The following is a 57,671-nucleotide window of genomic DNA, read 5'->3' as shown; positions in this document are numbered from 1 at the left end:
TTTCACATCGGCTCTCAAAACAGAATCCTGGTTTCGGATTGTATTCATGATTAACTTCACTAAGACGAGAACAAGCAGTATTGAAATAATAAATTGGATTGTCAGCATAATTTGGACCCTTCTTTCCGGATTGTTTTTTACTACATTACCAGAATATCAGGTGATTATGTAGCTCATATGAAGACGCCCAATCTCCATCCAATCTACACATTCGTTCAGTATATTAAGACTATCAATTTTTAGTTATTTTAATTTGAGGAGGAAACAAAAATGAGCATGACTCATTATATGTCTTTGTTAGCTGCAAACCAGCCTTGGAATCTGATCATCTTTATGGCCATCCCAGTGATCTGCGCAGAGACGCTCACGATTTCGGAATTTTTCATTATTTTTGACAGGGCAAAATCAGGTGGACTGAGGACTCTGAACAAAATCGTCGGAATCTTTGCCGGCTTCTATTTTACGGGTATTTTCTTCTACCTATTGTTTAACGCAGTGATTCCATTGACCACCACAAATGGTTGGCATACATGGGTAGACGTTGTGGCAGTGGGTTTCTACTTGAGCGGCGTACTGTTCCTTTTGCCGATCGCATTAATGGAACTGGGTGTAATTTTCAAGAATAAAACTGATGAAGAGAAAATGAAAATCCACTTCATGCTGGTCGGCGGCTTCCTTGTCGTTGCGCATATTGCCATGATTTTCGGGATGGTGAATCCTGAAATCATCGACAGCATGGCCGTAATGCCGGGTATGACAAATTAGCCATAAATATATATATAAAGCATCCTCTGGTACGTTAAACGTATCAGGAGGTGCTTTTTCATCGTGACCATAAAAATCATCCTGCCACCAACTCAGTATCACTTCGTTGTTATTCCGCGAAAGTCCCGACAATCGGGAGCCCATCCAAAACGGAGGTACCATGCGGGGAATGGCTGATGGCCGTGGTGCAGTCGGTGCCCGCTTGTACCCCATAATGGCTCCCATTCTGCCATTTAGCTGCATGGGTGACGTCGTACACGATTCCGTCAACGGCGACATAGGCATCATTCCCGTTCTTTCCATCATATTGCGCTAATTCATCGAGGGTAAAGGTTTGGGCATTCGACTGGGTACTTGAAGGCGATGCAACTTCCGAGGATGAAACAGCCGAACTGGCAGCAGCACTGGTGAATGTCTGGTCGGTGTCGGTAGTGGATGCCTGTGTTGTTCCGCAGGCTCCGAAAAGTAAGCCTACACCGACTAAGAGGGTAATCATTTTAGCTTTGTTGTTATTTTTCATTTTAGTTTCTCCTTTTTTGATTTCTGTCAGTTTTTACAATCCAAATGACTCGAAGTGGATTTTTTGTTTTGGGACATTTTTGGAAACCAGGGTTGATTCAATGGTATGCATGAATCCTTTGGGACCGCAAAGGACAAATTCGCTGGTGGCATAGGGAACTGCAGTGGATTCGAAAATGGCTTCGGTCTTTTCCGCATCCAAGTAACCGTTCTGGGTTGAGTAAAAAGGAACGAAGGTGAAATTGGGCATATCTTTATGGAAAGAAGCCAATTCCGCTGCATAGGCAAGTTCATTCTCATTGCGCAAACTCCAGATGAGCACCGCTTTATTTTTGGTGTTTTTTTGGCGAAGGCTTTCCAAGATGCCTAACATAGGTGTAATACCGACACCGCCGGCGAACAGCACGAGGCTTTTATCCGTGTTTTGGATGTCTTCCAGTGGTTGCCCTAAGCCACCATAAGGACCTTCGACGGTCACTTTCGTCCCTGCCTTGATGCGTTGGATGATGTGCGTATAGTCTCCTGAGTCCTTGATCGATACGGAAAGGGCACGTGGATTTTCCGGTGCGGAAGTCAAAGAAAATGGGTGTTCTTCAAAACTATAGTTTCCATCCAGCACTCTTAAATAGATGAATTGTCCAGCCTTGTAATCAAAGAGCCGTCCGTTTTCGGCTGCCAGCGTCAAGCTGACAATCTGATCGTTCTCATTCACCACATCGGTTATAGTATAAATATTTTTCTTCAATAGAATAGGCCGGATCAGCTTATGGTACACATAGAAGCTTAAAGAAACGATGAAATACAGGGCGTACATTGCAGTCAAAGTCATATCTCCCCGGACAAAGTAGGCGATGGTGATGACATGCACAGATAGCGCGATGATGGCAACGATATTGAAATTATGCAGGAACTTCATGACGCTGTATTTGGAGAAGGCAAAATTTCCTATTGCATCCTTCACTATCTTGAATATTTTGATTCTCCCTAGCCAGTTAGTCATGAAGAACACAGACAATACGGTCAGCAGCAGGAACAGCATGATGGCAAAATCCCCGAAGACAGTCGAAAATTCAAACTCACCCCAAGCAAAACTTGCCCATTCTTTATGCATCAAGCCAAGCGCCAAAGCGACGATGGCCATGATGCCGTGGAAGCGATGGAACTTATCCAGGCTGAAGTATTTTTCGATGAATTTAGGTCTTGCGGCCGTTATCAGTTCGGATAACAGCCAAGTGTAGCTGAGGATGCCGATAAAAGCAGGTGCTGCGATACTGAAGTTTAGCCCTTTTAGCGAGATGAAAGCAATGGGTAAAGGGCTCAAAAAATAAATGGCGAGAATCATATACTGGATTGCTTTTCTTTTCATGTAGATTTCCTCCGACTTCTTATTTATATTCATTATAGATAAGTGGATTTAGGATGGCATGAAGGTAAGCTGAAGATTACCTGAAGATGCTATTTTTCTTTCTGTGAGTAAACGGAAGCGTGCTACAATAAAGCAAAGAGGTGAACGCAATGGACGGGAAAAAAACGCGCGTTTTGGTGGTGGATGACGAACAGAGCATCCGCGATTTTTTGACGATGGGACTGGAAGACGAAGGATACAGCGTGGAAACGGCAAAGGACGGCTTGACGGCGCTGACGAAAATGCATGAGAATCCTTTTGACATCGTCATTTTGGATGTGATGATGCCGGGCATGGATGGCTATGAATGCTGCCGCATGCTAAAGCATAAATATGATGTTGTCGTCATCATGTTGACCGCGAAGGACCAAGCGGAAGATACGGTAAAAGGATTGAAAATCGGAGCAGATGATTATCTGGCCAAGCCATTCAGTTTTCTGGAGTTGCTGACGCGAATGGAAGTCCGCCTGAATAGCCGTTTCCCGCAAAAGAATACAGTCATCCGTAAGGGGCTCTTTTCGGTCGATAATGCCCGCCATGAGATTACGTTCGAGAATGAAAAGCTTGATCTGACACCAACGGAGTACAAGCTGATGTGCTTGTTGTTCGATAACGTGAACATCGTCATTTCGAAGGAGACCATCATGAATAAGGTATGGGGCTATGATTATTTCAGCAGTTCGAATGTGGTGGAAGTTTATATCCGCAACTTAAGGGAAAAGCTGCAGGATACGTCGCACCGCTACATTAAAACCGAACGCGGATTCGGCTATAAATTGGATGTGGAATGATGAAAACGAAAAGCTTAAACAAGCAATTGTTCCAGAGAAGCATGCAGTTGCTGGTGCTGTTTTTGGTGATTATCGGTTTTTTGCAGACAAGCCTGATTTATCTCTACACCGAAAACCAAAGGGAAATGGAAGTGGAGACCTATCTGGAGGCTCTCCAACAAACACCTGATCTGCTCGGCGAAGAAGAGCTGTTGGCCAAAGAAGCGTCAGAGATTGCCGAGGATTTTGCTTCAGATGCGAACATCGTTTTTTATGCGAGCTCCGGAGAAAAGCAAATAATCCACACCAATCGACTATTTTTAAAAAATAAAGAGACGGCAGCGTACACTGAGCCTGTCTATTATGAGGGGAAAGAGATCGGTACCATAGAGATCATCTATTCCATCCACGAGTCGGTGGAGTTGATGCTTACCCAGCTGATTATTTATGTGATTGCCAGCATCGTCATTCTCGTTTTGGCTTGGCGGTTCTATGGGCGTATGTTGAGGAAAACACTGGCTCCTTTGGATAGCGTCATTGCCTCGGTTTCTGAGGTTTCGGTCGACAATCTTGATCAGCCGATAGTTATCGCAAATGCTCAAGCGGATATAGCCAAACTGGTGGATTCAACCAACGAGTTGAAAGTAAGACTGCGTGATTCCTTTCAGATTATTGAAGAGAATCAGCATAAATTGCAGCAATTCGTTTCCGATGCATCGCATGAGTTAAAGACACCGCTGACGACAATCCAGGGCTATTCGGAAATTCTGTTGCGGGGAAAACTGGATAATCCTGAAAAGATACGCTATTCTCTGGAAAGCATGCTTGATCAGACAAAACGTTTGACCTATATTGTGAACGAATTGCTGGAACTCTCAAAATTGGATCGCAAGGTCCAGATGGGGAAAGATGAACTGAACCTCAATGATGTTCTGCAGGACTTGTACCCCTTGTTAACGATGATTCAGGAGGGACGGGAACTGAAGCTGACGATAGGCGAGATACCGAATGTTATGATGAACCGCAAAAAAATCGAGCAAGTCATTTTAAATATCGTGCAGAATGCCATTTTCCATTCGGATCCGAAGACGCCAATCATGATTCGTACCTACCAAGAAAATGAAAAAGTTGTCATGGCAGTCACCGATTACGGTGAGGGCATTGCTGAGAAACATCTGCCGCTTATCTTTGATCGCTTTTACCGTGTCGACACCGATCGTTCACGCGAAAGCGGAGGGACGGGATTGGGTTTGGCTATCTGCCAAGACATTATGCATGCGCATAATGGGGAAATCGATGTGCAAAGTATGATAGGAGAGGAAACGACATTCTTTATCTGGTTTCCTGAAATGAAGGAAAGCGTGTAATGTAAAAATGAAGAGGGATCCCTAAATTAAAAAGGGGAGTCCCTTGTTTTGTTAGGAAAAGGGGTCCGTGGATTTTTCCATTTCGTAAAATTTGGAGTATGATTATGGCATAGATAATTGTTTGTTGCGCGTAATAGGAGGGGTGAAAGATGACTGAACATACCCATGCACCTAGCCATCCGGATGGTATGGACGGCGTGAAAGGAAAAAATTTGCTCATAACCATCGCCCTGAAGCTTTTGCTGACAATTGCCGAAGTGTTGGGCGGTTGGTTTTCCGGCAGCTTGTCGCTGCTTTCCGATGCGCTCCACAATCTTAACGATGTATTGTCCATCGTCATCAGTTGGTTTGCCGTCAAGATGGCAGAAAAAAAACACGACAAGAAAAATACTTTTGGCTACAGGCGAGCCACCATCATAGCCGCAGTCATCAATGCTACCTTGCTGATCATCATGTCCCTTTTCCTTTTCAGGGAAGCTTATTTTAAATTCATTCAGCCTGAGAAAATAAATGCACTGCTGGTCATCGTGATCGCCGCCATCGGGATTGTCCTCAATGCAGTAGCTGTATACCTGCTGCATAAGAGCTCAGGAGATGACTTGAATATGCGGGCGGTATACCTGCATTTTCTGAGCGATGCCCTTTCCTCAGTCGGGGTAATTGTCGGCGGTGTTGTCATCTATTATTTCGATGCTTATTGGATTGATCCCTTATTGACGGTGCTGATTGGTATATATATCCTCAAGGAAAGCTATGAAATATTGAAAGAGTCGGCAAACATCCTGATGCAGGGAACACCGAAAACGGTGGACATCGATGAAATAGCGGAGGAACTCGAAAAGATGGATGCGATAAAGGATATCCATCACGTCCACATTTGGGCGTTGGATGAGAACACGGTCTTTTTCGAAGCTCATGTAAATCTGCAAAATGATATTTTGGTCAGTGAACTGTCCGGCATTTATGAGAAGCTGGAACAAGTATTGAAAGTGCGCTTTGGTGTGACCCACTTGACGATCCAGTTCGAATATAATTGTTGCGATGATGCGGGCAGGGTAATCGATAAAGAATAAGCAAGAACAGAATCAATAGAAAGGATGTCTTTCTTATGTTGGAGGAGAATAAAGCACTTATTCATGATTTCCTTATGAAATCGAACAAAGAAGGTCGAACGATTGTTGAATTTTGTGTTCCAAATTTTACGGCTCATATCGGTGCATCGCCAACAATGAATCTGCAAGAATTCCAGAAGTTTCAAACCAACTATTATGCGAGCTTCTCAGAAAGCCAGATCACGTTGGAAGATATGATTGCTGAAGACGACAAGGTGGCGTTCCGTGGGGTTGTGAGGGCTATGCATACTGGGGAGTTCAACGGCATCCCGGCCAGCGGGAAATCGGTAGTTGTTCCCGTAATCGGGATGGCAAAGATAACCAATGGGAAAATTGTGGAATGGTGGAACTCGCCGGATCGCCTGAGCTGGATGCAGCAGATAGGCGCAGTCCGCTGACACTCGGGAGAAATGCTGGAAATGAATAATAGTACGGTTTTATGAGTATTGTAGTGAGGGTGGGTTCATGCTCACTGTTTGAGTAAGCTTAATAAGAAGGAAAGCGGTGATGGATATGACGAAAGTCGAGCAGCACAGGGAAATATGCGAGAGGTTGAATCAGCTGTACGCGGCAAAAAATAAAGACTATGGGGATAGTTTTGGTGACAGCTTCCAAGAGTATGGGCTGACGATGCCAGCTATTCGATTGGATGATAAATTGCACCGGTTGAAACAACTGATCAAGCAGGAGGCCGAAGTTAAAGACGAGAGTATTACAGACACGCTGATGGATTTGGCGAATTACGCAATCATGACAATCATCGAAATCGAGAACAAGGCATAATCCTGAGCATAATAGTATCAATTGCCTCAACAAAAAAGATAGATGAGACCAAAGCTTGGATGCTCTGGTCTCGTCTATCTTTTTAAATCGTAATGCTGTTGATGAAGCGAGCGATTCTGGGCTCGGTTGTGCTTTCGAAGAAGTCCTTTGTTGGACCGTCGAAGCCGACCTTACCGTCCTCCAAGAAGAGCATGCGGTCCGCTGCTTCCCTTGCGAAGTCAAGGTTGTGCGTCACGATGATCATGGACAGCTTTTCGGAAGCGAGTTCTTTCAGCACGCGCAGCACTTCTGCTTCCAATTCGGGATCGAGGGCAGAAGTCGGTTCATCAAATAGGACGAAATCTGGCTCCATGGCCAAGGCGCGCGCGATTGCTACGCGTTGCTGCTGGCCACCAGAAAGTTGGTCCGGGTAATGGTCTAGTTTGTCGGCCAAGCCGACTTTGGTCAGCAGGTTCTTAGCTCTGGCCGTCGCTTCCGTTTTAGAAAGTTTCAGGACTGTGAGCGGGCCTTCGATGACATTTTCCAATACTGACAGATGTGGGAACAGGTTGAAGCTCTGGAACACCATCGCCGTTTCTTTTCTGATGGCCATCATCGTTTCTTTCGATATTTTGGAGCTGAAATCGACTTCGAGATTACCGTTTTTCAGAATGCCGCTCTCAGGCACTTCCAGCAAATTCAACGTACGCAACAGCGTGGACTTGCCTGAACCGGATGGGCCGACAATGACGGTCGTTTCGCCAGTTTTGAAAGTTAATGAGATATCCTTAAGGGCATGAAAGTCACCGTAGGATTTTTGGATATGTTTGATTTCGATCATGTCGTCACGCCTTTTTCAGATATTTGGAAGTTCTGATTTCCAATTTGCCCTGGATCCAAGTCAATACTGTGCTGATAAGGAGGTAGATCACAGCCACTTCCATATACAGAATCAGCGGTTCATAGGTAACGGAAGCGAATTGCTGACCGACCATCGTCATTTCAATGATCGTGATGCTGGATGCCAGCGAAGTCGATTTCACCAGAGAAATGAAGTCGTTCATGACGGCCGGCAAGGCGATCCGGATGGTCTGCGGGAAGATGATTCTTTTCAGGACCTGACCGTGCGTCATACCCAAGGAATCAGCCGCTTCCCATTGCCCTCTCGGAATGGACAGGATTGCGCCGCGGATGGATTCGGCCGAGTAGGCGCCGCTGTTCAGGGCGAAAGTCAGGATGGCAGCCGTCCACGCATCCAAGGTGATGTTCAGCTTCGGCAAACCGAAAAAGACGATGAACAATTGGATCAAAAGCGGAGTGCCGCGGAATACCCAAACATAGAACCAAGCCAGCCCTTTCAATAATTTACTTTTCGAAATCCGCATGACTGCAGTAAGGACCGCTAAGACAAGTGACAAGGCAAAGGAAATCAGCGCCAAGGGGATGGTGACGGTAAATCCTGCTTCCAGAATTGGCCATAGGGCGTTTTCGATTATGGATAATGTATGTTGCAAAATTTACTCACCATTCCTTTATATATATTAAAAATAAAAAAACTATTCAACGTCCAAAAGAGCATCACCGCAAATGGTTCACGAGATACCAAATTGTACCATGCTTCCAACAATGATGGCTAGCTTCAAGGGTTACCCATCCATAAATCAGATAAATCGTACCAATTGCGCCCCTTAGAGCGCAATTGGTACGATTTTTTGAATGTGGGTCTGAACGAGCCCGTTCAGCTTTTCTTATTCGTTGGCGCCGACGCTGATGTCTTCACCAAGATATTTTTCGAAGATTGCTTTGAATGTGCCATCTTCAGTGCGTGCTGCGATGATTTCGTTCAGTTTAGCCTGGAAGTCTGTGTTTTCCTTTTGCAGGATTATGCCGACTTTATCATTTGTAGGCAGTTTTTCGTCGATCAGTTTCAACGTGGAGTCTGGATTTTCTTCAAAGTAAGTCAAGAAGGTGATGTAATCGTTGATTGTTCCGTCCGCTCGGCCTGAAGTGATCAATTCGACTGCTTGGTTGAATCCGTCGACAGGGACGATTTCAGCGCCAAGGTCGCGGGCGTTCTGTGCATAATTGCTTGTAGTCGATTGGGCAGATTTTTTGCCGCTGTAGTCTTCTAAAGTTTGGATGTCGGAGTCTGCGCTGACAGCCAGTTGGCCGTAGGACTCGAAGTAAGCATCGGTGAAGTCATAGGCTTCTTGACGTTCTTCCGTAACGCCGACATTGTTGATGACGATATCGTATTTATTGACGTCCAATCCGGCAATCAAGGAATCCCATTTCGTTTCGACGAAGACAGGCTCAACGCCCAAATCTGCAGCGATGACTTCTGCGATTTCCACTTCGAAACCGACCAAGTCGCCTGTTTCTGTATCATGATAGCTGAACGGAGGGTAAGTGCCTTCAACCCCGATGCGTAATTGTTTGTTTTCTTCGATCGTTTTTAAGACGTTTACTGATGCAGCAGTGCTGGATGCTGTAGAAGCACTGTCCGAACTTGAGTCAGTTGTTGTTGCGCCGCAAGCCGCTAAAGCCAAGCCGGCTGTACCCACGAATAAGATCTTTGATAATAGTTTCTTCATTATGAATCACTCCTGTTTTGTTTTTTTATTTGAAACGCTGCTGGTCATTCGACCTGAAAAACTCCCCCACGCAGTTATCGCTTGTGATGCTGGCCCTCAAATCGACACTTTCTTACTTTTTGTCGTTCTGAGGCATGAGGAAATCTTATCACCGGTGCATGTAAGAAGCAAACAGTTATAATCGAACAAGGTTGATAGGTAAAAGCGATCACCTGATATTTATGAATGCTGCAAATTGTGCGACGATTAAGAAGCTTATCGGTCCACACTCGAATCGTGTATAATATAGGAAACAACGAGAGATTCGCTGACTAAGAGAGCGAATGGAACCAGGGGGAATTTGTATGACAGATGCATTGAAAAGATTGATTCAGGCTGCACAGCAACCGGAGGAAGCGGACCTTATCATCCAAAATGGAACAGTAGTGGATGTATTTTCGTTGGAGACCTTTAAGTCGGACGTTGCGATCAAAGACGGTTGCATCGTCGGCATCGGAACCTACCCAAACGGAAAGCAAGTGGTGGATGCTTCGGGCAAGTATGTCATGCCGGGCTTTATCGACGGGCATATCCATATCGAATCGACGATGGTGACGCCATCGGAATTTTCGCGTGCGCTCATCAAGCACGGGGTGACGACCGTTGTGACCGATCCACATGAAATCGCGAACGTTGCAGGTACGATCGGGATCGACTTTATGCTGAAGGACGCCGCCAATGCCGACATGGATATCCTGATGAAGCTGCCTTCGTGTGTACCGGCAACGCCCTTCGAGCAGAATGGGGCAACGCTGACGGCGGATGATCTCCGCCCTTATCTGAAAAATTCAGCCGTTATCGGTTTGGCGGAAGTGATGGATTATCCATCCGTTTTGAATGCAAATCCGGATATGCTTGAGAAAGTCCGCATGACGATAGACGCGGGAATGATGGTCGATGGCCATGCAGCCGGGTTGCCGGATGCTGCGCTGAATGTTTACAGCACAGCTGGGATCCGCAACGATCATGAGGCGGTCACTGCTGAAGAAGCGATCGCGCGGGTACGTCGGGGCATCCATGTGTTAGTGCGCGAAGGATCAGCCGCGAAAGATTTGCTGGCGCTGTTGCCGGCCATCAACGAAAGGAACAGCCGCCGTTTTTCATTCTGTACGGATGATAAGCATCTGGACGAATTGGCAGAAGAAGGAACCGTCAATTATGCCGCGCAACTGGCCATCCAAAAGGGCTTGGATCCGCTGATCGCCATCCAGATGGCTACGCTCAATAATGCGGTGTGCCACGGCATCGATGACAAAGGCGCCATCGCACCCGGGTATCTGGCGGATATCCTGATTACGGACAGCCTGGAGACATTGCGCCCGGAAACGATCATCAAAGACGGACGCTTGCTGGACCTGGGGGCTTTGAGAAGCATCCGCGCAACTGTGCCGGAGGCCGTCCGATCTTCTCTTCATTTGAAGAAAGTTACAAAAGACGACTTGCAGATTCCGCTTCAGGAAGGCCAGAAAGCTTGGGTCATCGGCGTTGTGCCGGGCCGAATCATTACGGAGAAAATCGCAGCGGATGTGCAGACGGAAGACGGCTTTTTTGTTTCGGATCCAGAAAATGATCAAGTGAAGATGGTGGTGTGCGAACGCCATCACCAAACCGGCAGCATCGGGGCTGGCATCGTCAGCGGACTCGGTCTGAAACGGGGAGCCATCGCCTCGACTGTAGCCCATGATTCACATAATCTGGTCGTTGCCGGAACCAACGATGAAGATATGTTGCTGGCGATAGAGGAAGCGGAACGGATGCAAGGCGGACTCGTCATCGTTGAGGGCGGCAAGGTGCTGGCGTCGGTACCGCTGCGGGTCGGCGGCATCATGTCGGAAAAGCCGTACGAAGAAGTGATTGAGGAATTGCATGCGTTGCACGAGCAGTTGGCTACGCTGGCGGAAGAAGGGCAGAATATCTTTATGATCCTATCGTTCCTGTGTCTACCGGTCATTCCGCGTCTGAAATTGACGGATATAGGCTTGTTTGACGTCGAATCCTTCCAGCATATCGAAGTCGGGATTCCGATGTAAGGTCACTCGCTTCAGTGCAATCCGGAAAGGCGGTGGTTGTTTATGGCGATTTCATTCGGTGAATTCATTCAGTTGCTGCTGTCGAGCCCGGCTATTTTGGTGACGTTGACCTTGACGCTGGGCGTGGTTTTGGTGAACGGGTGGACGGATGCGCCGAACGCCATCGCCACCTGCGTGTCGACCAGAAGCATGACGCCGCGGAACGCCATCTTGATGGCGGCGGTGTTCAATTTCTTAGGGGTCTTCGCGATGACTGCGATCAATGCGAAAGTTGCCCAGACGATGGCGAAGATGGTTGATTTCGGCGGGAATACAGATGATGCGGTCGTGGCGCTCTGTGCGGCTCTCTTCGCGATTGTGGTATGGGCCACTGCAGCTTGGTATTTTGGCATCCCGACAAGCGAAAGCCATGCCTTGATCGCTGGGGTATCGGGGGCTGCTATCGCGTTACAGGGCGGTATCGATGGCATCAATGGGGCGGAATGGATTAAGGTGCTGTATGGCTTGGTTCTTTCCACCGTTATGGGTCTGTCTCTGGGTTTCCTTGTCGTGAAACTGGTCGGCGTTCTGTTCAAAAATATAGAACGGCAAAGCACGACAACCTTCTTTCGCAACAGCCAGATAGCTGGTGCGGCTGCAATGGCCTTCATGCATGGGGCCCAAGATGGCCAGAAGTTCATCGGGATTTTCCTCTTGGGTATCGCTTTGTCGCAAGGAAATACAGCGACTGATTTTGTGATTCCTATCTGGTTGATGCTGTTGTGTTCCACGGTCATGGCCTTGGGAACGGCAATCGGCGGCGGGAAGATCATTAAGACGGTGGGGGTCAACATGGTGAAGTTGGAGACCTATCAAGGCTTCAGCGCTGATTTTGCCGGTGCCGTGAGTCTCTTGACGGCCTCCCTCTTGGGGCTGCCGGTAAGCACGACCCACACGAAGACAACGGCCATCATGGGAGTAGGCGCGGGCAGGCATTTATCGAGCGTAAACTGGTTGACGGTCAAGGAAATGGTTTTCACGTGGGTGTTGACATTTCCAGGCTGCGGCTTTGTCGGGTATTTGATGGCAAAGCTGTTCATTCGGATATTTTAGGGGGTTCCGGTAATGTTCAAAAAGAAGACGGAAAAGTTGGATTATTTCGATGAGTTCATCAAGCTTGCCGAATGGGGCGTCCAATCGGCGGAATTCCTGAAGCAGGTTTTGGCGGAGTATCCGGTCGCTGATCTCAGCCAAAAATTGGACGAGATGCATGAAATCGAACACAATGCCGACCTCGCGAAATATAGGCTGATGCGCTATATGTACAATGATCTGTTGCCGCCTTTCGATAGGCAGGATGTGATCGCGCTAGTCACCAGTCTGGACCATGCCATCGACATGATTGAGGATGTCATGATCCACATTGAAATCTATCAACCGCAGAACATCACCACGGAAATCAATAAATTCCTCGATCTGGTCGAAAAATCAGCAGAAGAACTGCTTAAGGCGGTGCGGCTATTGAAAACCTACAAGAAATCGCAAAAAGAGATCCATGCAGTCATCGACCGGATCAATGCCTGTGAAAAGGAAGGAGATCTGCTGTATATCCAATCCATGCGCGATCTCTATCAGAGTGATGCGGATGCCGTTAGCATCGTCATCCTCAGCAAAATCTATAAATCCCTGGAGGATTGCTGTGACGCCTTTAAGGACGCGACCAAATTTATGGAAGAGATTGCGTTGAAGTATGCGTAGCTCGCTGCACTTTTTCCTTTCGTTCTGGCAGCTATAAATTTATAAAAAAAAGATCCCCACAAGACAGAAAATTCTTGTGGGGATCTTTAGCAGCAATACATCGTTCAAAAATGTTCATCTACCAAGATTTTTTGCCCGGTTAACGAGAGCATTGAGTAAAGGTTGGAGTCATCTATTCAGCGGGACAACTAAGATTTTCATCCTTGTCTCTGGCATGCATGCTTACGCCGTTCATGTGGTTGTCGTCTTCAGTGTGATGACGCAGATGAGTGGCATGGCTGCGTACATACTGACCGTGATTTTCAAATGTTGTAGTATCCATCATTGCTGCTTCTACGGGAGTTGCGACAGCGAATGTTGTCAATGCAGTAAAAGAAATCAGGCCAATCATCAAATATTTTTTCTTCATGGGTAAGTTCTTCCTTCCTATGTATAAACTGGCTATAGTTTATGAGACTGTTTCCGTGTTGTTGATCGGACAACAGGAATGATCAGCAACGCGGGATCGCTTGATCCTTCTTAAGGATACCAAGGAAGTGTGTAGAACAGATGTAGATGAAGAAAACAAATAAATGAATGATAATTAATTGAATTTTGCGCAAGTGTATGACATAATATGTTTGAAAATTAAATAACTGCTATATCAAGAGAGATTGAGGGACTGGCCCGATGACATCTCAGCAACCGACCCACGCCTGAATGCGGCGGCACGGTGCTAAATCCTGCAGAGCAATCTGAGAGATAAGAAGAGCAAAGCGACATTCCCGACTCTTCTTTTTAGTAAGAAGGGTTTTTTGTTTTCAAAAAACAATTTGGAGGGAAAGACGATGACAATGACAAAAGAACAATTCGAACACTACGGAAGAAGCTACGAAAGAATAGTAGCTGCAGGCGGCCCGAAAAGCCAAAGCGAGGCCATGCTCTACCATCAGTACAAACAGCAAAAACAACAACTGGATGGTGTAAGGCAGGTCGACAAGGAGCAGTTTCAGAGTGAATTAATCGAAAAATTGGTGGAAGTGCAACAGCTTGAACGGAGCATTGAAAAGCTGCAAGGACAGCTTCAAAACGAAAAAATTGCTCTGAAAAACATGACCGAAACGTTGGTACTGCTGGAAGCTGAAGTGTAGATGAACCAACTGGGGATATGCTGAGAAAATTTTCTTCGGCATGTATGGCAACATATAATTCTTTGTACGAAGGAGTCGAACGAATGAATCATATTTCTCGTGGGGCACCAGCTAAATACGCCCATTTTCCAAATATTAAAAAGATTGGTCATTCAGAGAGAGTTTCTTGCGGTACTTGCGCATTTTATGACCGGAGTGATCGATCCTGCAAGAAGCAGCCTGTCTTTGTTCCGGAGATCGGCTACAACTATTGGAAGTATTGCAAACACTTCCATCTTCATAGTGAGTATGCTTCGCAAAGTAATCTCAGTTTTGTTGAAAGAAACTGGATGAGTGTAGTTAAAAAGAAGAAAAGAAACGCTGAAATAAATGAACAATCACCGAAAGCGGCAGCAGCTCAAAGGAAAAAAGAGCATTCCAAAAAATCAGAATGGCATGATTGGGAGATTTCCGTATATGACTATGAGGATAAAGAAGCTTACAGTTACAGAGTTGTCCAATCACCGAACAGCAACTTAGCTAAACGCCAAATCAGCAAAGATTCTGTACTGTTCCAAGAAGCAAGTAAAGTAGCTCCCGGAACAGATTTCAAAGTGAATGGATTCAGGTATAAGTTGATCAGTAAGAAAAAATGCTAGTCATGTTCGGAATGAGATTCATTGAACAGAATAATTTGGGATCAAGTAAGGTAGGAATATTAAGCTTAATCAAGAAAAGGAGCACTATGCATGAAACTGAAGATGAAACGCATCTATGAATCTCCCGCAGAAGCAGACGGTTTCCGTATCCTGGTTGACCGGTTGTGGCCTCGTGGGGTCAAAAAGGAAGCCGCACTGCTGGATGCGTGGTTGAAAAACAGCGCGCCTTCTCCGGATCTGCGCAAATGGTTCGATCACGATCCCGATAAATTTGCCGCCTTCAAGGAACGCTATGAAGAGGAGCTGTTGACGAGCCCGAAGACCACGGCTGCAGTGGCGGAGATCCTGAAACAGTTGGAAGAGACCGATGTCACATTGGTCTATGCCGCGCGGGACCCGGAAATCAACCATGTCGTTGTGCTGTGGGAATTTTTGGAGAAACAGCGGAAATAGGCGCTTGTTGCATTTAGGGATTGCGATTCGTCGGTTGTTGTAGCTGCATTAGTGTACGTTTAGTAGACTGAAGCGGTTTGTATTGAGTTTCAGTAGGGAATGGCTTGCCGAACAGTCGACACCATCCCAATCTGTCGGCTTTCGAAGTGACAGCACAATTGATCAAGACATATGCCTTATTTCAATTTTGAAAAGAAAAAACAGGGCTGAGTGACCGACACCGAATCTTCATTAAGCTTTACCGCTATTCCCGAACCGCGTAGCTGATTTTGCTGGTCGACTTCTTATCGCAGGCTGCTTGCTTTCTCATTTTAGTGACTATTTTTGTTCCAACACCACTCGGTAATAACCATCATCGCCTTTGAAAACCAATTTGATTTGCAGTTCCCTTTCGGAAAGTTCTGGATCAACAAAAGTGTTCGTCTCGTCGGATACTTTTTCTTTAATGGCATCTAGGGAGTCATAATAGGCTACGATGAACGGTTCATGCTCTGCATCAAAATCAGCAATTTGTTCCAAAAATGCAGCTTCGTCGTCGATAACTTCCGTACTGATGACTTCTGCGCTTTCGCTGACCGATGATTGAGTGACTTCTGTTTCAGGAATTTCCTCCGCACCATTCGAACAGGCCATAAGCAATAATGCAACCGGAAGAGCTAAATAAGCTTTCATTTTCAAGTTGATTCCTCCTATTTTCGAATTGTTTCAATATTAAGTATAAACCAGTTATGCTGATAATAGAAATAATGTTAACAATAAGGAACAAAAAGATGGTCTGGGGATGGGAATTGGCAAATTGATTGGTGCAAGTCAGCAATTTGCCAGATGATTTCCTGATGCGTATGCGAAGTAATTCTGGTTTACCACTGGTTATCGCTTGACTTAACCTTAACTTCAAGGTGTATGCTTGTTCTACAAGAGCGAGAACGCTGCTTTTGATTAAACAAGCATAATGGAGGGGAAATAGATGGTACTAGCGAGAGCAAGAGCAGTCGACGGTCCGGACAAACCGTTCCGATTTGCTGAAATAAAGAGACGGGAATTGGATGAGCAGGACGTTCTGATCGAAATCAAATTTGCGGGTATCTGCCACTCGGATATCCATACAGCCCATGGTGAATGGGGGCATGTGCACTATCCACTCGTGCCTGGGCATGAAATCGCGGGACTGGTCACAGCGGTCGGACCTGGTGTGACGAAGTATCAAATCGGTGATCGCGTCGGTGTCGGCTGCATGGTCGATTCCTGCGGGGAATGCGAAAATTGTTTGCGCGGCGAGGAGCAGTACTGTCTCAATGGCAATGTCCCGACCTATGCCGGAGTCGATAAATACGGCGAACCAACGCAGGGCGGCTATTCGACGCATATCGTCGTGACCGAAGATTTCGTGGTGCGGATTCCGGACAATATTGGACTAGATGCTGCGGCACCGCTGCTGTGTGCCGGCATCACCACCTACTCGCCTTTGAACCGCTGGCAGGCAGGCCCCGGCAAGAAAGTCGCTGTGATCGGTCTGGGCGGATTGGGTCACGTGGGTGTCAAAATCGCGCATGCGATGGGGGCCGAAGTGACTGTCCTTTCGCAAACGCTGAGCAAAAAAGAAGACGGCCTGAAGTTCGGGGCGCAGCACTATTACGCCACGAAGGATCCGGAAACGTTCAAGGAATTGGCCGGTAGTTTTGACCTCATCATCAATACGGTGAGCGCTGTGATCAATCTGGATGCTTACCTGGGCTTGTTGAAGCTCGATGGCACGTTAGTGAATGTCGGAGCTCCTGGTGAACCGCTGTCAGTGAATGTGATGTCCTTGATCGGGCATCGCCGCACCTTCGCCGGCTCTATGATCGGCGGCATCCGCGAAACGCAGGAAATGCTGGACTTCTGTGCCGAACACGGCATCGTTCCGAATATCGAAGTCATTTCCGCTGACCAAATCGACGAGGCGTATGAACGTGTATTGGCTTCTGACGTCAGATACCGTTTCGTGATCGACACGAGCACAATCTGATAAAAATTAGTTTCATGAACAGACAAGATGTCCCCGGGCTTTTCTTCGGGGGCATTTTTTAGTTTTTTTTTGCACTATCAGACTGTTCCGTTCAAATAGTTGTCGAAAAATGCCCGTTGTGCAGATCGGATACGAGGGGGATAATGGAGGAAAGGAATGGAGGGGGAAAATGATGACGAGAGAGCACGGGGCAGATTATGATATCACGATGGGGAATATCCGTTATGCCGCGCCGCAGCGGTATTACGGCACGCGGATTTTGTTCGTGACCAAAGGAAGGGCGAGCGTGTCCGTCAATGGGGAAATTTATGCTCTGGATGAAGGGGATATTCTCTTCATCAACCGGAACGACCACTATACCGTCCGGGGCAGCGAAAACAATATCCTCATTTGCCTGAGCATACCCAGCCATTTTTTCGTGCTGAACTACCCGAATTACTTCCATTATTCCTTCGAATGTTTCTCGAAAGATTTGGATCCGGGGCGCGGGGATGTCGTAGCGCAGTTGCGCAGGTTGTTGGTGGAACTCGTGATTGTCCATTTCCGCCAGGAAGAAGGCAGCGTTTTGGAAGCCCGCAGTATCCTTTTTCAGACGATGCTGCTGGTTACCCGCTTCTTCAAGAAGGAGGGGCCGCATACAAGTGCGGGTGAGGCGAGCGATGAACGGATCGCCCGAATCATCCATACGATTGAGCTCCGTTACGCGGAACCGTTGACGCTTGCGGAGATGGCCGAGAGTGAATACCTCTCGCCTACCTATTTATCCCGTTACTTCAAGCAGATTACCGGAATGGGCTTTCTGCAATATCTGAAAATGGTGCGTTTGAAGCACTGCGTGGAGGATTTGATGCATACATCCGACAATTTGTTCCAGATTGCCGTGAGAAACGGCTTCTCGACGGCGAAAAATTTTACGGAAGTCTTCAAATCGGTCTACGATCAGACGCCGGTGCAGTACCGGAAGGAGCATAAGCAAGAGAACAGCGAAGCCTTCAGAGCCGTAACCGCCAAAACGGAGACCGGGGAGGAATTGGATTCACCGGAAGCGCTCATGCAATTGACGAAATATTTGGAAGAGTCTCTGAATCCACGCGCATTGCCGGACGAGGCGCCGGGAGAAGCGTGCAAGATCGTTGTCGGGCACAGTAGCGGAGCCGGATCATTGGCGCGTGAAAAGCACATTATGTTCATCGGGGAACTCAAGGAAATCCTGAACGAGCAGGTGAAGGAGCAAATGCTTCTTGCTAAGCAACGGCTTCGCATCGATTTTGTGGGTGTGCGCAATCTGATCGGTGGATCCACTTTGTTGCCGGAAGTCGAGACGGATGAGTTCGTGTCCACAATACCGAAGTACGCAAATGCCGATTTGGCAATCCAGTATCTGAAGGAACAGGAAATCAGCCTGTATATGAGGGTCACTTATAAAGAAGTCATCCACAATGAAGAACGCTATTTCAAAGAACTTGAAGGGTTTCTTATCCACACACTGCAGGTCTTCGGCAGGAAATTTGTCAACCAATGGAAAGTCGTGTTCTATGCGGAAAAAGAGACGGCCGTCCTGTCCACGGAGTTGGAGCGCGTGTACTTGAGGCTGCATGCAGTGATTCGGAAATATGCCCCTCAGCTGAAAATCGGCACTTTCCTTCCTTTCAAAGAAGACAAAGACAGCCTTTCGTTGCCCCATCATTGGCAACTTCACCAATCCGGCAACATCGATTTCATCACCTATGATGCCGATCAGAACGAAGTTGTCGACTTTTCAGAAATCAGCGATGAAGACTTCCTGAACAGCCAGGACTATATCCTGCGGAAAACTCAGAAGCTGAAGCGATTCCTGAAAAAGCATCAGATGCATCAGCCGCTGTACCTGGAAAATTGGAACACGCTGACAGGAAACACGCGCTACACAAACGGGACTTTTTTTCGGGGCGCGCTGATCCTGAGGACTATTTTGGATTTGGGTACGGAAGTCGCAGGTGTCGGTTTCTGGCTGAACACTGAACTCCATGAGCTATACGGAGGGAACCACAACAAAGCTGTGGCGGGTTTGGAGCTGTTCCATTTCTTCAATGGCAAGCGGCCGGCTTTCTACACATTGATGTTCAAGGAACGGATGACGGGGGGAGTGCGTGCTCAAGGTAAGCATTATGTGCTGACCGAAAATGAAGAGGGCTACCAACTGTTGCTTTTCAACGAAAAGCATTTCAACCCGCGTTACTCGGTCGACGAATTGTTCATGCGGAACCGCAGCAACGAACTGCACGTGCGGTTGATCGGCATGGAGCCCGGGGAATACCAAGTCCGGAAATACCGGTTCGATCAGCAAAATGGCGGTCTCTACACAAAATGGGGGCAGCTGAACAGCAAGCACGGTATCGACCTCGAAGTGATGGAATACATCGTGCAATCCTCCATGCCGACTCTGGAGCTTGAGGATGAACAGATCGACAAAGATTGGTCCTTCTATGCTTCGATGAGCAGCAACGCAATCCTGTTCATCGAATTTCGCCGAGCGATCGGCTAAGCAGAATAACAATGAAGAAAAGGTTGTCTCCGCCGAGACAACCTTTTTTGGCGCCGGATACTTTCTGGTAGTCCGATTCTTTGCTTTTTTCTGCCCGCTTGCGGGCCATTTTTAAATAGAAAGGGTTTTCAGACAAAAGTCATCCGCATAAAATTGCTGTTTAACTGATTTCCGGAAATGCGATGACAAAAATCAGGAGGTTTTGCATAATAACGAGCCTTTTCTTATTTTTTTGTGGCGGTATACTAGCTGAGTGATTAAGAAACGTAGCAATAAACAACCTATATGATAGTTCCAAACAGTCAATAATAAGGGAGCGCAAAACAATGAACGAAGCGACCAAAAAGCAATTATTCAGCAAGTTAGCCGAGAAGCAGGAGCGCATGACTGAAATCTACCGCTACTTGCATGCCCATCCGGAATTATCATTCCAGGAGGAGGACACGGCCAAGTATATCGAAGCTTTTTATGCAGGGAAAGATTGTGACGTCCGCACCCATATCGGCGGACTGGGGATCGTCGTGACCATCGACAGCGGCAAACCGGGGAAAACAGTCGCCATCCGCGCGGACTTTGATGCGTTGCCGATCCAAGAGGAAACCGGCTTGCCATTTGCATCAAAAACGCCGGGCGTCATGCACGCTTGTGGACATGATGCACATACAGCCTACATGCTGACACTGGCTGAAACCTTGATTGAGATGAAGGAACAACTCGAAGGAAAAATCGTTGTGCTGCATCAGCCTGCCGAAGAAGTTCCGCCGGGCGGAGCGATCGGCATGATCAAGGCCGGCGCTTTGGATGGCGTCGACAATGTGTTCGGCATCCATGTGATGTCGCAGATGGACAATGGCAAAGTATTCTACCGCGAAGGCAACGTTCAGACCGGCCGTGCCAATTTCCAAGTGAAAATCCAGGGCGTCGGCGGGCATGGTTCATCGCCGCATAAAGCCAACGATGCTATCGTGGCGGCCAGCTATTTTGTCGTGGCCGTGCAATCCATCGTCAGCCGCCGTATGAATCCTTTCGATGTCGGATCGATCACAATCGGCAGTTTTGACGGCAAAGGCTCGTTCAACGTTATCAAAGATTCGGTCGTTTTGGAGGGCGATGTGCGCTCGATGTCCGAAGAGACGCGCACGCTGATCGAAAAGGAAATCCGGGCGAAGCTGGATGGCGTATCGGCCATGTTCGATGTGACCTATGAACTGGATTACGAAAACGACTATCCGGTGCTGTTCAACGATCCGGAAATGACGGCTTTCGCAGCGTCGACTCTGCAGGCTACCGAGCTGCCTAGGGTAGATGCCGTGGAACGCTGCGAGGCGCAGCCTCCTTCAGAAGATTTCGCTTATTATGCGAAGGAACGCCCGAGCGTCTTCCTCTATGTCGGAGCGGCTCCGGAAGAAGGCGATGCTTATCCGCATCATCATCCAAAATTCCGGATCAATGAGGACAGTATGCTGATCGCAGCCGAAACCATGGGGACATTGGTTATCGATTACTTAAAAGGGAGCAGTGAAAATAGTGGAAACGCAATATAAAGGAAATAATAGACTTATTTTGGGGATTGTTTCAGGGGTTGTAACATTCTGGTTGTTTGCTCAAACAATGGTGAACATCGTACCGGCCATCCAAGCAGACTTGGGAATTTCCTCCGGCATCTTGGGCATTGCCATCAGTTTGACATCTTTATTCTCAGGTATGTTTATGGTTGTTGCTGGTGGGCTTGCGGATAAGCATGGCCGCGTAAAAGTTACGAATATCGGAATGATCCTGAGCATCATCGGTTCTCTGTGCTTAGTATTGGCAACGGGCCCAGCATTGTTGATCATCGGTCGTATCATCCAAGGGCTATCTGCTGCGTGCATCATGCCTGCTACTTTGGCTTTGATGAAGACTTACTTCGATGGAGCTGAAAGACAACGTGCGCTGAGCTTCTGGTCAATCGGTTCTTGGGGCGGCTCAGGAATTTGTTCCTTCTTCGGCGGTTTAGTAGCCACTTACTTCGGCTGGCGTGCAATCTTCATCGTTTCGATTGTAGTTGCTGTTATTGGGCTGCTTTTGCTTAAAGGAACTCCAGAAAGTAAATTTGAAGCAGTCGGCGAAAAGAAACCTTTTGATGTCGGCGGGCTGATTACTTTCGTGATTGCTATGCTGACTTTCAATGTTTTTATCAGCCAAGGAAGAACCATGGGATGGACAAATCCTATTATCTTGGGATTAGCTGTGGCATTCGTCATTTCAGTGATCCTTTTTGTGAATATCGAAAAAAGACATACAAACAGCTTCATCGACTTCTCTCTATTCAAAAACAAAGCTTACAGTGGTGCCACTTTGTCTAACTTCTTGTTGAATGCTTCTGCAGGTACAATGTTGGTTGCCAACACTTATGTTCAAATGGGCCGCGGCTTCTCTTCTTTCCAATCCGGCTTGCTGACGATCGGCTACTTGGTCTGCGTCCTGAGCTCCATCCGTTTGGGTGAAAAAGCCTTGCAAAAATTCGGTTCCCGCAAGCCGATGGTGACCGGATCATTCATCGCAACGATCGGTATTACTTTGATGGCCTTCACTTTTGTGCCGGGAATCATCTACAACTTGTTGGTATTTGTTGGCTATGCTCTGTATGGCTTCGGTTTGGGGATTTATGCGACACCTTCGACGGATACCGCGATTTCGAATGCTCCGGCTGATAAAGTCGGCAGTGCATCCGGCATCTACAAAATGGCCAGCTCTCTTGGTGGAGCGGTCGGGGTCGCACTTTCCTCCAGCCTTTTCAATGCTTTGGGAGCGCAAGGCAATATGGAAGTGGCCGGTTCAGCAGGGTTGCTGCTGAATGTCGCTTTTGGGACGATTGCCTTGGCTTCGATTTTGCTGACAGCTCCAAAAGCTGCTTCGCAAGTGGAAGTTACGGAATAATTAGGTTTGTGCAAACAGTCTAAAAAAGAATATGAAAAGGATGCAAAGTTTATGGCGACTTTGCATTCTTTTGCGTTATACTTTTTGCGAAACAAAATATTTTTGAGCACTCATATTAGGGGGGATATAGTAAGATGGAATTTATGTCTATAGTGGAAATGATTGGAACGGTCGCCTTTGCGATGTCGGGTGCGTTGACCGCGATCGAGAAGGATCTTGATTATTACGGGATCGGGATATTTGCGATTACGACATCTGTGGGCGGAGGGATCGTCAGGGATCTATTGATTGATCGCCCGTTGCCGGCTTCGCTGGAAAACCCGCTCTATGCACTCATCAGCCTGCTTTCAGCCGGCTTCGTCATTCTTTTCTATTCGCACATCAACAAGTTGGCGAAGATGCTGCAGTTTTTTGATGCAATCGGGCTAGGAGCATTTACCGCCATTGGAGCGGAGGTTGCGGAGCGGATGGGATTCCATCAGTGGTACGTCGTGGTGACGTTGGCGGTCCTGACCGGAACCGGCGGCGGGCTTATCCGGGATGTGTTCGCCCGGGAAATTCCCTATATATTCCGCAAAGAAGTCTACGCGCTGGCTTCCATTTTGGGTGCCATCCTATATATTATCGTGTTCCGCTTGGCCGGAAGCCAAATAGCGCTGTACAGCTGCTTTTTGGCAACGACTTTGATCAGGCTCTACTGCATGGAGAAGGACGTGCACCTGCTGAAGGTCGGGAAGGTCACACTTGAATAGTTCGATGCATTGGAGGAAATAGCTATGACCATCAGTTACGAAAAATTTGGATTAAAGGAAGTAATCAATGCTTCCGGTAGAATGACAATATTAGGCGTATCGAAAGTATCCCCGTCTGTTTTGGCTGCCCAACAATATGGAGGAGAACATTTTTTTGAAATGGAAGATTTGTCGGTGAAAGTTGGCGCTTATTTAGCTGAACTACTCAAAGCCGAGGATGTTCAAGTCGTTTCTTCTGCTTCAGCGGGCATCGCCCAATCCGTAGCAGGCGTAATCGGCAAAGGCAGCTTATTTCATGTTTACCATCCTTATACAGAAAAAATCACGCAACGAGAAATTATTCTGCCCAAAGGCCATAATGTAGATTATGGTACGCCCGTCGAAGTCATGGTCGAGCAAGGAGGCGGCAAAGTCGTTGAAGCCGGATATGCAAATATGTGTACTCCGGAACATGTGGAAATGATGATCACCGAGGAAACAGCTGCCCTGCTTTACATCAAAAGTCATCACACCGTACAAAAGAGCATGCTGACAGTGGAAGAAATGGTGACCGTCGCTCAGAAATACGATTTGCCAGTGATTGTCGATGCCGCGGCGGAAGAAGAATTATTCCACTATTATGCTGCAGGGGCGGACTTAGTGATTTACTCAGGAGCCAAAGCTATTGAAGGACCAAGTGCCGGATTGGTCGTCGGTAAAAAAAGTGCGATTGGATGGGTGCGACTCCAGGGCAAAGGAATTGGTCGCGCCATGAAGATTGGCAAAGACAATATTTTAGGGCTTGCTCAAGCCATGGAAGATTATTTGACTAACGGCAATGAAAGTGGCGAATCGATGAAGGCGCGTCTGGTCCCTTTTATTGAAGAAATCAATCAAATACCGGATCTACAAGCCACTATTGTGCAAGACAGTGCCGGCAGAGAAATTTATCGGGCCAGTGTCAAAGTGACCGGAACAATCGGTGCAAAAGAAGTCATTCAACAATTAAAAATGCAAAGTCCAGCGATCTATACGCGTGAATACAAAGCCAATAACGGCATCATTGAATTTGATATTCGTGCCGTAAATCAAGCAGAAATGACGAAAATTATTCAGCGATTACAAGAAATTTTAAGCGAATAGGAAAGAGTAATTTCCACACTTCTGTGATCCGTGAGTTCTTACCACGCCTACAGGAGCGGGCGCTGAGAAATGCAATTTTTAATAGGAATTAAGATAGGCCGTCTCCTTGCGAGGCGGCTTTAATTTTTTTGGTGTTGGGTTTGTTAGTGTGGAAAAGATGGATACTTTGCTGTTATCCATCTTTTTTGTTTATAGTGGTTTCGGAAAGATGGATAAAGATTCGTCATTCATGTTTATGGTTCACTCAGGAGCCAAAAAGATGGATAACAATTTTATATCCATCTTTTTGGTGTGATTGCGATTCCAAAACTATGGATAACCAGCATTTATTCATGGTTTCTAAATTTAGCGTAGACAATGTGCTCCTGAACAGATTCGCAGCAGCTTTCTGAGATCGAGTATCAGAAAATGAAAGCGCTCCAAAATCGCTTGACACTTCTTTGTCGTGGGGTTATAATTCATTTAGTTAATATTTAGTAAAAATATCAAGTAAACATTTATCAAAAACAAAAAGGAGCGGATGAAGATGGAATTGACAGGATTGAAGCAAAAATTTGAGGAGTTATTCGGCAAAGGGGATTACAAAGCATTTTTCGCACCGGGACGGATTAATCTAATCGGAGAGCACACGGATTACAACGGCGGGAACGTCTTCCCTTGCGCCATCACACTTGGAACTTACGCTATTGCGGCAAAAAACGATCTGAAGCAAGTTCGCCTTTACTCGGAAAACTTCCCGGAAGCCGGCGTCATCAGCTTCGACCTAGCCGATCTTGATCACAAAAAAGCCGACAGCTGGGCCAACTACCCGAAAGGCATGCTACGCTATCTGAAGGAAGCCGGTCACGCCATCCCGGAAGGAATGGATATGGTCATCTTCGGAAATATCCCGAACGGATCGGGTCTGTCCTCATCAGCATCTCTTGAGCTGTTGATGGGTGTTGTTTTGGATAATCTGTTCAATTTGAACGTGGATCGTTTGGACCTCATCAAAACCGGCAAGCGCGTGGAGAACGAGTTCATTGGCGTCAACAGCGGCATCATGGATCAGTTCGCTGTCGGTATGGGCGAGGAAAACAAAGCGATTTTGTTGGACTGCAACACACTTGAATATGAAATGGTTCCCGTAGAATTGGGCAATCACGCAATCGTCATCATGAACACGAAAAAACGCCGCGAATTGGTCGACTCCAAGTACAACGAACGCCGCAGCGAATGCGAAGAAGCGTTGGCGAAGCTGCAGACGGTCGTACCGGTCGGCAGTTTGGGCGAACTTGATGAAGAAACCTTCGAAAAGGCAAAAGCAGTTTTGGAGAGCGATGTCCTGTATCGCCGGGCACGTCATGCGGTCACCGAAAATCAGCGTACCTTGAAAGCCAAAGCGGCCTTGCAGGCTGGTGAATTGGAGGCATTCGGCCAGTTGATGAACCAGTCGCATATTTCTTTGCGGGACGACTATGAAGTGACCGGCATCGAATTGGACACATTGGTTCAGGCTGCATGGGATCAACCTGGTGTGCTGGGAGCGCGTATGACCGGAGCAGGCTTTGGCGGCTGCGCGATTGCCATTGTCCAAAAAGAAGCGATTCCAGCCTTCATCGAAAATGTCGGGAAAACCTATGAAGCAGCAATCGGTTATCCGGCAGAATTCTACATCGCCGAAATCAGCGATGGCGCAAAACGGTTATAAGGAGCGATTGGCATGACAATAAATGAGACAGTATATGCGATCGACCAGGCTGTTGTCGATTTCGTGGAAATAGGCATCGTAAACGGCGAGACGGATGCAACGGACAGAATCGTGCTGCGCAATCTGCTGTTGGCCATGATCGGAAAGGAAGACTTTAATACACAGCTAGAGCAATCCAACACATTGCCGGATCGCTTGGATCTGCTGGATCTGCTGGTGGATTGGGCGGTCGCAAACGGTAAAATCGCGGATTACCAATATGCAAGGGAAACGCTGGAGGCGCAGATCATGTCCTTGATCACGCCGATGCCTTCCGTCATCAACAAACATTTCTGGGAAGTTTATGCAGAAAATCCGGAAGCCGCCACAGATTATTTCTATCAGCTCAGCCAGAACAATGATTACATCAAGACCCGCAGCATCGCTAAAAACATCGCGTTTCAGCACCGGACCGATTACGGTGAGTTGGAGATCACGATCAACCTGTCCAAACCGGAGAAGGATCCGAAGCAGATTGCTTTGGCGAAAAACGCACCTGCTTCCGCTTATCCAGCTTGCCAACTCTGCATGGAAAACGAAGGCTATGCCGGTAGGATCGATCATCCGGCACGCGCCAACCACCGTATCGTCCGCATGCCGTTGAACGGTGAAAAGTGGGGGCTGCAGTATTCGCCTTATGCCTATTATGAGGAGCATTGCATCTTTTTGGCCGAGGAGCACAAGCCAATGAAATTGGACAAGCATACTTTCGAGAAGTTACTCGGGATCATCACGCAATTCCCGCACTATTTCGTCGGATCGAATGCGGATTTGCCGATCGTCGGCGGATCCATCTTGTCGCATGATCATTATCAGGGCGGCCGGCACACCTTCGCGATGGCGGAAGCGCCGGTCGAGATACCGTTTGAACTGCCCCGATTTGCCTCGATTCAGGCAGGCATCGTCAAGTGGCCGATGTCCGTCGTTCGATTGGCTGGTAAGGATGAGTATGAGTTGGCGGAAGCGGCAACCTTTGTACTGGATGCATGGCGAGGCTATTCGGATGAAGCAGCGGATATTCTTGCTGCCACCGATGGTATTCCGCATAACACGATCACACCAATTGCACGCATGAAGGACGGATTGTTCGAACTGGATCTGGTTCTGCGGAACAACCGGACTTCACCGGAATTCCCGGACGGCATTTTCCATCCGCATCCCGACGTGCAGAACATCAAAAAAGAGAACATCGGCTTGATCGAAGTGATGGGGTTGGCGATTCTGCCGCCACGTTTGAAGGGTGAGTTGATCGAAATCGAAAATTACCTCAACGGAGAAACAGTGGAAATCGCTCCTTACCATAAAGATTGGGTGACAGCCCTGGTGGACAAAAAGGACCGTACCGGCGCCGATGCGGTGGAAGTGGTGCAGGAAGCGGTAAGCAAAGCCTTTTTGCGGGTGCTTGAGGATGCCGGTGTGTTCAAACGCACACCTGAAGGTCAGCAAGCGTTCCACCGTTTCGTCGAACAGTTGCATTGATTTTTGGAAGGAAAGTGGAGGGGATAAAATGTCAGTATTAGTGACTGGAGGCGCCGGTTATATCGGCAGCCATACCGTAGTGGAATTATTGAAAGCAGGCCAAGAGGTGGTTATCGTCGACAATTATTCGAACAGCAAGCCGGAAGTGTTGAACCGTATTAAGACAATCACCGGCAAAGCACCGACTTTCTATGAAGTGGATGTCTTGGACCGCGAAGCATTGGACGCTGTATTCGAAAAAGAGAACATCGACTCGGTCATCCATTTTGCAGGCTATAAGGCTGTCGGCGAATCCGTAGCGAAACCGATCGAATACTACCACAACAACATCACCAGCTCTTTGGTATTGTGCGATGTAATGCGCAACCACGGCGTGAAGAAGATTGTCTTCAGCTCTTCGGCGACGGTCTACGGCATGAACAACGTGTCGCCTCTGACGGAAGACATGCCGACAAGCGCAACCAACCCATACGGATACACGAAAGTCATGATCGAACAGATCCTTCAGGATGTGGCGTTCGCCGATTCCGAGTGGAGCATTGCCTTATTGCGTTACTTCAACCCGATCGGTGCACATGAATCCGGCCTGATCGGTGAAGACCCGACCGGCATCCCGAACAACCTGATGCCGTACATCACGCAAGTGGCGGTCGGCAAATTGCCGCGCCTGAGCGTCTTCGGTGACGATTACGACACGCCGGATGGCACAGGCGTGCGCGACTACATCCACGTCGTCGACTTGGCGCTGGGCCACATCAAAGCTTTGGACAAAATCAAGGAAACAACTGGGGTCGGCATCTACAATCTCGGTACCGGCATCGGCTACAGCGTATTGGACTTGGTGCACAACTTCGAGGAAGCAAACGGCGTCGAGATCCCTTATGTGATCGTCGATAGACGCCCAGGCGATGTCGCGACCTGCTACGCGGATGCGACAAAAGCCAAAGAAGAACTAGGCTGGACAGCCCAGAAATCATTGGCTGACATGTGCCGTGATTCCTGGAATTGGCAAAACAACAATCCGAACGGCTACGAATAAAAAAAGCTTATACAGACTCGTTGATTCTGTATGAGAATTGAATATATGCTCAAAAATAGCCCGCCAAAAGTACTTTGGCGGGCTATTTCAGTCCAAACAACAGTCATAAAACCCGCCGAAACCACTTTGGCGGGGAAAAACGTCTGCGGACAACTCGAGATTCACCGCCAAATCCATTTTGACGGGGAATCTCGCCACGAACTCGAACCCCAGAGACAAACAGATAACAATACCATTAAAAAACAAAAGAAACGGAGCAGTCTCATTTCGAGGCAGCTCCGTTTTTTCGCACTTCCGATGGCAGGCGGTGGAATCTGTTTTTATAGCACGTATAGAAATAAGTCTTGTTCGAGAAGCCGACTTCGGTCAGTATCGTCTGGATCGGGATCTCGGTGGATTCGATGAGCAGATTGGCCTTCAGCAGCCGCTTTTCGTTCAACAGTTCCGTGAATGTCTGGCCGCTGCGCTTTTTGATCATGTTGCTCAAGTAATTCTTGTTGAAGTTTAGCCGTTTGGAGGCAGCGTCCAAAGTGAGCGTCGTGAACTCAGAATCAATCAGCTGGAGGACCTCGTAAAAGGGGTCCTTTTTGCTGAACGTTTCGCTGTACTCGTGAGGAAGCGAGCGCGCCAATTCGTAAAGCAAGATCGGCAGATAACTGCTGATGATCTTTCCGGAAAAGACTTTCGGGAAGAAATATTCATCGGCCATATTGTTGATGATCTGCTTGATGTGCTCATTCTGTTCATTGCGGAACAAAATAAAATTCGCGGCATTCGTGTCCAGCGGGTTGTTCGTCAGCAGGATTTTGTAGAGGATGCTGTCGTTGTGGTTCATGTTCATCAGCCAGTTGATCGAGATGCTTTTGTTGTTGAAAAGGATGTTCAAAAGCAGGTCGTCCTTGCCGAGCGCCTCGATGGAATGCTCGCTGCCGGTGTCCATCAGCAGGATATCGCCTTCGTTCAACAGGTACGGGACCCCGTTGATGATCTGACGGCATTCGCCTCTTACGATATAGTTGAGCTCAAGAAATTGGTGCGAGTGCTCTGGATAAGCAGCATAGCGGTTGTGTTTGCTGATGTAGATATCCTTGTTTTCGAAAAACAGATGCTCCTGGATCTTTGGCGCCCGCGTCGCCTCCCCCTCCAGTTCCGGCAGATCGGGCACAAATTTATGCCGTTTTTTTTGTTCCTTTTCGATGACAGATTCCTGCGATAACAGCGCAATCAGATCCATTTGGACACCTCCTGTATATTTGGTACTCACAACTCATTCAGTGACATTGTAGCATAAATCCAGAAGTTGTTTAATAGTAATGTAAACAATTACAAGGCGGAGGTGTGAAACAAGTATATGAAGTACTATGCGATGATAGATATCGGCGCCTCCAGCGGGCGGATCATGCTGGCGGAAATAGATAATAAACAATTGGCGTTGCAGGAAGTACACCGTTTCAAAAATGGCTTCAGCCGCATCGATGGATCCGACAGATGGGATATCGAAACCATTTTCGAAGAAATTCTGACGGGACTATCCAAACTGAAGGCACTCGGCGTGACGGAATGCCATCTCGGGATCGATACATGGGCGGTCGACTACTGCCTGATCGGAACGGACGGCCAATTGCTGCAGCTGCCGATCAGTTACCGGGACGAACGCACGAAAGATACGATGGAAAAAGTGGCGCAAGTGATCGATAAAGAGACGATTTACGCCAAAACCGGCATCCAATTTCTGAACTTCAATACTTTGTACCAACTGTATGAAGAGGACAAGGACTTGTTGGCCAAGACGGACAAAATACTGATGATACCGGATTATCTGGCGTACCGGTTGACCGGTGAGATGGTCGGCGAAGTGACGAACGTGTCCTCTTCGCAGATGCTGAATCTCGAAACCGGCGAGTTCGACAACGACTTGCTTGAACTTGTCGGCATCCCGAGAGCGAAGTTCCCGGAACTGGTTGTGCCAGGAACGAAAATCGGCGATGTGAAGGCTGATCTGACGGAAAGCTATGATTTGCCTAAAATCGAAGTGATCGCTGCGGCGACGCACGATACGGCATCCGCCATCGTCGGCGTGCCGGCGATGGGCGGGAAATGGGCCTACCTCAGCAGCGGAACCTGGTCATTGATCGGGGTCGAAAACGACGCGCCGATCAACGACCGTCCCGCCTACGAAGCGAACTTCACGAATGAGTGGGGCGCTTACGGGACCTATCGTTTCCTGAAGAACATTACCGGCATGTGGTTCGTGCAGGAAATCGCACGTAACCTGGAGTACAGACACTCCTACGGGGAAATGGCGCAGATGGCTTACGCGGTTGAACCGTTCCTGCAGTATGTCGACCTGAACGATCCACGCTTCCTCAATCCGGCAAACATGATCGCGGAAATCCAAGCCTATTGCCGCGAACGGGGCGAAATCGTCCCGGAAACGACAGGCGAATTGGTGATGTGCGTTTACAGCAATCTGGCCTTGGCCTATGCGCATGAACTGAAGAAAGTCGAAGCATTAACGAAGGAAACGATTGACGTGTTGCACATCGTCGGCGGCGGAGCGAACGTCAAACTCCTGAATCAGCTGACAGCCGATGTCACCGGGAAGCTGGTCGTTGCCGGACCTACCGAAGGCACCGCAATCGGAAACCTGCTCGTGCAGATGATCGCGGCTGGAGAATTTGCTGACCTGGCGGAAGCCAGAACATGGCTGAGAAGTCAGATCCACGTTGAAGAATACCCACAAAACCCGATTGCAGACCGGGAGCACCTAAAAAAATACGAAGAAAAGATTGGAGTATAGACAAATGACAAAACCTATTGAAGAAGCATACACTTTAGCAAAACAGAAATACGCCGCCATCGGTGTGGATACAGATGCAGTACTTGAAAAATTAAGCCAAATCAAGGTTTCCTTACAATGCTGGCAAGGGGACGACGTATTGGGATTCATGTTCCCTGATCAAGCCTTGACCGGCGGAATTTCCGTCAGCGGCAACTACCCTGGCAAAGCAACGACGCCAGCGCAATTGCGTGCTGATTTGGATAAAGCTTTGAGCCTGATCCCCGGCAATCATAAAGTCAATTTGCATGCCATCTATGTGGATACGGACGAAAAAATCGACTTGGATCAGATCGAACCGAAGCACTACGAAAAATGGGTGCAATGGGCAAAAGAAAAAGGTCTTGGACTGGATTTCAACCCTACCTGCTTCTCACATCCAAAATCGACTGACGGAACATTGTCCAGCAGCGACCCTGAAACACAAGCATTCTGGATTGAGCACGTGAAACGCAGCCGTAAAGTGGCCGCTTACTTCGGTGAAGAACTGAACCAAACTTGCGTGAACAACATCTGGATTCCAGATGGCTACAAAGACAACCCAATCGACAAAATGTCGCCGCGTGTACGCCTGCGGGATGCGTTGGATCAATGTTTGGAAGAAAAATTCGATGATGCGCACATGTTGGACGCAGTCGAAGGCAAACTCTTCGGCATCGGTGCAGAAAGCTTCACGACCGGTTCCAACGATTTCTACCTGTCCTACGCTTTGACAAGGGACATCTTGTGGACAATCGATGCGGGACATTTCCATCCAACCGAGGATGTATCCGACAAATTCACGGCCTTCCTGCCGTTCGGTAAAGGCTTGATGCTGCACGTGAGCCGTCCGATCCGTTGGGATTCCGATCACGTTGTCATCTTGGATGAAGCGACTACCCGCATCGGCGAAACATTGGTTCGCAACGATTTGTTGGACAAAACATTCATCGGCATGGACTTCTTCGATGCAACAATCAACCGTGTCGCAGCCATGGTCATCGGCGCGCGCAGCACCTTGAAATCATTGTTGTTGGGTATGTTGAGCCCAATCGAAACATTGAAGGATGCCGAAAGCACTGGCGACTTCACAACCCGGTTGGCTGTCACGGAAGAAATGAAATCTTATCCATTCGGCGCTGTCTGGGAATTCTATTGCCAACAACAAAATGTTCCGGCTGGTACGGAATGGCTGACTGAAGTAAAAAACTACGAACAAAGAATTCTGACGGAACGCAAATAAGGGGGAAACCATCAAAATGAAAAACATTTTAGAAGCACCATTCATCAAAGAAGTCATGCTGTTGACGGACGTCATGTACAAATTCGGCTGGCACGAAAGAAACAGCGGCAACTTGTCCTACTTGCTGAAAGAAGAGGAAATCACGGAATATCTGGATCTGAACGAAGTGAAACGCAACATTCCGATCGCTTTCGACGGAAAAGCTTTGGCAGGGAAATACTTCCTGGTCACCGGAACAGGGAAATTCTTCAAAAACGTCATCCATGATCCGGCTGATGTCTTGGGAATCCTGAAAGTAACTGCGGAAGGCAACAGTGTAGACCTGTTATGGGGATACGAAAATGGAGCGGCTCCTACAAGCGAATTGCCTGCTCATTTGATGTCACACATTTCGCGCTTGTCGGTCGATCCTGAAAACCGTGTCGTTTACCACTGCCACGCAACCAACTTGTTAGCGATGTCCTTCTCTTGCGAGTTGGATGAAAGAAGCTTCACGCGCATCCTTTGGAAAATGTGTACTGAGTCATTGGTCGTGTTCCCTGAAGGCGTGGGCATCCTGCCTTGGTTGATGCCTGGAACGAACGAAATCGGCGAAGCGACTGCTGAGAAGATGAAGGAATACCGTCTGATCATATGGCCGCACCACGGTTTGTACGCAGCCGGAAAAGACTTGGAAGAGTGCTTCGGTTTGGTCGAAACGGCTGAAAAATCAGCGACTGTCTACACACTAGTTCAATCACAAGGCGGCATCAGACAGGAAATCACTGATGAGCAATTAAGCAATCTGGGCAAACGTTTCTCTGTAACCCCAAGAGCGGGCTACTTGAACATCTAATCTTATCAAAAGGGGATAATGGAAAATGGCAACTTTTTATGTACCAGCAACAAACCTTATCGGAATAGGCTGCATCAAGGAATTGGGCAGCAATGTGAAGGATCTTGGCTACAAGAAAGCTTTGTTCGTTACGGATAACTTCTTGGCCAAAAGCGAAATGATCGACGTTGTCTTGGCGGAATTGGACAGTGCGGCTATCGACTATGTGGTCTATGCGGATGTCGATCCGAACCCGACCTGCAAAAACGTAAACGAAGGCGTGGCTATGGCTCAGGCTGAAAACTGCGACTTCATCATTTCCTTCGGCGGCGGCTCTCCGCAGGATGCAGCGAGCGCCATCAGCATCATCCTGACGAACGGCGGCAAACCGCAGGATTACGAAGGTGTGCACAAATCCGCTAAAGCCGGCTTGCCGGTTGTGGCGATCAACACGACTGCCGGAACATCCGCTGAAATCACGATCAACTACGTCATCACCGACGAAGATCGCAAAGTGAAGATGGTTATGGTCGACAAAAACAGCTTGGCGAAGATTTCCGTGAACGATCCTGAATTGATGCTGACGATGCCGAAATCATTGACTGCAGCGACCGGGATGGATGCTTTGACACATGCGATCGAATCGATGGTAACGCCTGGCGCTTACCCTGTGACCGAAGTCTTGGCTTCCGGAGCAATCGAATTAATCCGCGAATACTTGCCGAAAGCTGTAGAAAACGGTACTGACGTGGATGCGCGCGACAAAATGGTCAATGCCATCTTCTTGGGAGGAATGGCCTTCAACAATGCCGGTCTGGGTTATGTGCATTCGATGGCTCACCAATTGGGTGCCGTCTACCACTTGCCGCACGGCGTTTGCTGTGCGATGCTGTTGCCGATCGTGGAAGCTGAAAATGCTAAATTCGCTCCTGAACGTTTCCGCAAAGTAGCAAAAGCTTTAGGCTTGGCAGTGACGGCTGATGTATCCGATCAAGCCTGCGCGGATTACACGGTCGAAGAGATCAAACGCTTGTCCAAAGTCGTAGGTATTCCAACATCATTGAATGAGCTGGGAATCAAGGAAGAGGAATTCGACTATGAATACTTGTCCAAAAATGCCATGATCGATGCCTGCGCACCAGGAAACCCATTCACTCCGACATTGGAAGAAACGATTGCGATGTACAAAAAATTGTTCCAATAATCCAAACCTGATCCAAAAAAATAAAACGACTTTTTCAAAAAAATCAGATAATCCGAATTTGTCCATGAATAAGGTTATTTACAACAAAGAAGAGCCACCTCATATTGAGATGGCTCTTCTTTGTTGTACCAAAATACGGTTATAGAACTGGATGTCGGCTGTTGAGGAGGCTATGAATACTCAACAGCCGACAGAAAATCGAACTCTCGGCTATTCGTACCACGAAGCGCTCGGGTCTCTCGACATTTCGCGAAGTGAAACGCTCGAAACAGCCGAAAAAACCTGGATCAACTCCGGCCAACCTGGATTGGCCCACTTGCTCCTATAGCATAAATCTATAACTGCGTATATTTATTAAGTGTTATCCTATATCTGTTTTTCGTGGCATACTGGAGCAACCTTCTGATAGAAGCCGATCAGCAACTATCGGGACAGTGGTAAGATATCATGTGCGCAGTTTTCCCTGATGACTGGGAAGGGACTTGAAATAGCAGGAACCAAAAAAATGAAATGGAGGAATTCAAAATGAACAGTTCACTAATCGGTTTTCCAAGAGTAGGCAAAGGGCGCGAGTTGAAATTCGCATCCGAAAAATATTTCAGAAAAGAAATTTCAGTAGAAGAGTTGGAGAAAGTCGCAAAGGGTCTTAAGATAATGCACTGGAATCTACAGCAAGCAGCCGGAATCAGTCATATCCCTTCGAATGATTTTTCATATTACGATAACTTGTTGGATGTGACTGTTTTGTTGAATGCTCTGCCAAACGGCTACAAACAGCTAGGGCTGAACGAGCGGGACACCTATTTCGCGGCTGCGCGCGGCTATCAGGGCGAGGCCGGCGACGTCAAAGCGTTGGCGATGAAAAAGTGGTTCAACACCAATTATCATTATTTGGTTCCGGAGCTGTCCGACGATACCGAAATCAAATTGGCGGGGGATAAGCCTTTCGTCGAGTATGAAGAAGCTAAAGAAATCGGAGTGCTGACGAAACCGGTCCTAATCGGCGGATTCACTTTCCTGAAACTGGCCAAATATAAAGGTTCCAAAACAATTCATGATTTTGCCGACCAAGTGGCAGATGCCTATATCGCAATCCTCGATAGGTTCAATGAGCAAGGCGTGGCCTGGGTGCAGTTCGATGAACCGAGCTTGGTCACCGATCTGTCCGATGAAGATGTCGCGTTGTTTGCTTCCCTTTACGAAAAGGTATTGGCGCATAAAGGTAACGTAAAAGTATTGCTGCAGACATACTTCGGGGATATCCGGGACAGCTACGAAGAAGTGATCGGGCTCGACTTCGATGGCATCGGCCTTGACTTCCTTGAAGGCAAGCAAACAGTGGAACTTTTGGAAAGACATGGATTTCCGGCTGATAAAACGCTGTTTGCAGGTGTCCTGAACGGTAAAAACATCTGGAAGAGCGACTATAAAAAGGTCATCGAGCTGGTCAATGGGCTGGAAAAGTACAGCAACGACATCGTCATCAGCACTTCCTGTTCGCTGCTGCATGTTCCCTACACGCTGGAAAATGAAACGAGCTTGCCGGAGGAAGTTTCCCAGTATTTCGCATTTGCGAAGGAAAGGCTGCAGGAAATCAAGGAGCTGACGGAATTAATCGGCACTTCCGGACATTATGAAGAAGACGAAAACTATCTTGCGAATCAACAAGTCTTTTCAGCGGACCGGGTCTACGAAGACAAGCATGTGCAAGCATCCGTGGCAAGCTTGACGGAAAGAGATTTTGTCAGAAATGTTCCGAGAAAAAAACGGAGAGCGATCCAAAAGGAGAAACTGCAACTGGGTCTGTTGCCGACAACGACGATCGGTTCCTTCCCGCAGACGAGGGAAGTCAAGCAGAACCGCAGCAAATACCGCAAAGGCGATATCGACAGAGCCGAATACGATGAAAACATCAAAGGCTTCATCAAAGAGTGCATCGATCTGCAGGAGGAACTGGGGCTGGATGTGCTGGTCCACGGCGAATCCGAGCGCAACGACATGGTTGAATTCTTCGGCGAAAATCTGGCGGGCTACGTATTTACCGAAAAAGCCTGGGTTCAGTCCTACGGAACAAGATGCGTCAAGCCGCCAATCATCTTCGGCGATATCAGACGCGAAAACCCAATCACTGTGTTCTATTCGGAATACGCGCAGAGTCTTTCCGACAAACCGGTCAAAGGGATGCTCACTGGTCCAGTGACAATCCTGAATTGGTCGTTCCCGCGTGAAGACATTTCGCTGAAGGAGATGGCTTTCCAGATCGGTCTGGCGATCCGCGAAGAGGTTCAGGACTTGGAAGCGGCGGGCATCAAGATCATCCAGATTGATGAAGCGGCATTGAAAGAGAAGTTGCCGATCCGCAGGGAAGAATGGGCCAGCGAGTACCTTGATTGGGCCATTCCGGCATTCCGTCTTTGCCACAGCGGCGTTCGGCCCGAGACGCAGGTGCATACGCATATGTGCTACAGTGAATTCGAAGAGATCGTTAAGGATATCGACAACATGGATGCGGACGTCATTTCATTCGAAGCCTCCCGTTCCAAACTGACCATCATAGATGCCTTGAAGGCGAACCAATTCGAAACGGAAGTCGGACCGGGTGTTTACGACATCCACTCGCCGCGCGTGCCGAGTGTCGAAGAGATGGTGGCGGTATTGAAGAATGCGCTGACGAAGATAGACGAGGAAAACCTATGGATCAATCCGGACTGCGGACTGAAAACCAGAGGCATCAAAGAAACGAGAGAAAGCCTGGCAAATCTTGTCGCGGCGGCGCAAATCATCAAAGACGCAGTCTCGGTCTAAAAAAAGAGGTGAGAGCTGATGAAAATAGAATCCAAATTCCAAAAGAAAAAACCGGTGCTTTCCTTCGAAATCTTTCCACCGAAGCGCGATAAAGCAATCCAGAACATCGATGAGACGCTGGCAATCCTGAGCGAACTGAACCCTGATTTCATCAGCGTCACTTTTGGCGCCGGCGGAAGCCACACGAATAACCAAACCGTGGAATTGGCCAAACGGATCAAGCATCAATACGGAATCGATCCGCTTGTGCATCTTACTTGCCTGAATCATTCGAAATTCGAGATTTGCGAATTGTTGGAGGAACTGAAGGACGCCGAAATCGATAGCATCCTTGCCTTGCGCGGGGATGCAAACCCGGCAGTGGAAGCAAAGAAGGACTTCCGGTATGCCAGCGACTTGGTCAAATTCATCAGGCAGTACGGTGATTTTTCCATCAGCGGTGCCTGTTATCCGGAATGCCACACGGAATCTAAGAACAAAGTCGAGGACATCGCCCATCTGAAGGAGAAGGTTGACAGCGGGGTACAGCATCTGATTTCCCAGCTTTTTTTCGACAACAATGCCTTCTATTCCTTTCAAGAACATATTCAGATCGCGGGTATGCATGTGCCGGTTGAGGCGGGCATCATGCCGGTCATCAACAAAGCGCAGATCGAAAGGATGGTGACGCTCTGCGGCGCGTCCTTGCCAGAAAAATTTTCCCGGGTTATGCACAAATACGAAGACAACAAAGATGCGCTTTTCGATGCCGGGATGGCCTATGCGATAAATCAAATTGTCGATCTACTGGCGCATGACGTGGACGGCATCCACATCTATACGATGAACAATCCGATCGTCGCAAAAAGGATCTGCGACGGGATCAAGAATCTGATCTGATGAGAACTCTTTTGGGAGTCGCTGACCGGAGCTGAGCGGCCTGCGCGGCGGCCTGCTCCGGCGAGGGATCGCTCCCCGGAGGACGATGAGGACTCGCGGGCTCACCTTCGACGAAGCCGTGCTCGTCGGAGGACAGATATTACATGGGGGCCGACCTCCGGCGAAGCCTCCGTTCACCGGAGGAGGCATCTCATCCCGCCGCATGCATCAGATTTTTCAAAAAGCAAAAGAGCTCCCGCCATTTCCGGCGGGAGCTCTTTTGTCGATTAGTTACTTTGAGTATTTTTTTTGGTTTGTACACGCGGTCTTTGTGCGGCTTTTTGGCCGCCTCTTGGACCTTGTTGATTTTTGACGCGTGTTCCGTTACTGCGCGCGGCAACCGGTTTTTTCGGCTGCGGTGCAGGTGCCTTCGTGCCTTCTTTCAACATAAAAGGCTGATCCTTTACGACTGGAACTTTTCTCTGGATAAGTTTTTCGATGTCTCGCAACAAAGATGCTTCTGTTTCATCACAGAATGAGATGGCTTTTCCGCCACGCCCTGCGCGTCCTGTACGGCCGATACGGTGAACATAGGTTTCAGGGACTTCAGGCAAATCATACAGGATGACATGCGAAAGCTCAGGCACATCGATACCACGGGCTGCGATATCTGTCGCTACAAGAACGCTGGTTTTTTTTGTCTTGAAGTTTTCCAAAGCTCGTTGACGCGCGGTCTGGGATTTGTTTCCGTGGATCGCTTCGGCTGAAAGGCCTGCTTGCAAAAGCTTTTTGACGATCTTGTTGGCGCCATGCTTCGTTCTTGAGAAGACAAGGGATCGCTCCATTGAATCTTCCTTCAACAGGTGGATAAGCAGGTCGGTTTTGTCGGTCTTGGCTACAGGGTAAACGCTCTGGTGGATGATTTCCACAGTCGAGGAAACCGGAGTGACTTCGACTTTCACCGGATTTGACAAAATAGTGCCCGCAAGTTTTTCAATCTCATTCGGCATAGTGGCCGAGAAGAACATGCTTTGGCGTTTCTTAGGCAATTCACGGATGATTCGGCGTACATCATGCAGCATCCCCATATCCAACATCATATCCGCTTCATCCAAGACAAAGAAATCTACTTGGTTCAGTTTGATGTATCCTTGTCCGATCAGGTCCAACAGTCGGCCTGGTGTCGCGACCAGGATATCTGTTCCGCGTTTCAGCGCGGCTGTCTGAGGATTCTGGGAAACACCACCGAAAATGACTTGAATCTTCAATGGAAGGTATTTAGCGTAAATTTGGAAGCTTTCCCCGATTTGCAGGGCAAGTTCGCGGGTAGGCGCAAGGATCAACGCTTTGATGGCGCCTTTTCCAGCGGTTTCTTGGTCCGTTAGGTTCTGCAGAATCGGCAGGGCAAAAGCAGCGGTCTTACCGGTACCGGTTTGAGCACAACCCAATAAATCCTTGTTGTTCATCAGATGCGGAATAGCATCTTCTTGGATGGGCGTAGCTTTCGTGTAGCCAGCTTCTTTCAGTGCGCGCAACAGGTGCTGGTTTAATTCTAGTTCTTTAAATAACAAATGGTTCTCCTTCAGCATGTTCTACATGCATTTGATTTTAGTGGGTATGTTTCGGGTCAGGCTAGTTTGGGAAAGAGAGTGGGACTCTCGTTTGCCAAATTCCTCACCGCGAAACGTTATATAGGTTCTCTGAGCAACAGCGTGACTGGCCTACTATATCACAAACGGAAGCAAAAGTCATAGCATTCCGCTTTTGGGTGGAATAATAAGGGTGGAAATGGTGCAAAGGAGCCGAGGAATCCGAAATAACCCGCCAAAATCAATTTGGCGGGCAGGCATACAAAATATTCGTCAGAATTCCCCGCCAAACGCTTTTGGGAAGGTAATCCTGGGGTTGGATCGATCCGAAAAACCTACCAACGAGCATTTGGCCGCGTAAATGCTGCTAGTTTGACAGGAGACCTATAATAGTTCCCATTTCTTCGCCGCTTCTGATTTGCGCTTGAGACTGTTGAGGTTTTTTGTGTATTCGCGCGCGTAGAGGATCGAGAACAGCGTATCCAGGATGTATTCGAAGGATATCTGCGATGAGAAGGTGCCGACTTTGAAGAAGTCGAACTCATCATAAGGCACCTCGATCACAAGATCGCACAGCTTGCTTGTTGGTTGCTCCGTATTTGCGGTCAGCAGGATGCAAGGTATCTTCATGGAATTCAAATATTTGATGATTTTTCTGTGGGTCGCTGAATTGCCGCCGTAGCTGATGAACAGGGCACAATCATTCTTACCCATGCTCAGGGCATTCCAAGCGGACTCACCGTAATCGTCGCCAATGATCAAATGCTTGTTGATCTTGATGAATTTGTTCTGGTAGCTGCGGGCGCGGATCTGGGAATCACCTGTCGCGAAAAGGAAGATCTGATCCGCTTTTTGCAGCAGATCCACCGCTTTGTTCAGTTTATCCTTTTCCAGCTTCACCAAGGTTTTTCTGATCGTTTCAATCGTGAGGTCGGCCATTTTTTTGGCGATGTCCATCGAGCCGTCCATCGGCAGGAACGGGAAGTTGGGATCGACGTTTGTGAGCGTATGTTTATTGCTTTGGATTTCATGGATCAGCGCCACCTTGAAGCTCCGATAGCCTGAAAAACCCAGTTTCTGGCTGAGTCGGATGACTGCTGAATGTGAAGTGAACGTATTTTCCGCAAGCTGCTGGATCACCATATCGGGCACATCATCCAAGTTTGTCAAAATGTAAGCAGCGATTCTTTGCTCGGTGTCAGTAAAATTTTCTTTCGATTTCAATTTTTTCAGCAAACTCATCCTATTCCCTCCATATATGTAACGTATCCAGCAACGATTCAATCCATTTGACCGATTCGACATTTCTTTCAATATAAGCAATAAATCCGGAAAAGGCAACTGCGAACAGTGAATGGCAAAGGTTATTCGCATAGGCGCTGAACATTATGTTCAGTATTTTACAAGCAATTCGGACTTGCATTGAACAGCAGGTCCTATCTGGTGTAAAAGCGTTTTCGTTGAAGTTATTATTCCCTATAATGAGGCCATGCAAGAGAAATGGAGGAATTATCTTATGTTAACAATCGCTTATATCGGCGGCGGGAAAAGCGCCCACCGTTATCACATGCCCTTCTCCCTGAAAAACGAAAACATCCTCGTCAAGACAATCTTTTCTCCAGTACAAAACGATGCTTGGGAAAAAGTGCCAGGAGTTCTTTACACAGACAATATTGAAGACATCTGGAACGATGATGAAGTCCAATTGGTCGTGGTGTCCACGCCATCCGACTTCCATTATCAATATGGCAAAATGGCCCTGGAAAAAGGCAAAAATGCGCTGGTTGAAAAACCTTTCACGAACACTTCCGCAGAAGCCAAAGAACTGTTTGCCTTGGCGAAAGAAAAAAATCTCTTTATCCAGTGCTACCAAAACCGCAGATTCGACTCTGACTTCCTGACGGTCCAAAAAGTTATCGAGAGCGGCGTGTTGGGGGATATCCTGGAAGTCGAAATGCACTACGACTACTTCAGACCGGAAATTCCGGAGTCCATCACAAGCTTCTCTAAGATCAACAGCTGCCTGTATGGGCATGGCTGCCATACAATCGATCAGGTCTTGTCTTACTTCGGCAATCCAGAAAACATCACGTATGATGTCAGACAGCTTTTGGGAAAAGGCCGCTTCAACGATTACTTCGATTTGGACTTCTTCTATGATGCGAAGAAAATTTCCGTCAAATCCAGCTATTTTCGCCTGAAAGAACGTCCAAGTTTTATCGTCACCGGGAAAAAGGGCTCATTCGTTAAGCAGACCAAAGATCGTCAAGAGGAGCACTTGAAAGTATTCCATATGCCTTCGAATGCTGATTTCGGGATCGATTTGCCGGAACATTACGGCATCCTAACTTATATGGATGATGCGGGCCGTTACCACGAAGAAAAAGTTGTTTCCGAAGTGGGGGATTACGGAAGAATTTATGCCGGTGTCTATGAGTCGATTGTGAACGGAAAAGAAAAGATCGTCAAAGATGAAGAGACCATCCGCCAAATTGAAATTCTTGAAGAAGGCATCAACACGATTAAGGAATAATATTAGGAGGTTATAAAAAATGGAGAACTTATTAAATGTCCTTGAGGAAAAATTGACTCCCATAGCCGTGAAATTGGAACAAAACCGCTATTTGAGCGCTGTAAAGAACAGCTTTATGGCAGCGATGCCGCTTTTGATCATCGGATCTTTCTTTATCCTATTAGCTTACTTGCCGATTAACGCTTATACCGAATTCATGCTGAACACGTTCGGAGCCGATTGGCAACGGATGTTCACAATCCCCAACAACATTTCCATGAGCATGATGACCGTTTACGTTGTGGTCGGGATAGGTAATGAATTAGCTAAATCTTACGGATTGGATAGTATGGCCGGCATCTTTGCGGCAATGGCATCCTTTTTCGTAGTCACACCGATGCACGCTTTTGCAGAGGAAGGCTTGGGAATCGGGATTCCATTGGGGAACTTGGGAGCTGCCGGATTATTTGTCGGCATCCTGGTTGCAATCATTGCAGTCGAAATCATGCGATTTACCGACAAAATGGGTTGGAAAATCAAAATGCCCGATTCGGTCCCACAAAACGTATCGAAGTCCTTCTCATCCTTGATTCCGGTTGCACTGGTTATCATTTTCTTCAACTTCGTGCGCATCGGCTTTGAGCAAACTAGCTATGGCGATGTACAGACATTCATCTTCAATAATCTGCAGATACCATTGACAGCTTTAGGCAGCACCTTACCTGCAACTATCGTAGTGCTCATTATTGAAGGTGTCCTTTGGTCATTCGGGCTCCACGGTGCGAACATCGTCGGCAGTGTGATGCAACCGATCTGGTTGACGCTGACTGCCGAAAACGCTGTAGCTGTTGCTGCAGGACAAGTCATCCCGAATATCGTGAACTATCAATTCTACAGCAATTTCGTCAAAGTCGGTGGCTCTGGTGCCACATTCGGTCTCTGCTTGTTGCTCTTGTTCGCAGCCAAATCGAAGCAATTCAGAGCATTGGGCAAATTGTCGATTGGTCCAGAAATCTTTACGATCAATGAATCGATCATTTTCGGTATGCCGATCGTCCTGAATCCGATCATGATCGTGCCATTCCTTTTGGCGCCGCTTGTCTTGAGTACCGTTGCTTATTTCTCTATGAGTACGGGGCTCGTACCATATACAAACGGGGTGAATATCCCCTGGACCACTCCACCAGTCATTTCAGGCTTCCTGGTTTCGGGCTGGAGAGGGGCTTTGCTGAACATCGCGCAGATCGCACTTTCAGCTGCCATCTACTTCCCATTCTTCAAAATAGCGGATAATTTGGCTGTCAAACAGGAACTGGAAAACGAAGAACAGTCGCAGCATCAGATGGAAGCTGTCGAAGCATAGAAATTCAATAGAAACTTAATCGGAATACAAAGAATCGAAAAAAGGGGCCATACATATGAAACTTGCAATACTAGGATCGGGACAGATCGTCATGGATTTTCTGACGATAGCGAAGGACTTGCCGGATACGGAATTGGTCAGCATGTTCGGCATCGAAGCGGAACGAGTGAAAATGGAGGGCCTGGCAAACACATACGGGGTCGGGAAAGTGTTTACGGACTACAAAGAGGTCCTGAATGATCCGGAGTGCGACACCATCTATGTGGGACTTCCCAATCATCTGCACTATACATTTACGAAGCAAGCCTTAGAGAACGGTAAACATGTGATCTGCGAAAAACCATTCACGATTAAGTCTGCTGAATTGATCGAACTGAAGGAATTGGCTGAAAGCAAAAAGCTGATTCTGGTCGAAGCAATCACGACAAGATACCTTTCCAACTACCTGGCGATCAAGGAACAGATTCCGCAATTGGGGGACCTGAAGATCATCGAATGCAACTACTCGCAGTATTCATCCAGATACGATGCCTTCAAGAAAGGGGAAGTACTGCCTGCCTTCAGTCCGAAAGCGGGCGGCGGCGCTTTGATGGATATCAACATTTACAATATCCATTTTGTCGTTGGAATCTTGGGAAAACCTGATTCGGTGAAATACCTTGCGAATGTCGAGCGAGGGATCGATACATCTGGAATTCTGCTGTTGGATTACCCAGGCTGCAAAGTGGTCTGCATCGGGGCGAAGGATTCAGCTGCGCCGATAAGATCCATGATTCAGGGCGATAAAGGCTCCGTTGTGCTGAATGGCCCGCCGAATCTCTGCAACTCCTTTGATGTAAACATGAACGGGCAGGCGAGTCAATCGATGGACAAGAAAGTCCACCCGCACCGGATGTATGAGGAATTCCGCGAATTTGCGCGGATGATCGACAAAATGGATCTTGCGAAAGCCAAGGATATGCTTGAACAAAGCCAAGTCGTGATGGAAATCGCTGAAGAAGCTCTGGCAGGAGCCGGGATCGTTTTAGGCTGATAAAAAATTAAATGAAAAAAGGAAACTGCCGGGGTTCTTCCGGTAGTTTTTATGGAAAGGTAAATGCATAATGGATAAAGTTGAGGTATGGGAACAGGAAAAGACACTGCAATTTGAAGCCTTTACGCATGAAATGGGTTTGGAAATCGCGCTGCGCGTCATAAATAAGGTCAAGAAACAAGCACCAAAGCCTGTAGGCATAAGGATCGTACACAATGACTTATTGATCCTGCATTACTTGATGGACGGCAGAAAAGAGAGCCCTTGGTTGAGCCGGAAGGAAAAGACTGTATTGGATAGCGGGCACAGTTCGCTCTATACATTGCTTTTTATGGATGAAGTACCTGAATACAAAGAGTGGGAGAGCAGCGAAGAATACGCCATCTGCGGCGGGGGTTTCCCGATCATCGAGAACGAGAAAGTGACTGGTGCCATCTGCGTTTCCGGATTGGATCATCTGGAGGACCACAGATTGATTGTCGAATCGATCGAAGAGGTGCTGGCAATCGCCTGATGGAAGCCACAAGCCGGAGCTACAGAAGGACTGAAAAACTGAAAAAGGAGACGAACGGATATGAAAGTTGGCATCATCGGAATCGGAAACATCGCGCAGAAAGCCTATTTACCGATCATGGCGGAAATGCGGGATACGGTGGAATGGCATCTCTGCTCCCGGAATAAGGAAACGCTGGAACAAGTCGGGAAGAAATACGGTTTCGGACAGCTGTATACCGATATGGATGAATGGATGGAAAGCGGCATCGAGGCTGCCTTCGTGCATGTGGCGACGGCGGCCCATGCGACAGTGATCCGAAGCCTTTTGGAACGGGGCATTTCGGTCTATGTGGACAAACCGATCAGCGACGATCTGGATGAGGTGAAGCAACTGATCGAATTGGCAGATTCGAAAGGTTTGCTGCTGACTGCCGGATTCAATCGCCGCTTTGCGCCGATGACCCGACGTTTGAAGGAGATTCCCGGCAAAAATATGATCTTCATCAGGAAGGATAGGGTCAAATTGGTTGAGCCCGTCCGTCAGGCTGTTTATGATTTGTTTCTGCACATCGCTGATGCAGCGTTGTATTTGCTGGACGAAGAGGTTCTCTCTGTGCAATCGAAGATCATCGAAAAAGATGGCAATTTGAAGCGGATTTGGGTGGAACTGGAAACGAAGTCGACCAGCTGTTTTGTCTCGATGAACTACGAGGCGGGCGCCAATCAGGAAGTGATGGAAGTCCAGAGTCCGGAAGGTATCGTAAGAGTCGTGGATCTGACCGCTATGACGACCTCCAATCAGGTTGGAACCCAGCTTGTTGGTTTTGGTGATTGGGAAGGTACATTACGCAAACGCGGCTTCGAACCATTGATCCGCGGATTCATCGAAGGGATCACGAAAAAGGAAATCCCGGTAACAACCGACTCCGCTTATCTGAGCCATTCTCTTTGCGAGAAAATCCTGCAGGATAATGGCTACTGATGCGTTACCAATTCGCTCGAGAATAAATTAAAAAGACTGCACCAAATGGGAACTCCGTTTTGGTGCGGTTTTATTTTACGTTGTGAAGTCATCATCCGTACCGAAACTATGAAGGATATCCAAACGCGAAGTCGTAATGGTAGTTGTCGTGAAGGCATTGGCGGAGAGTAATGTGGTAAAATATGAGTAAAATTATGGCAATTTTTGGGCTCTGGCGGAGTTCCGAATAGGAGTTTCCATCGAATCAAAACAATCAGGGGCTACCTCGAAATGAGCTGACCCCGCCAATGGGGAGCTGAACATATAGTGGATAAAATCGATATAGTGAATCAAGAACAGAAATTACAGTTCGATGTATTTACGCATGAGATGGGCTTGGAAATCGCACTGAGGATCATCAAAAAGGTCAAGGAACAAGCCACGAAGCCTGTCGGAATAAGGATTGTGCACAAGGATGCATTGATTTTTTATTACTCGATGGATGGCAGAGAAGAAAACACTTGGTTGGCCCGAAAGGAAAAGACCGTATTGGATAGCGGGCACAGTTCGCTTTATACCAACTTGTTTGCGGATGAGGTTCCAGAATATAAGGAGTGGGAGAGCGACGAAGCATACGCCATCTACGGCGGCGGCTTCCCGATCTTCGAGAAAGGGGAAGTAACCGGTGTTATCTGCGTATCCGGTTTGTCTCATCGGGAGGACCACAGATTGCTCGCCGAATCGATGGAAGAAGTGTTGGCCGCGCAATATTAAGGCTGTGGTTGACGGATATGAGAATAATCAATAAGACCGCACTGAAATGGAGAATCAACTCCATTTCGGTGCGGTCTATTTTTAATCAAACATTTTTTCTTTGAACAGCGGGAATTCAACTCGTCAATGACTAGTCCTGGATTTCATCCAATCTTTTCAGATGCTTCTCCGCAATATTTTTGACTTTGTCGACGCGGTTGGTGTATTTTTCGATATCGCTGAGGTAATCGGTCGTCATCCAAGCCGTCACGATTTCAAGTGCCAATGCCGAACCGATGATCTTTCCGCCAAGGCAGAGGACATTCGTGTCGGAGTGGGAACGCGCCAGTTTCGCGCAGAAAGGATCCTGGCAGACCGCTGCATAGACGCCGTAGATTTTGTTGGCGATCATGGCACTGCCGTAACCGACGCCATCGACAAAGATGCCGCGGTCGGCTTTTCCTTCCGCCACAGCCAGTGAGGCAGGATAAACATAATCGGACAGGTCACAAGGTTCTTCGTTGTAAGGTCCGAAGTCGAGCACTTCATGGCCTTCCTTTTCGAGTAAAGCTTTGACTTCTTCTTTCAATGCGAAGCCGGCATGGTCGCTGGAAACGGCAATTTTCATTTAAATCCCTCCATTATCTGTCATTCAATAAGAGTATAAGCCAAATGGCGAGAGTAGTACAGACAGAGTTTACAGATCAATGCACTGGGACACTTTGAATAGAAACAATAATCTGCATATAGAGCATTTTTACGTATGATTTTGGTGTGGTTTTACAGATTCGTTTTGCTTATAGTAAGTGGATACAAAAAAACAAGGTGGAGAAACGAATGGAAATCATGGATAGTGAACCCCCCCACTTAGCTAATCCTTGCGGGTTCTCGTGCTTCACCGAATTGCACGCATCGTTTGTGGTGACTGCGAATTCGGAAATGCCCAGGTCGATGCCGAGTTTGTGCTCCGCCAGCACCCATTCGGGAACTTCCTGATCGACCAAAATGGAAATAAAATATTTGCCGGTATTGACATCAGCTGAATCCATGAAATTCTGAAAAAAGTTCTTTCCGGCAGGATATGGAGAGAGCTTTTTTTGTGCTTCAAAGCTATCTCACAATTTGATTCTGGATAAAAAATTGGATACTATAAAGTTGAGACTCATTGAATAAATGTTTTCGCCGATAAACAAGGAGGTCAAGAAATATATGGACATATTTGATGCGCACTTTCATATAATCGATCCTAAATTCCCATTGTTTGCAAATGAAGGCTTTTTGCCAGATCCTTATCGCTTTTCTGATTATGAAGCTAGCCTGACTTCTTTAGACATCAACTGCATAGGCGGAGCCATTGTTTCCGGATCTTTCCAAGGCTACGATCAAAGCTATCTGATTGAGACATTGAAGAATATTCCGGACAGTTTTGTAGGCGTTGCACAGGTCCCTGCAGACATTTCTGACATGGAACTGGCTTATCTCAATGAACAAAGGGTGCGTGCTGTTCGCTTTAATCTCTTTCGTGGAATGGCGGGTCAGAACTTCGATAAAATGTTGCTGCTTTCGAAGCGGGTTTTCGAGAACTTTGGTTGGCACACAGAAATTTATATGGATGCCAGAAAGATCGAAGAGTTTTATCCATTTTTAAGCAGAATTCCAAAGCTGGTGATCGACCATTTAGGAATGAACAAGGTTGAGAGCGACAAAATGCGATTACTGCTCGAGAACGGAACCATTTTTAAAGCGACCGGTTTCGGCAGAATCAATATGGACCCTATTCCGGTCATGAAAGAAATGCTTTCCTTCAATCCGGGAAGCGTCATCTTTGGGACGGACCTTCCAGGAACGCGGGCAAGAAGGCCTATTCTGCGTTCGGATATCGAGTTAATTGAATCCAATTTTACAGAAAAAGAGACCCAGCTGATTTTTAAGGAAACTGCTGAAAAACTTTACCTTCATCGCTGAATGTCAAAACATAACAAAAGGCCTTGTGCTGATATAATGGAACTGTAGAGAAATAATTTGGGTACGCGCCGTAATGCTTGTTCTGAACGGATGGAGGAATACGAAATGCAAGTCGATTGGGCCACTATGAGCGGCAACTATGCGAATTTTGCCGGGATACTTGCCGGGTTTGTGTTCAGCGGCATTTTCTTGCTTCTGGAGGACGAGAAAAGGGACGCATCCGAGGTCATCAGTATCCTGTTGGTCGGATTTTTTGGACTGGTGCTTACAGCCTTTTTGTTCTCGAATATCAGCGGGGTGGAAGCGGAGAAAACTGCTCCAGATCGAATCCGGCTGGTCTCGTTCCATCTGGTGATCGCCAGCATCATCTTCTCGATCGCGATCATGCAAATGTTCCTGAGCCTGGTTTTCATTTTCATCCTTTACCAGCTGCCGACGCAGGTCATCAGCCTCGGGAAAACGATCTATTACGGATCGGCGCTGATCGCAACGATGTTTGTGATCAGAACGATGCCGGCTCTGTATACTGACGCGGCTATCCTGGCCGCTTTGCCCCGAAAGCTGTATCTTGCGGTGGCCGTTACGGTGGCAATTCTGTTTATCTTCAGCAAGCTTTTCAGGAGAAAACTGGATGCCTTGTTCGAACATTACTTCATCATGATTATCACCGCCACGTTCCTATTCATGCTGCTGCTTGTTGTCCTGTACAATACGCAAATCCATCTGAAGGACATCCCTGTTGTCGGCACCCAGTTGATCATGGGGATGTTCACGGTAAATATGATGATCAACAACTTCAGCATCAACCATGAATACCGGATGATGCAGATGAATGACAAAAAATGAGCGTTTTATGCTCGTTTAGTGATTTTTGTTTTGATTTTTCGTCTGTTTCAAGTACAATGAAAGAAAAGAAACGGGGTGAACGGATGAAATCGAGTCAAGGGATCGTGTATAAGAGAAGGCAACATATCTTAAAGGCCCTTCAAGAAAAGAAAGTCGTTTTGGTGGAAGATATGGCGAAAGAATTGAATGTTTCCGAGATCACCGTCAGACGGGATCTGCAGAGTTTCGACGACCAGCATCTCATTGAACGCTTTTATGGCGGAGCTCGTTTGCTGGAGGGATCTTTTCAAAAAGAAGAGTACCCGGCAGTCAAACCGCATCGATCGAAAAAACAGGAAATCGCGAAATTGGCGGCCACTCTGGTCCATGATCACGACATGATCTTCATCAATTCGGGGTCGACTGCCTTTCTTCTGCTCAATTATCTGTCGGACCGGAACGTCACCATCATCACGAACAACGGGCGCGCCATCTTCAGGAATCCGTCTTCAAAGGCGGAAGTTGTCCTGTCGGGCGGGGAAATATATGAAAAGAAAAAGTCTCTCGTAGGGGACTTTGCTTTATATACTTTTTCCAAAGTGACCGCGAATATCTGTTTTCTGGGTGTGGGCGGCATCAGCGAAAAAGGAATCACGACCTATGCCTTGCCGGAAACGGCTGTCAATAGGCTGATTCTGGAGCGGACGAATGGGCCGCGCATCGTCGTGGCGGAAGGCAGCAAAGTAGGGCGGGAACAAAATTTTTCCACCGCCAGTATCAGCCTCATCACGCATTTGGTAACTGACCGCTCTGCGGATCAGGAAGAAATCCAAAAAATCGAAGCCAAGGGCGTCAAAGTATTGTACGTTACCGACGTCAACGGCGAAGACGAGCACAGAATCGAAGAGTGAATATAATAGAATACAAAAAAGCGACAAAACGCGACGGGAGACTTCCGGAAGTGTTTTGTCGCTTTTTTTGTTGGAATCAGCATGTACGTCCTTATCGAAGCGATCATAAAGAAGAATACCGGCATTTAAATCGTTCATAACCTATGAAACGATCATAAAAATAAGCTAAAGATTGTTTGTTTAGGACCTATTGCGACTGAAAGCGTTTTATTGTATGATTACTTCATCGAAAGAAATGTTCGTTATGTGAACGTTTTAAGATCGGTGTGCAAATAATAAGAAAAAGTGATCATAACGATTACGCAGAAGGAGAATGACGAATGGCTAATGTTAATGAGATTACAAAAGAATCTTGGGTATTGAGTACCTTTCCTGAATGGGGCACTTGGCTGAATGAAGAAATTGAAGACACAGTGGTTGCTGAAAATACATTCGCAATGTGGTGGCTAGGCTGTACAGGCATTTGGTTGAAATCACATGAATCAACAAATATCCTTTGTGACTTATGGTGTGGCACAGGCAAACAATCTCACGGCAGCGGCAAGATGAAGGACGGCCACCAAATGCAACGCATGAGCGGTGTTCAAAACATGCAGCCTAACCTCAGAGCGCAGCCGTTTGTCATCGATCCTTTCGCAGTGAAAAATGTGGATGCATTGGTCGTTACGCATATCCATTCCGATCACTTAGATATCAACACAGCAGCTGCTGTTCTGAAAAACTCGAGCGACGCAGTTAAATTCGTAGGCCCGCAAGCCGTTGTGGATACATGGATCGGTTGGGGAGTTCCTGAAGAGAAATGCGTGGTCGTGAAACCGGGAGATAGCGTCAAAATCAAAGACATCGAGATTGTTGCGTTGGAAGCATTCGATCGCACAGCCTTGGTTACGGCTTCTGAAGGAGAAGTTTTAAGAGGGAAGATGCCGCAGGACATGGATTTGATCGCAGTGAACTACTTGTTCAAAACTTCAGGCGGAAACTTGTATCACGCAGGCGATTCCCATTACTGCAACTATTTCGCAAAACACGGAAACGATCACCAGGTGGATGTCTGCTTAGGAGCATTCGGTGAAAACCCACGCGGAATCACGGATAAGGTCACTTCAGTGGACATGCTGAGAATGGCGGAATCTTTGAACGCGAAAGTGGTCATCCCTGTACACTATGACATCTGGTCGAACTTCCAGGCGGATCCTAAAGAACTGATCGAACTTTGGAAATTCAAAAAAGATCGCCTGCAATACGGATTCAAGCCATACATCTGGCAAGTCGGCGGTAAATTCGTCTATCCGAATGACAAAGATAAAATGGAGTTCAATTTCAACCGCGGATTTGACGATGTGTTCAGCGTCGAAAATGATTTGCCTTTCACTTCATTCCTATAAGAACAAGCACCTAAGAGGAGAGATCATATGTTAGATGAAGTCATCAAAAATCAAAGATATTCTTTCCACGAGGGATTCGATAGTTGGCAAGACAGCATCCGTGCTGCTTGTCAACCTCTTATCGAAGAAGGCGCCATCGAGAGCGCTTATCCCGAGTACATCATCGAAAACGTAAACGAATTTGGACCTTACATTGTCATCGCGCCGGACATCTGCATCCCACATGCACAAGAAGGCAAGGGCGTAAATGAAACCGCTATCTGCTTCATGCGTACGAAAGTGCCTGTGAACTTCGGGCCGGCAGCCGAGTACGAGGCGCGCATCTTCTTCGTCTTGGCATCGACGGACAACGAGAAGCACTTGGCGAACCTATCCACCCTTGTGACCTTGCTGTCTGATGAAAGTGTCGTGGATGCCTTTATTCAAGCTAACTCAGTCGCTGATTTAGAAAAAATTATGGAAATCGAGGGTGAATATCTTGGAACTACTAATTAGTGTATGGACATTTTTTCAAGTTAATATCTTAACGCAACCTGCTTTTTTCCTTGGTATTATCGTATTCGTCGGCTACTTGTTGTTGGGCAGACCCGTATATGACGCTCTTGCCGGATTCATCAAGGCAACTGTCGGATATTTAGTCTTAAATGTAGCCGCTGGCGGTTTGGTCGGGAATTTCCGTCCGATCCTGGCAGGCTTGAAAGAAAGATTCAACTTATCGGCAGTCGTAATCGATCCTTATTTTGGACAAACAGCTGCGCAACAAGCGATTGAAGGAGCCGGACGTTCCTTCAGCCTCATGGTTATCGTGTTACTTATCGCTTTCATGGTGAATATTGTTTTAGTCATTTTCCGTAAATATACCAAAGTCCGGACCGTGTTCATCACCGGTCACATCATGGTGCAACAGTCCTCCACTGCTTTATGGCTTGTCCTGTTCGCTTTTCCTGAATTGCAGGATGCAGGCGTAATCGTCATGTTGGGCCTTTTGTTGGGAACGTATTGGTCAGTATTCTCTAATCTGACTGTAGAAGCAACGCAAGATTTGACTGAGGGCGGCGGCTTTGCCATCGGTCATCAGCAAATGTTCGGTGTCTGGTTGACCGATAAATTTGCAGGGAAATTCAGCAAAAACAGCAAAAAATTAGAAGACGTCACGCTGCCAGGGTTCCTTTCCATCTTCAAAGAAAGCGTCGTTTCTACAAGTATTCTGATGTTCCTGTTCTTCGGCATCATCATGGGTATCCTCGGGAAAGATCTGATGATGACCATCGATGCCACTTATACAGGCGAACGTAACTACATATTCTACATCCTTGAAAAATCGTTGTACTTCGCAGTCTATCTGCAAATTTTACAATTGGGTGTCCGCATGTTCGTATCAGAATTGACGGAATCCTTCCAAGGGATCTCCAACAAACTGTTGCCTGGTTCCATGCCGGCAATCGACTGTGCGGCAACTTATGGATTCGGTCCAGGAAACGCCGTCACATTCGGCTTCCTGTTCGGAGCTTTGGGACAATTCTTGGCGATCATCGGCTTGGTGGTATTCAAGAGCCCTGTGTTGGTCATCACCGGATTCGTACCTGTATTCTTTGACAATGCAACCTTTGCTGTATACGCAAACCATAAAGGCGGCATGAAAGCCGCAATGATCATCCCATTCATTTCAGGTGTCATTCAAGTTCTCGGTGGCGGCTTGGCTGCTTATTTCTTCCAGCTTTCCCAATTTGGCGGCTGGCACGGTAACTTCGACTGGGATACTTTATGGTTGGGTTACGGAGTCATTATGAAATATGGCGGATACGCTGGTGTCGCTGCACTTGTCATTGGGATGCTGTTGATACCGCAATTGCAATACCGCAAAAACAAAAAACACTACTTCATGATCGCGGAAGATTATGAGCAATACAAAGAAGAAATCGAAGCTGAAAACAAAGCTGAATTCAGCGTTGAAGCTGCCTAACCGAAAAAATCAGGATATATAAACAGGAGGAATTGATTATGAAAGTATTAGCAGCGTGTGGAAGTGGAATGGGTTCAAGCCAAATAATCAAGATGAAAATTACGAATGTCTTCAAAAAATTGAACATCCCTTTGGAAATCCACCATTGTGCGGTTTCCGAGGCTAAAACGCTGGCACCGAGCTACGATGTGGTCGTTTGTTCGAACTCACTCTTGGACGTATTCAAAAATGTGGATCAAAGCAAAACGAAAATCATCGGGTTGAAGAATCTCTTGTCCGAAAAAGAGATCGAAGAAAAAGTCCGCGAAATCGTCTTGGGCGAATAGGCGGTGCTCCCATGACATACACTGAATTGAAAAAAAGAGTGCTAGAAGCAAACCTGCAGTTGCCTGAATACGGGTTGGTGAAATTCACTTGGGGCAATGTTTCCGAAATAGACCGTGAAAAACAAATCATCGCAATCAAACCATCCGGGGTTGAATATGCTGATATGACTGTTGAAGACATCGTTGTCGTCGATATGTACGGGAATGTCGTGGAAGGCAGCCTGAAACCCTCTTCGGATTTGGATACGCATCTTGAACTCTACAGGAACTTTAAGGATATCGGTGGCGTGGTCCATACGCATTCGCCTTGGGCAACTACCTTGGCGCAAGGAGGAGCAGCGATTCCGGCCTATGGAACTACGCAAGGGGATTACTTCTACGGAACGATCCCTTGCACCCGCCGGATGACGAGTGAAGAAATCGCGGGATCCTACGAACTGGAAACAGGCAAGGTGATAGTAGAAACATTTGCAGCCATCGATGAGAATCAAGTTCCGGGCGTGCTGGTCCACAGCCATGGCCCCTTCGCTTGGGGGAAGGATGCCTTCGAAGCGGTCCACAATATGGTCGTCATGGAAGAAGTTGCCATGATGTCTTGGCGCAACCGTGTCATGAATCCAGGGATCGAAAGTATGCAGCAAGAACTGTTGGACAAACATTTTCTTCGAAAACACGGTCCGGGAGCCTACTACGGACAGGTCAAGGAGGAGCACCATGACGTACACGTTAGGAATCTATGAAAAATCGATGCCGGGCAATCTGAGCTGGAAGGAAAAGTTGTCGGTTGCGAAAAATGCCGGCTATGATTTCTTGGAAATGAGTGTCGATGAAACCGACGAGAAACTGGCACGCATCGAATGGAGCAAACAAGAGCGGAAAGAACTGCTGGATGCGATGTATGAAATCGGATTGCCGATCCGCTCCATGTGCCTCAGCGGCCATCGCAAATATCCGCTGGGTTCGCATGACCCGCTGATCCGTGAAAAAAGCTTGGAGATCATGGAAAAAGCCATCGATCTGGCGGATGATTTGGGAATACGCATCATCCAACTGGCAGGCTACGATGTCTATTATGAAGACGGTGATCAGCAGACCAAGGAATACTTCATCGAAAATCTGCAGAAAGCCGTTGATATGGCGAGCAAAAAAGGCATTCTGTTGGGGTTCGAGACGATGGAAACGCCGTTCATGAACACAGTTGAGAAGGCGATGGAATATGTGGACATTATCCAATCGCCGTATCTGCAAGTTTACCCGGACACAGGGAACTTGAAGAATGCTTCCTTGTCCTGCACGAACTCCGTCTGTGAAGATATCCAAACGGGCAGGGGACACATGGTTGCAGCGCATCTGAAGGAAACAATCCCGGGTCATTTCCGTGAAATCCCCTTCGGTACGGGACATGTATCTTTCGAAGAAACGATCAAAACGATGTGGAAAGAAGGCGTCCGCCGCTTTGTTGCTGAATTCTGGTACACCGGTCAAGAAAATTGGCTGGAGGACATCCAGTTCGCACACACTTTCTTAAGAGGGAAATTTCAAAAAGTTGGCCATTAATTGAGTTTGGTTGAAGGTCAAATGACCTTCAACCATTTTTTAGGAAGAGAGGATATATGGAAATATGCAAAATACATTTGATCAAATCGATGAGGTGGCGGTAAATACCGTACGTACACTAAGCATAGACGCCGTACAGAAGGCCAATTCAGGGCATCCCGGGTTACCGATGGGTGCAGCACCAATGGCCTATGCTTTATGGACAAAGCATTTGAAAGTCAATCCTAAAAACAGCAAATGGGTAGACCGTGATCGTTTCGTATTATCGGCTGGACACGGATCTTCATTGTTATACAGCTTATTGCATTTATCTGGCTTCGCTGTAAGCATGGATGACGTGAAAAACTTCCGTCAATTCGGCAGCAAGACACCTGGACACCCGGAAGTGCATGACACGGACGGCGTGGAAGCTACGACTGGTCCTTTGGGACAAGGGATCGCGAATGCGGTCGGTTTCGCGATGGCGGAAGCGCACTTGGCTGCTACCTACAACAAAGAAAACTTCCCGGTTGTGGATCACTACACCTACTTCCTGAACGGCGACGGCGATCTGATGGAAGGCATCTCCCATGAAGCAGCCAGCTTGGCCGGCCACCTGAAATTGGGCAAACTGATCGGTTTGTATGACTCCAATGATATCTCCTTGGATGGACCGACTTCGAAATCATTCACTGAAGATATAGCTGCCCGTTTTGAAGCCTACGGTTGGCAACATATCCTGGTCAAGGACGGCAATGATCTGGAAGCCATCTCCAAAGCCATCGAAGAAGCGAAAGCTGAAACCGAAAAACCGACTTTGATTGAAATCAAAACCATCATCGGCTTTGGTGCTCCTGACGCAGGAACGCATAAAGTGCATGGTGCTCCATTGGGAGCGGAAGGCGTTGCTTTCGCGAAAAAAGCTTACGGCTGTGCGGACGAAGCTTTCTGTGTGCCTACTGAAGTGGCAGCCCGTTTCGACGAAACAACGGTTGCAGAAGGCCAAAAAGCAGAAGCGGCATGGACAGCGATGTTCGATGGCTACAAAGCGGCTTATCCAGAGTTGGCTCACACATTCGAAACAGCGATGGCAGGCGAGTTGCCTGAAGGTTGGCAAGACAAGCTGCCGACTTATGAAGTGGGCAGCGCTGCAAAAGCAAGCCGTGTGACCAGCGCGGAAGCGATTCAAGCATTGGGTGAAGCTGTACCTTATTTCTGGGGCGGTTCTGCGGACTTATCGTCTTCAAACAATACAATGGTCAAATCGGCAAGCGATTTTGAGCCGGGCAACTATGCCGGCCGCAACATCTGGTACGGCGTGCGCGAATTCGCGATGGCCGCTATCATGAACGGCATCGTTCTGCATGGCGGAACGAGAACGTATGTAGGGACATTCTTCGTCTTCACCGACTACTTGCG

General features: G+C 47.5%; 54 protein-coding genes, 1 pseudogene and 1 riboswitch. Of the genes and pseudogenes, 43 read left to right on the top strand and 12 right to left on the bottom strand.

What is annotated here, in order from left to right:
- Window positions 1-270: 270 nt before the first annotated feature.
- Entirely contained in the window at window positions 271-765 is a 495-nt protein-coding gene (locus BLV66_RS11780; protein ID WP_086987059.1) for a DUF6803 family protein, read from the top strand.
- Between the two features lie 109 nt (window positions 766-874).
- Here BLV66_RS11780 and BLV66_RS15810 read toward each other — a convergent pair.
- Together BLV66_RS15810 and BLV66_RS11770 are read right to left on the bottom strand one after the other, a co-directional pair.
- Window positions 875-1,096 (bottom strand): annotated as a pseudogene (locus tag BLV66_RS15810) (cytochrome b5 domain-containing protein); the annotation flags it as partial.
- Between the two features lie 222 nt (window positions 1,097-1,318).
- A complete protein-coding gene (locus tag BLV66_RS11770; protein WP_176974252.1) occupies window positions 1,319-2,650 on the bottom strand; it encodes a ferredoxin reductase family protein in 1,332 nt (443 codons plus the stop codon).
- Window positions 2,651-2,799: 149 nt separating this feature from the next.
- Between BLV66_RS11770 and BLV66_RS11765 the strand changes: the two genes are divergently transcribed.
- From BLV66_RS11765 to BLV66_RS11745, 5 genes are all read left to right on the top strand, one after another.
- The gene (locus BLV66_RS11765) at window positions 2,800-3,480 is read left to right on the top strand and encodes a response regulator transcription factor (protein ID WP_086987061.1); all 681 of its coding nucleotides are present in this window, start codon (window positions 2,800-2,802) and stop codon (window positions 3,478-3,480) included.
- Window positions 3,480-4,826 carry a sensor histidine kinase gene (locus BLV66_RS11760; RefSeq protein WP_176974251.1) on the top strand — a complete coding sequence of 449 codons (1,347 nt, stop codon included), beginning with the start codon at window positions 3,480-3,482 and terminating at the stop codon, window positions 4,824-4,826. Before BLV66_RS11765 ends, BLV66_RS11760 begins: the two co-directional genes overlap by 1 nt.
- Window positions 4,827-4,975: 149 nt before the next feature.
- A complete protein-coding gene (locus BLV66_RS11755; RefSeq protein ID WP_218131844.1) occupies window positions 4,976-5,899 on the top strand; it encodes a cation diffusion facilitator family transporter in 924 nt (307 codons plus the stop codon).
- A gap of 35 nt (window positions 5,900-5,934) precedes the next feature.
- Window positions 5,935-6,336, top strand: coding sequence for an ester cyclase (locus BLV66_RS11750; protein WP_086987063.1), 402 nt, complete (start codon window positions 5,935-5,937; stop codon window positions 6,334-6,336).
- 109 nt (window positions 6,337-6,445) lie between these two features.
- Window positions 6,446-6,721 (top strand): nucleotide modification associated domain-containing protein, encoded by a 276-nt coding sequence (locus BLV66_RS11745; protein ID WP_245826730.1) that lies wholly within the window; start codon window positions 6,446-6,448, stop codon window positions 6,719-6,721.
- Window positions 6,722-6,803: 82 nt separating this feature from the next.
- Here the strand turns inward: BLV66_RS11745 and BLV66_RS11740 are convergent, their stop codons facing one another.
- The 3 genes from BLV66_RS11740 to BLV66_RS11730 all read right to left on the bottom strand — a co-directional run bounded on the left by BLV66_RS11740 (window position 6,804) and on the right by BLV66_RS11730 (window position 9,294).
- Window positions 6,804-7,541, bottom strand: a complete 738-nt coding sequence (locus BLV66_RS11740; protein WP_086987064.1) for an amino acid ABC transporter ATP-binding protein — start codon at window positions 7,539-7,541, stop codon at window positions 6,804-6,806.
- 4 nt (window positions 7,542-7,545) lie between these two features.
- A complete protein-coding gene (locus BLV66_RS11735; protein WP_086987065.1) occupies window positions 7,546-8,214 on the bottom strand; it encodes an amino acid ABC transporter permease in 669 nt (222 codons plus the stop codon).
- Between the two features lie 234 nt (window positions 8,215-8,448).
- Window positions 8,449-9,294, bottom strand: a complete 846-nt coding sequence (locus tag BLV66_RS11730; RefSeq protein WP_086987066.1) for a transporter substrate-binding domain-containing protein — start codon at window positions 9,292-9,294, stop codon at window positions 8,449-8,451.
- Window positions 9,295-9,638: 344 nt separating this feature from the next.
- On the opposite strand from BLV66_RS11730, the gene ade reads away from it, so the two are divergent.
- The 3 genes from ade to BLV66_RS11715 are packed head-to-tail and all read left to right on the top strand — an operon-like array spanning window position 9,639 to window position 13,100.
- Window positions 9,639-11,363, top strand: a complete 1,725-nt coding sequence (ade, locus tag BLV66_RS11725; protein WP_086987067.1) for an adenine deaminase — start codon at window positions 9,639-9,641, stop codon at window positions 11,361-11,363.
- 42 nt (window positions 11,364-11,405) lie between these two features.
- A complete protein-coding gene (locus BLV66_RS11720) occupies window positions 11,406-12,455 on the top strand; it encodes an inorganic phosphate transporter (RefSeq protein WP_086987068.1) in 1,050 nt (349 codons plus the stop codon).
- Between the two features lie 12 nt (window positions 12,456-12,467).
- A complete protein-coding gene (locus tag BLV66_RS11715; protein WP_086987069.1) occupies window positions 12,468-13,100 on the top strand; it encodes a DUF47 domain-containing protein in 633 nt (210 codons plus the stop codon).
- Window positions 13,101-13,272: 172 nt separating this feature from the next.
- On the opposite strand, the gene BLV66_RS11710 is transcribed toward BLV66_RS11715, so the two are convergent.
- Entirely contained in the window at window positions 13,273-13,509 is a 237-nt protein-coding gene (locus BLV66_RS11710) for a hypothetical protein (RefSeq protein ID WP_086987070.1), read from the bottom strand.
- A 227-nt stretch (window positions 13,510-13,736) separates the two neighbouring features.
- Window positions 13,737-13,848, top strand: a riboswitch (SAM riboswitch).
- 79 nt (window positions 13,849-13,927) lie between these two features.
- Between BLV66_RS11710 and BLV66_RS11705 the strand changes: the two genes are divergently transcribed.
- The 3 genes from BLV66_RS11705 to BLV66_RS11695 all read left to right on the top strand — a co-directional run bounded on the left by BLV66_RS11705 (window position 13,928) and on the right by BLV66_RS11695 (window position 15,321).
- Window positions 13,928-14,230 carry a hypothetical protein gene (locus BLV66_RS11705; protein WP_086987071.1) on the top strand — a complete coding sequence of 101 codons (303 nt, stop codon included), beginning with the start codon at window positions 13,928-13,930 and terminating at the stop codon, window positions 14,228-14,230.
- An 83-nt stretch (window positions 14,231-14,313) separates the two neighbouring features.
- Window positions 14,314-14,868: a hypothetical protein gene (locus BLV66_RS11700; protein ID WP_086987072.1), complete on the top strand. Its 555-nt coding sequence runs from the start codon at window positions 14,314-14,316 to the stop codon at window positions 14,866-14,868.
- 90 nt (window positions 14,869-14,958) lie between these two features.
- A complete protein-coding gene (locus tag BLV66_RS11695; protein ID WP_086987073.1) occupies window positions 14,959-15,321 on the top strand; it encodes a DUF488 domain-containing protein in 363 nt (120 codons plus the stop codon).
- Between the two features lie 318 nt (window positions 15,322-15,639).
- On the opposite strand, the gene BLV66_RS11690 is transcribed toward BLV66_RS11695, so the two are convergent.
- Window positions 15,640-15,999, bottom strand: a complete 360-nt coding sequence (locus BLV66_RS11690; RefSeq protein ID WP_086987074.1) for a hypothetical protein — start codon at window positions 15,997-15,999, stop codon at window positions 15,640-15,642.
- A gap of 289 nt (window positions 16,000-16,288) precedes the next feature.
- Between BLV66_RS11690 and BLV66_RS11685 the strand changes: the two genes are divergently transcribed.
- The 9 genes from BLV66_RS11685 (at window position 16,289) to galE (ending at window position 28,893) form a co-directional block, all read left to right on the top strand.
- Window positions 16,289-17,329 (top strand): NAD(P)-dependent alcohol dehydrogenase, encoded by a 1,041-nt coding sequence (locus BLV66_RS11685; protein WP_086987075.1) that lies wholly within the window; start codon window positions 16,289-16,291, stop codon window positions 17,327-17,329.
- Window positions 17,330-17,498: 169 nt separating this feature from the next.
- Window positions 17,499-19,853, top strand: a complete 2,355-nt coding sequence (locus BLV66_RS11680; protein WP_245826731.1) for a helix-turn-helix transcriptional regulator — start codon at window positions 17,499-17,501, stop codon at window positions 19,851-19,853.
- A 326-nt stretch (window positions 19,854-20,179) separates the two neighbouring features.
- Complete coding sequence (locus tag BLV66_RS11675; RefSeq protein ID WP_086987076.1) at window positions 20,180-21,397, top strand: amidohydrolase; 1,218 nt, start codon at window positions 20,180-20,182, stop codon at window positions 21,395-21,397.
- Window positions 21,372-22,772: an MFS transporter gene (locus BLV66_RS11670; RefSeq protein WP_425445316.1), complete on the top strand. Its 1,401-nt coding sequence runs from the start codon at window positions 21,372-21,374 to the stop codon at window positions 22,770-22,772. Before BLV66_RS11675 ends, BLV66_RS11670 begins: the two co-directional genes overlap by 26 nt.
- Window positions 22,773-22,906: 134 nt before the next feature.
- Window positions 22,907-23,524, top strand: coding sequence for a trimeric intracellular cation channel family protein (locus tag BLV66_RS11665; RefSeq protein ID WP_086987077.1), 618 nt, complete (start codon window positions 22,907-22,909; stop codon window positions 23,522-23,524).
- 24 nt (window positions 23,525-23,548) lie between these two features.
- Window positions 23,549-24,646, top strand: a complete 1,098-nt coding sequence (locus BLV66_RS11660) for a DgaE family pyridoxal phosphate-dependent ammonia lyase (RefSeq protein ID WP_086987078.1) — start codon at window positions 23,549-23,551, stop codon at window positions 24,644-24,646.
- Between the two features lie 526 nt (window positions 24,647-25,172).
- Window positions 25,173-26,336: a galactokinase gene (locus tag BLV66_RS11655; protein ID WP_086987079.1), complete on the top strand. Its 1,164-nt coding sequence runs from the start codon at window positions 25,173-25,175 to the stop codon at window positions 26,334-26,336.
- Between the two features lie 12 nt (window positions 26,337-26,348).
- On the top strand, window positions 26,349-27,854 hold the full coding sequence (galT, locus tag BLV66_RS11650) for a UDP-glucose--hexose-1-phosphate uridylyltransferase (protein WP_086987080.1): 1,506 nt from the start codon (window positions 26,349-26,351) through the stop codon (window positions 27,852-27,854).
- Window positions 27,855-27,882: 28 nt separating this feature from the next.
- Window positions 27,883-28,893 carry a UDP-glucose 4-epimerase GalE gene (gene galE, locus BLV66_RS11645; RefSeq protein ID WP_086987081.1) on the top strand — a complete coding sequence of 337 codons (1,011 nt, stop codon included), beginning with the start codon at window positions 27,883-27,885 and terminating at the stop codon, window positions 28,891-28,893.
- A gap of 262 nt (window positions 28,894-29,155) precedes the next feature.
- On the opposite strand, the gene BLV66_RS11640 is transcribed toward galE, so the two are convergent.
- Window positions 29,156-30,127, bottom strand: coding sequence for a helix-turn-helix domain-containing protein (locus BLV66_RS11640; RefSeq protein WP_086987082.1), 972 nt, complete (start codon window positions 30,125-30,127; stop codon window positions 29,156-29,158).
- A gap of 117 nt (window positions 30,128-30,244) precedes the next feature.
- Between BLV66_RS11640 and rhaB the strand changes: the two genes are divergently transcribed.
- The 6 genes from rhaB (at window position 30,245) to metF (ending at window position 38,656) form a co-directional block, all read left to right on the top strand.
- Window positions 30,245-31,693 (top strand): rhamnulokinase, encoded by a 1,449-nt coding sequence (gene rhaB, locus BLV66_RS11635; RefSeq protein ID WP_086987083.1) that lies wholly within the window; start codon window positions 30,245-30,247, stop codon window positions 31,691-31,693.
- 4 nt (window positions 31,694-31,697) lie between these two features.
- Complete coding sequence (locus BLV66_RS11630) at window positions 31,698-32,954, top strand: L-rhamnose isomerase (protein ID WP_086987084.1); 1,257 nt, start codon at window positions 31,698-31,700, stop codon at window positions 32,952-32,954.
- 10 nt (window positions 32,955-32,964) lie between these two features.
- The gene (rhaD, locus tag BLV66_RS11625; RefSeq protein ID WP_218131847.1) at window positions 32,965-33,789 is read left to right on the top strand and encodes a rhamnulose-1-phosphate aldolase; all 825 of its coding nucleotides are present in this window, start codon (window positions 32,965-32,967) and stop codon (window positions 33,787-33,789) included.
- 25 nt (window positions 33,790-33,814) lie between these two features.
- Window positions 33,815-34,972: an iron-containing alcohol dehydrogenase gene (locus BLV66_RS11620; protein ID WP_086987086.1), complete on the top strand. Its 1,158-nt coding sequence runs from the start codon at window positions 33,815-33,817 to the stop codon at window positions 34,970-34,972.
- 525 nt (window positions 34,973-35,497) lie between these two features.
- A complete protein-coding gene (metE, locus tag BLV66_RS11615) occupies window positions 35,498-37,777 on the top strand; it encodes a 5-methyltetrahydropteroyltriglutamate--homocysteine S-methyltransferase (RefSeq protein WP_093114564.1) in 2,280 nt (759 codons plus the stop codon).
- A gap of 18 nt (window positions 37,778-37,795) precedes the next feature.
- Window positions 37,796-38,656, top strand: coding sequence for a methylenetetrahydrofolate reductase [NAD(P)H] (gene metF, locus BLV66_RS11610; RefSeq protein WP_086987088.1), 861 nt, complete (start codon window positions 37,796-37,798; stop codon window positions 38,654-38,656).
- Window positions 38,657-38,922: 266 nt separating this feature from the next.
- Here the strand turns inward: metF and BLV66_RS11605 are convergent, their stop codons facing one another.
- Window positions 38,923-40,206, bottom strand: a complete 1,284-nt coding sequence (locus BLV66_RS11605) for a DEAD/DEAH box helicase (protein ID WP_086987089.1) — start codon at window positions 40,204-40,206, stop codon at window positions 38,923-38,925.
- Between the two features lie 402 nt (window positions 40,207-40,608).
- Window positions 40,609-41,466: a MurR/RpiR family transcriptional regulator gene (locus BLV66_RS11600; RefSeq protein ID WP_086987090.1), complete on the bottom strand. Its 858-nt coding sequence runs from the start codon at window positions 41,464-41,466 to the stop codon at window positions 40,609-40,611.
- Between the two features lie 274 nt (window positions 41,467-41,740).
- Here BLV66_RS11600 and BLV66_RS11595 point away from each other — a divergent pair, with 274 nt between their 5' ends.
- The 6 genes from BLV66_RS11595 to BLV66_RS11570 all read left to right on the top strand — a co-directional run bounded on the left by BLV66_RS11595 (window position 41,741) and on the right by BLV66_RS11570 (window position 47,362).
- Window positions 41,741-42,757, top strand: coding sequence for a Gfo/Idh/MocA family oxidoreductase (locus BLV66_RS11595; RefSeq protein ID WP_086987091.1), 1,017 nt, complete (start codon window positions 41,741-41,743; stop codon window positions 42,755-42,757).
- A gap of 19 nt (window positions 42,758-42,776) precedes the next feature.
- Window positions 42,777-44,099 carry a PTS sugar transporter subunit IIC gene (locus tag BLV66_RS11590; protein ID WP_086987092.1) on the top strand — a complete coding sequence of 441 codons (1,323 nt, stop codon included), beginning with the start codon at window positions 42,777-42,779 and terminating at the stop codon, window positions 44,097-44,099.
- A gap of 55 nt (window positions 44,100-44,154) precedes the next feature.
- Window positions 44,155-45,132, top strand: coding sequence for a Gfo/Idh/MocA family protein (locus BLV66_RS11585; protein ID WP_086987093.1), 978 nt, complete (start codon window positions 44,155-44,157; stop codon window positions 45,130-45,132).
- 70 nt (window positions 45,133-45,202) lie between these two features.
- The gene (locus BLV66_RS11580; protein WP_086987094.1) at window positions 45,203-45,646 is read left to right on the top strand and encodes a heme-binding protein; all 444 of its coding nucleotides are present in this window, start codon (window positions 45,203-45,205) and stop codon (window positions 45,644-45,646) included.
- A 60-nt stretch (window positions 45,647-45,706) separates the two neighbouring features.
- Window positions 45,707-46,609 carry a Gfo/Idh/MocA family protein gene (locus BLV66_RS11575; protein WP_086987095.1) on the top strand — a complete coding sequence of 301 codons (903 nt, stop codon included), beginning with the start codon at window positions 45,707-45,709 and terminating at the stop codon, window positions 46,607-46,609.
- Between the two features lie 306 nt (window positions 46,610-46,915).
- Entirely contained in the window at window positions 46,916-47,362 is a 447-nt protein-coding gene (locus BLV66_RS11570; RefSeq protein ID WP_245826732.1) for a heme-binding protein, read from the top strand.
- Between the two features lie 130 nt (window positions 47,363-47,492).
- Here BLV66_RS11570 and BLV66_RS11565 read toward each other — a convergent pair whose 3' ends face one another.
- Entirely contained in the window at window positions 47,493-47,969 is a 477-nt protein-coding gene (locus BLV66_RS11565; protein ID WP_086987096.1) for an RpiB/LacA/LacB family sugar-phosphate isomerase, read from the bottom strand.
- Between the two features lie 169 nt (window positions 47,970-48,138).
- On the bottom strand, window positions 48,139-48,390 hold the full coding sequence (locus tag BLV66_RS11560; RefSeq protein WP_086987097.1) for a hypothetical protein: 252 nt from the start codon (window positions 48,388-48,390) through the stop codon (window positions 48,139-48,141).
- Window positions 48,391-48,550: 160 nt separating this feature from the next.
- On the opposite strand from BLV66_RS11560, the gene BLV66_RS11555 reads away from it, so the two are divergent.
- The 10 genes from BLV66_RS11555 to BLV66_RS11510 all read left to right on the top strand — a co-directional run.
- Entirely contained in the window at window positions 48,551-49,306 is a 756-nt protein-coding gene (locus BLV66_RS11555) for an amidohydrolase family protein (protein ID WP_176974250.1), read from the top strand.
- A gap of 105 nt (window positions 49,307-49,411) precedes the next feature.
- Complete coding sequence (locus tag BLV66_RS11550; RefSeq protein WP_086987099.1) at window positions 49,412-50,152, top strand: hypothetical protein; 741 nt, start codon at window positions 49,412-49,414, stop codon at window positions 50,150-50,152.
- Between the two features lie 83 nt (window positions 50,153-50,235).
- The gene (locus BLV66_RS11545) at window positions 50,236-51,042 is read left to right on the top strand and encodes a DeoR/GlpR family DNA-binding transcription regulator (RefSeq protein WP_086987100.1); all 807 of its coding nucleotides are present in this window, start codon (window positions 50,236-50,238) and stop codon (window positions 51,040-51,042) included.
- A gap of 320 nt (window positions 51,043-51,362) precedes the next feature.
- Window positions 51,363-52,427: an L-ascorbate 6-phosphate lactonase gene (gene ulaG, locus BLV66_RS11540; protein ID WP_086628866.1), complete on the top strand. Its 1,065-nt coding sequence runs from the start codon at window positions 51,363-51,365 to the stop codon at window positions 52,425-52,427.
- 27 nt (window positions 52,428-52,454) lie between these two features.
- Window positions 52,455-52,922: a PTS sugar transporter subunit IIA gene (locus BLV66_RS11535; protein WP_086987101.1), complete on the top strand. Its 468-nt coding sequence runs from the start codon at window positions 52,455-52,457 to the stop codon at window positions 52,920-52,922.
- The gene (gene ulaA / locus BLV66_RS11530) at window positions 52,903-54,390 is read left to right on the top strand and encodes a PTS ascorbate transporter subunit IIC (RefSeq protein ID WP_218131846.1); all 1,488 of its coding nucleotides are present in this window, start codon (window positions 52,903-52,905) and stop codon (window positions 54,388-54,390) included. The genes BLV66_RS11535 and ulaA overlap by 20 nt, the downstream gene beginning before the upstream one ends.
- A gap of 38 nt (window positions 54,391-54,428) precedes the next feature.
- Entirely contained in the window at window positions 54,429-54,716 is a 288-nt protein-coding gene (locus BLV66_RS11525; RefSeq protein ID WP_205076491.1) for a PTS sugar transporter subunit IIB, read from the top strand.
- A gap of 11 nt (window positions 54,717-54,727) precedes the next feature.
- A complete protein-coding gene (locus BLV66_RS11520; RefSeq protein WP_086987103.1) occupies window positions 54,728-55,456 on the top strand; it encodes an L-ribulose-5-phosphate 4-epimerase in 729 nt (242 codons plus the stop codon).
- Complete coding sequence (locus tag BLV66_RS11515) at window positions 55,431-56,273, top strand: L-ribulose-5-phosphate 3-epimerase (RefSeq protein WP_086987104.1); 843 nt, start codon at window positions 55,431-55,433, stop codon at window positions 56,271-56,273. The genes BLV66_RS11520 and BLV66_RS11515 overlap by 26 nt, the downstream gene beginning before the upstream one ends.
- Window positions 56,274-56,337: 64 nt before the next feature.
- On the top strand, window positions 56,338-57,671 hold a 1,334-nt coding region (locus tag BLV66_RS11510; protein WP_093114563.1), incomplete at its 3' end, for a transketolase family protein.

The sequence above is a fragment of the Trichococcus collinsii genome (genome assembly GCF_900107505.1).
Lineage (GTDB): Bacteria > Bacillota > Bacilli > Lactobacillales > Aerococcaceae > Trichococcus > Trichococcus collinsii.
Note: the sequence above shows the minus strand (reverse complement) of the source record. Positions and strands in the feature narration are given on the sequence as shown.

Coding starts and splice junctions, on each gene's coding strand:
- BLV66_RS11780 (WP_086987059.1), top strand. CDS start 271: ATGAGCATGACTCATTATATGTCTTTGTTAGCTGCAAACCAGCCTTGG.
- BLV66_RS11770 (WP_176974252.1), bottom strand. CDS start 2,650: ATGAAAAGAAAAGCAATCCAGTATATGATTCTCGCCATTTATTTTTTG.
- BLV66_RS11765 (WP_086987061.1), top strand. CDS start 2,800: ATGGACGGGAAAAAAACGCGCGTTTTGGTGGTGGATGACGAACAGAGC.
- BLV66_RS11760 (WP_176974251.1), top strand. CDS start 3,480: ATGAAAACGAAAAGCTTAAACAAGCAATTGTTCCAGAGAAGCATGCAG.
- BLV66_RS11755 (WP_218131844.1), top strand. CDS start 4,976: ATGACTGAACATACCCATGCACCTAGCCATCCGGATGGTATGGACGGC.
- BLV66_RS11750 (WP_086987063.1), top strand. CDS start 5,935: ATGTTGGAGGAGAATAAAGCACTTATTCATGATTTCCTTATGAAATCG.
- BLV66_RS11745 (WP_245826730.1), top strand. CDS start 6,446: ATGGATATGACGAAAGTCGAGCAGCACAGGGAAATATGCGAGAGGTTG.
- BLV66_RS11740 (WP_086987064.1), bottom strand. CDS start 7,541: ATGATCGAAATCAAACATATCCAAAAATCCTACGGTGACTTTCATGCC.
- BLV66_RS11730 (WP_086987066.1), bottom strand. CDS start 9,294: ATGAAGAAACTATTATCAAAGATCTTATTCGTGGGTACAGCCGGCTTG.
- ade (WP_086987067.1), top strand. CDS start 9,639: ATGACAGATGCATTGAAAAGATTGATTCAGGCTGCACAGCAACCGGAG.
- BLV66_RS11720 (WP_086987068.1), top strand. CDS start 11,406: ATGGCGATTTCATTCGGTGAATTCATTCAGTTGCTGCTGTCGAGCCCG.
- BLV66_RS11715 (WP_086987069.1), top strand. CDS start 12,468: ATGTTCAAAAAGAAGACGGAAAAGTTGGATTATTTCGATGAGTTCATC.
- BLV66_RS11710 (WP_086987070.1), bottom strand. CDS start 13,509: ATGAAGAAAAAATATTTGATGATTGGCCTGATTTCTTTTACTGCATTG.
- BLV66_RS11705 (WP_086987071.1), top strand. CDS start 13,928: ATGACAATGACAAAAGAACAATTCGAACACTACGGAAGAAGCTACGAA.
- BLV66_RS11700 (WP_086987072.1), top strand. CDS start 14,314: ATGAATCATATTTCTCGTGGGGCACCAGCTAAATACGCCCATTTTCCA.
- BLV66_RS11695 (WP_086987073.1), top strand. CDS start 14,959: ATGAAACTGAAGATGAAACGCATCTATGAATCTCCCGCAGAAGCAGAC.
- BLV66_RS11685 (WP_086987075.1), top strand. CDS start 16,289: ATGGTACTAGCGAGAGCAAGAGCAGTCGACGGTCCGGACAAACCGTTC.
- BLV66_RS11680 (WP_245826731.1), top strand. CDS start 17,499: ATGATGACGAGAGAGCACGGGGCAGATTATGATATCACGATGGGGAAT.
- BLV66_RS11675 (WP_086987076.1), top strand. CDS start 20,180: ATGAACGAAGCGACCAAAAAGCAATTATTCAGCAAGTTAGCCGAGAAG.
- BLV66_RS11665 (WP_086987077.1), top strand. CDS start 22,907: ATGGAATTTATGTCTATAGTGGAAATGATTGGAACGGTCGCCTTTGCG.
- BLV66_RS11660 (WP_086987078.1), top strand. CDS start 23,549: ATGACCATCAGTTACGAAAAATTTGGATTAAAGGAAGTAATCAATGCT.
- BLV66_RS11655 (WP_086987079.1), top strand. CDS start 25,173: ATGGAATTGACAGGATTGAAGCAAAAATTTGAGGAGTTATTCGGCAAA.
- galT (WP_086987080.1), top strand. CDS start 26,349: ATGACAATAAATGAGACAGTATATGCGATCGACCAGGCTGTTGTCGAT.
- galE (WP_086987081.1), top strand. CDS start 27,883: ATGTCAGTATTAGTGACTGGAGGCGCCGGTTATATCGGCAGCCATACC.
- BLV66_RS11640 (WP_086987082.1), bottom strand. CDS start 30,127: ATGGATCTGATTGCGCTGTTATCGCAGGAATCTGTCATCGAAAAGGAA.
- rhaB (WP_086987083.1), top strand. CDS start 30,245: ATGAAGTACTATGCGATGATAGATATCGGCGCCTCCAGCGGGCGGATC.
- BLV66_RS11630 (WP_086987084.1), top strand. CDS start 31,698: ATGACAAAACCTATTGAAGAAGCATACACTTTAGCAAAACAGAAATAC.
- BLV66_RS11620 (WP_086987086.1), top strand. CDS start 33,815: ATGGCAACTTTTTATGTACCAGCAACAAACCTTATCGGAATAGGCTGC.
- metE (WP_093114564.1), top strand. CDS start 35,498: ATGAACAGTTCACTAATCGGTTTTCCAAGAGTAGGCAAAGGGCGCGAG.
- metF (WP_086987088.1), top strand. CDS start 37,796: ATGAAAATAGAATCCAAATTCCAAAAGAAAAAACCGGTGCTTTCCTTC.
- BLV66_RS11600 (WP_086987090.1), bottom strand. CDS start 41,466: ATGAGTTTGCTGAAAAAATTGAAATCGAAAGAAAATTTTACTGACACC.
- BLV66_RS11595 (WP_086987091.1), top strand. CDS start 41,741: ATGTTAACAATCGCTTATATCGGCGGCGGGAAAAGCGCCCACCGTTAT.
- BLV66_RS11590 (WP_086987092.1), top strand. CDS start 42,777: ATGGAGAACTTATTAAATGTCCTTGAGGAAAAATTGACTCCCATAGCC.
- BLV66_RS11585 (WP_086987093.1), top strand. CDS start 44,155: ATGAAACTTGCAATACTAGGATCGGGACAGATCGTCATGGATTTTCTG.
- BLV66_RS11580 (WP_086987094.1), top strand. CDS start 45,203: ATGGATAAAGTTGAGGTATGGGAACAGGAAAAGACACTGCAATTTGAA.
- BLV66_RS11575 (WP_086987095.1), top strand. CDS start 45,707: ATGAAAGTTGGCATCATCGGAATCGGAAACATCGCGCAGAAAGCCTAT.
- BLV66_RS11565 (WP_086987096.1), bottom strand. CDS start 47,969: ATGAAAATTGCCGTTTCCAGCGACCATGCCGGCTTCGCATTGAAAGAA.
- BLV66_RS11560 (WP_086987097.1), bottom strand. CDS start 48,390: ATGGATTCAGCTGATGTCAATACCGGCAAATATTTTATTTCCATTTTG.
- BLV66_RS11555 (WP_176974250.1), top strand. CDS start 48,551: ATGGACATATTTGATGCGCACTTTCATATAATCGATCCTAAATTCCCA.
- BLV66_RS11550 (WP_086987099.1), top strand. CDS start 49,412: ATGCAAGTCGATTGGGCCACTATGAGCGGCAACTATGCGAATTTTGCC.
- BLV66_RS11545 (WP_086987100.1), top strand. CDS start 50,236: ATGAAATCGAGTCAAGGGATCGTGTATAAGAGAAGGCAACATATCTTA.
- ulaG (WP_086628866.1), top strand. CDS start 51,363: ATGGCTAATGTTAATGAGATTACAAAAGAATCTTGGGTATTGAGTACC.
- BLV66_RS11535 (WP_086987101.1), top strand. CDS start 52,455: ATGTTAGATGAAGTCATCAAAAATCAAAGATATTCTTTCCACGAGGGA.
- BLV66_RS11525 (WP_205076491.1), top strand. CDS start 54,429: ATGAAAGTATTAGCAGCGTGTGGAAGTGGAATGGGTTCAAGCCAAATA.
- BLV66_RS11520 (WP_086987103.1), top strand. CDS start 54,728: ATGACATACACTGAATTGAAAAAAAGAGTGCTAGAAGCAAACCTGCAG.
- BLV66_RS11515 (WP_086987104.1), top strand. CDS start 55,431: ATGACGTACACGTTAGGAATCTATGAAAAATCGATGCCGGGCAATCTG.